Source organism: Enterococcus sp. BSD2780061688st2 D3, from assembly GCF_005844145.1.
Lineage (GTDB): Bacteria > Bacillota > Bacilli > Lactobacillales > Enterococcaceae > Enterococcus_B > Enterococcus_B durans.
This window is the reverse complement of sequence record NZ_SPHN01000005.1, coordinates 1-57671: the sequence shown is the minus strand read 5'-3', so window position 1 is coordinate 57671 and position 57671 is coordinate 1. Positions and strand designations below refer to the sequence as shown.

The 57671-nt window shown below is 37.7% G+C and carries 53 protein-coding genes, 1 tRNA gene, 2 pseudogenes and 1 riboswitch; of the genes and pseudogenes, 24 read left to right on the top strand and 32 right to left on the bottom strand.

Annotation, left to right across the window (positions count from 1 at the left end; genetic code table 11):
* Positions 1 to 19: 19 nt before the first annotated feature.
* The 5 genes from FGQ66_RS05660 to FGQ66_RS05640 form a co-directional block, all read right to left on the bottom strand.
* Complete coding sequence (locus tag FGQ66_RS05660) at positions 20 to 835, bottom strand: maltodextrose utilization protein MalA (protein ID WP_138301971.1); 816 nt, start codon at positions 833 to 835, stop codon at positions 20 to 22.
* A 10-nt stretch (positions 836 to 845) separates the two neighbouring features.
* Positions 846 to 1697, bottom strand: coding sequence for a sugar ABC transporter permease (locus FGQ66_RS05655; protein ID WP_005877615.1), 852 nt, complete (start codon positions 1695 to 1697; stop codon positions 846 to 848).
* Positions 1698 to 1700: 3 nt separating this feature from the next.
* On the bottom strand, positions 1701 to 2999 hold the full coding sequence (locus FGQ66_RS05650; RefSeq protein WP_005877613.1) for a carbohydrate ABC transporter permease: 1299 nt from the start codon (positions 2997 to 2999) through the stop codon (positions 1701 to 1703).
* Between the two features lie 248 nt (positions 3000 to 3247).
* Positions 3248 to 4507, bottom strand: coding sequence for an extracellular solute-binding protein (locus FGQ66_RS05645; RefSeq protein ID WP_016176626.1), 1260 nt, complete (start codon positions 4505 to 4507; stop codon positions 3248 to 3250).
* A 99-nt stretch (positions 4508 to 4606) separates the two neighbouring features.
* Positions 4607 to 6376 (bottom strand): glycoside hydrolase family 13 protein, encoded by a 1770-nt coding sequence (locus FGQ66_RS05640; protein WP_138301970.1) that lies wholly within the window; start codon positions 6374 to 6376, stop codon positions 4607 to 4609.
* Positions 6377 to 7584: 1208 nt separating this feature from the next.
* Between FGQ66_RS05640 and FGQ66_RS05630 the strand changes: the two genes are divergently transcribed.
* The gene (locus FGQ66_RS05630) at positions 7585 to 8433 is read left to right on the top strand and encodes a YitT family protein (RefSeq protein WP_005877607.1); all 849 of its coding nucleotides are present in this window, start codon (positions 7585 to 7587) and stop codon (positions 8431 to 8433) included.
* A 72-nt stretch (positions 8434 to 8505) separates the two neighbouring features.
* On the opposite strand, the pseudogene FGQ66_RS15675 reads toward FGQ66_RS05630, so the two are convergent.
* Positions 8506 to 8604: pseudogene (locus tag FGQ66_RS15675) on the bottom strand (DUF3788 family protein); the annotation flags it as partial.
* A 312-nt stretch (positions 8605 to 8916) separates the two neighbouring features.
* Between FGQ66_RS15675 and FGQ66_RS05620 the strand changes: the two are divergent.
* The 5 genes and pseudogenes from FGQ66_RS05620 to bsh all read left to right on the top strand — a co-directional run bounded on the left by FGQ66_RS05620 (position 8917) and on the right by bsh (position 12356).
* Positions 8917 to 9327 (top strand): organic hydroperoxide resistance protein, encoded by a 411-nt coding sequence (locus tag FGQ66_RS05620; RefSeq protein WP_104661625.1) that lies wholly within the window; start codon positions 8917 to 8919, stop codon positions 9325 to 9327.
* A 59-nt stretch (positions 9328 to 9386) separates the two neighbouring features.
* Complete coding sequence (locus tag FGQ66_RS05615; RefSeq protein ID WP_113845616.1) at positions 9387 to 9818, top strand: MarR family winged helix-turn-helix transcriptional regulator; 432 nt, start codon at positions 9387 to 9389, stop codon at positions 9816 to 9818.
* Between the two features lie 119 nt (positions 9819 to 9937).
* On the top strand, positions 9938 to 10972 hold the full coding sequence (locus FGQ66_RS05610; protein ID WP_025481333.1) for an AI-2E family transporter: 1035 nt from the start codon (positions 9938 to 9940) through the stop codon (positions 10970 to 10972).
* A 155-nt stretch (positions 10973 to 11127) separates the two neighbouring features.
* Positions 11128 to 11251 (top strand): annotated as a pseudogene (locus tag FGQ66_RS15670) (DUF3788 family protein); the annotation flags it as partial.
* A 130-nt stretch (positions 11252 to 11381) separates the two neighbouring features.
* Complete coding sequence (bsh, locus tag FGQ66_RS05605; protein WP_138301968.1) at positions 11382 to 12356, top strand: choloylglycine hydrolase; 975 nt, start codon at positions 11382 to 11384, stop codon at positions 12354 to 12356.
* Between the two features lie 422 nt (positions 12357 to 12778).
* Here the strand turns inward: bsh and FGQ66_RS05600 are convergent, their stop codons facing one another.
* The gene (locus FGQ66_RS05600; RefSeq protein ID WP_138301967.1) at positions 12779 to 14056 is read right to left on the bottom strand and encodes an LPXTG cell wall anchor domain-containing protein; all 1278 of its coding nucleotides are present in this window, start codon (positions 14054 to 14056) and stop codon (positions 12779 to 12781) included.
* A 143-nt stretch (positions 14057 to 14199) separates the two neighbouring features.
* Here FGQ66_RS05600 and FGQ66_RS05595 point away from each other — a divergent pair, with 143 nt between their 5' ends.
* The 8 genes from FGQ66_RS05595 to FGQ66_RS05560 all read left to right on the top strand — a co-directional run bounded on the left by FGQ66_RS05595 (position 14200) and on the right by FGQ66_RS05560 (position 22452).
* Positions 14200 to 15732: a helix-turn-helix domain-containing protein gene (locus tag FGQ66_RS05595; protein WP_138301966.1), complete on the top strand. Its 1533-nt coding sequence runs from the start codon at positions 14200 to 14202 to the stop codon at positions 15730 to 15732.
* 152 nt (positions 15733 to 15884) lie between these two features.
* Positions 15885 to 16448, top strand: coding sequence for an alkyl hydroperoxide reductase subunit C (gene ahpC / locus FGQ66_RS05590; RefSeq protein ID WP_005877596.1), 564 nt, complete (start codon positions 15885 to 15887; stop codon positions 16446 to 16448).
* Positions 16449 to 16459: 11 nt separating this feature from the next.
* The gene (gene ahpF, locus FGQ66_RS05585; RefSeq protein WP_138301965.1) at positions 16460 to 17989 is read left to right on the top strand and encodes an alkyl hydroperoxide reductase subunit F; all 1530 of its coding nucleotides are present in this window, start codon (positions 16460 to 16462) and stop codon (positions 17987 to 17989) included.
* 368 nt (positions 17990 to 18357) lie between these two features.
* Complete coding sequence (locus FGQ66_RS05580) at positions 18358 to 18705, top strand: DUF2200 domain-containing protein (protein ID WP_138301964.1); 348 nt, start codon at positions 18358 to 18360, stop codon at positions 18703 to 18705.
* Between the two features lie 71 nt (positions 18706 to 18776).
* Complete coding sequence (locus tag FGQ66_RS05575) at positions 18777 to 19301, top strand: HdeD family acid-resistance protein (RefSeq protein ID WP_138301963.1); 525 nt, start codon at positions 18777 to 18779, stop codon at positions 19299 to 19301.
* Between the two features lie 146 nt (positions 19302 to 19447).
* The gene (locus FGQ66_RS05570; protein ID WP_081133632.1) at positions 19448 to 20599 is read left to right on the top strand and encodes a cation:proton antiporter; all 1152 of its coding nucleotides are present in this window, start codon (positions 19448 to 19450) and stop codon (positions 20597 to 20599) included.
* Between the two features lie 73 nt (positions 20600 to 20672).
* Complete coding sequence (locus tag FGQ66_RS05565; RefSeq protein ID WP_081133633.1) at positions 20673 to 21137, top strand: MarR family transcriptional regulator; 465 nt, start codon at positions 20673 to 20675, stop codon at positions 21135 to 21137.
* Between the two features lie 97 nt (positions 21138 to 21234).
* On the top strand, positions 21235 to 22452 hold the full coding sequence (locus FGQ66_RS05560; protein ID WP_138301962.1) for an MFS transporter: 1218 nt from the start codon (positions 21235 to 21237) through the stop codon (positions 22450 to 22452).
* Positions 22453 to 22636: 184 nt separating this feature from the next.
* Here the strand turns inward: FGQ66_RS05560 and pbp4 are convergent, their stop codons facing one another.
* From pbp4 to FGQ66_RS05535, 5 genes are all read right to left on the bottom strand, one after another.
* Positions 22637 to 24676: a penicillin-binding protein PBP4(5) gene (gene pbp4 / locus FGQ66_RS05555; RefSeq protein ID WP_138301961.1), complete on the bottom strand. Its 2040-nt coding sequence runs from the start codon at positions 24674 to 24676 to the stop codon at positions 22637 to 22639.
* A 105-nt stretch (positions 24677 to 24781) separates the two neighbouring features.
* Positions 24782 to 25660 (bottom strand): LCP family protein, encoded by an 879-nt coding sequence (locus FGQ66_RS05550; protein ID WP_138301960.1) that lies wholly within the window; start codon positions 25658 to 25660, stop codon positions 24782 to 24784.
* A gap of 81 nt (positions 25661 to 25741) precedes the next feature.
* Positions 25742 to 26932 (bottom strand): FtsW/RodA/SpoVE family cell cycle protein, encoded by a 1191-nt coding sequence (locus FGQ66_RS05545; protein WP_138301959.1) that lies wholly within the window; start codon positions 26930 to 26932, stop codon positions 25742 to 25744.
* A gap of 110 nt (positions 26933 to 27042) precedes the next feature.
* Positions 27043 to 27208, bottom strand: a riboswitch (M-box (ykoK) riboswitch).
* Positions 27209 to 27410: 202 nt separating this feature from the next.
* Complete coding sequence (locus tag FGQ66_RS05540; RefSeq protein WP_016176610.1) at positions 27411 to 27617, bottom strand: hypothetical protein; 207 nt, start codon at positions 27615 to 27617, stop codon at positions 27411 to 27413.
* Between the two features lie 103 nt (positions 27618 to 27720).
* Positions 27721 to 28335, bottom strand: coding sequence for a flavin reductase family protein (locus FGQ66_RS05535; protein ID WP_081133638.1), 615 nt, complete (start codon positions 28333 to 28335; stop codon positions 27721 to 27723).
* 203 nt (positions 28336 to 28538) lie between these two features.
* Here FGQ66_RS05535 and FGQ66_RS05530 point away from each other — a divergent pair, with 203 nt between their 5' ends.
* Complete coding sequence (locus tag FGQ66_RS05530; protein ID WP_138301958.1) at positions 28539 to 29306, top strand: ankyrin repeat domain-containing protein; 768 nt, start codon at positions 28539 to 28541, stop codon at positions 29304 to 29306.
* A gap of 389 nt (positions 29307 to 29695) precedes the next feature.
* Here FGQ66_RS05530 and FGQ66_RS05525 read toward each other — a convergent pair whose 3' ends face one another.
* A complete protein-coding gene (locus FGQ66_RS05525; protein ID WP_138301957.1) occupies positions 29696 to 31456 on the bottom strand; it encodes a 1-deoxy-D-xylulose-5-phosphate synthase in 1761 nt (586 codons plus the stop codon).
* A gap of 850 nt (positions 31457 to 32306) precedes the next feature.
* Entirely contained in the window at positions 32307 to 32702 is a 396-nt protein-coding gene (locus tag FGQ66_RS05520) for a carboxymuconolactone decarboxylase family protein (protein ID WP_113845632.1), read from the bottom strand.
* A gap of 161 nt (positions 32703 to 32863) precedes the next feature.
* On the opposite strand from FGQ66_RS05520, the gene FGQ66_RS05515 reads away from it, so the two are divergent.
* Positions 32864 to 33244: a MerR family transcriptional regulator gene (locus tag FGQ66_RS05515; RefSeq protein ID WP_113845633.1), complete on the top strand. Its 381-nt coding sequence runs from the start codon at positions 32864 to 32866 to the stop codon at positions 33242 to 33244.
* Between the two features lie 164 nt (positions 33245 to 33408).
* On the opposite strand, the gene FGQ66_RS05510 is transcribed toward FGQ66_RS05515, so the two are convergent.
* Genes FGQ66_RS05510 through amaP (FGQ66_RS05495) form a run of 4 tightly spaced genes read right to left on the bottom strand, consistent with a single transcriptional unit; the run spans position 33409 to position 35032 of the window.
* The gene (locus tag FGQ66_RS05510; protein ID WP_081133641.1) at positions 33409 to 33651 is read right to left on the bottom strand and encodes a GlsB/YeaQ/YmgE family stress response membrane protein; all 243 of its coding nucleotides are present in this window, start codon (positions 33649 to 33651) and stop codon (positions 33409 to 33411) included.
* A gap of 46 nt (positions 33652 to 33697) precedes the next feature.
* On the bottom strand, positions 33698 to 34255 hold the full coding sequence (locus tag FGQ66_RS05505; RefSeq protein ID WP_016176606.1) for an Asp23/Gls24 family envelope stress response protein: 558 nt from the start codon (positions 34253 to 34255) through the stop codon (positions 33698 to 33700).
* Between the two features lie 12 nt (positions 34256 to 34267).
* Positions 34268 to 34456, bottom strand: a complete 189-nt coding sequence (locus FGQ66_RS05500; protein WP_005875246.1) for a DUF2273 domain-containing protein — start codon at positions 34454 to 34456, stop codon at positions 34268 to 34270.
* A 12-nt stretch (positions 34457 to 34468) separates the two neighbouring features.
* Positions 34469 to 35032 carry an alkaline shock response membrane anchor protein AmaP gene (amaP, locus tag FGQ66_RS05495; RefSeq protein ID WP_005875247.1) on the bottom strand — a complete coding sequence of 188 codons (564 nt, stop codon included), beginning with the start codon at positions 35030 to 35032 and terminating at the stop codon, positions 34469 to 34471.
* Positions 35033 to 36215: 1183 nt separating this feature from the next.
* Between amaP (FGQ66_RS05495) and FGQ66_RS05490 the strand changes: the two genes are divergently transcribed.
* On the top strand, positions 36216 to 36545 hold the full coding sequence (locus FGQ66_RS05490) for a DUF2975 domain-containing protein (protein WP_230315233.1): 330 nt from the start codon (positions 36216 to 36218) through the stop codon (positions 36543 to 36545).
* 11 nt (positions 36546 to 36556) lie between these two features.
* Positions 36557 to 36778 (top strand): helix-turn-helix domain-containing protein, encoded by a 222-nt coding sequence (locus FGQ66_RS05485; protein WP_005875249.1) that lies wholly within the window; start codon positions 36557 to 36559, stop codon positions 36776 to 36778.
* Between the two features lie 321 nt (positions 36779 to 37099).
* On the opposite strand, the gene FGQ66_RS05480 is transcribed toward FGQ66_RS05485, so the two are convergent.
* The 12 genes from FGQ66_RS05480 to FGQ66_RS05420 form a co-directional block, all read right to left on the bottom strand.
* Complete coding sequence (locus FGQ66_RS05480) at positions 37100 to 37444, bottom strand: type II toxin-antitoxin system PemK/MazF family toxin (RefSeq protein WP_138301956.1); 345 nt, start codon at positions 37442 to 37444, stop codon at positions 37100 to 37102.
* Positions 37434 to 37715, bottom strand: a complete 282-nt coding sequence (locus tag FGQ66_RS05475) for a type II toxin-antitoxin system RelB/DinJ family antitoxin (RefSeq protein ID WP_053109036.1) — start codon at positions 37713 to 37715, stop codon at positions 37434 to 37436. The genes FGQ66_RS05480 and FGQ66_RS05475 overlap by 11 nt, the downstream gene beginning before the upstream one ends.
* Positions 37716 to 38461: 746 nt before the next feature.
* Positions 38462 to 39862: a helix-turn-helix domain-containing protein gene (locus FGQ66_RS05465; RefSeq protein WP_230315232.1), complete on the bottom strand. Its 1401-nt coding sequence runs from the start codon at positions 39860 to 39862 to the stop codon at positions 38462 to 38464.
* 153 nt (positions 39863 to 40015) lie between these two features.
* Positions 40016 to 46693, bottom strand: a complete 6678-nt coding sequence (locus FGQ66_RS05460; RefSeq protein WP_138301955.1) for an LPXTG cell wall anchor domain-containing protein — start codon at positions 46691 to 46693, stop codon at positions 40016 to 40018.
* Positions 46694 to 47166: 473 nt separating this feature from the next.
* Positions 47167 to 48006, bottom strand: a complete 840-nt coding sequence (locus FGQ66_RS05455) for an Asp23/Gls24 family envelope stress response protein (protein WP_138301954.1) — start codon at positions 48004 to 48006, stop codon at positions 47167 to 47169.
* 12 nt (positions 48007 to 48018) lie between these two features.
* Positions 48019 to 48207: a DUF2273 domain-containing protein gene (locus FGQ66_RS05450; RefSeq protein ID WP_005878105.1), complete on the bottom strand. Its 189-nt coding sequence runs from the start codon at positions 48205 to 48207 to the stop codon at positions 48019 to 48021.
* A 13-nt stretch (positions 48208 to 48220) separates the two neighbouring features.
* Positions 48221 to 48787, bottom strand: coding sequence for an alkaline shock response membrane anchor protein AmaP (gene amaP, locus FGQ66_RS05445; protein ID WP_081135360.1), 567 nt, complete (start codon positions 48785 to 48787; stop codon positions 48221 to 48223).
* A gap of 21 nt (positions 48788 to 48808) precedes the next feature.
* Complete coding sequence (locus FGQ66_RS05440) at positions 48809 to 49702, bottom strand: SDR family oxidoreductase (RefSeq protein WP_138301953.1); 894 nt, start codon at positions 49700 to 49702, stop codon at positions 48809 to 48811.
* 36 nt (positions 49703 to 49738) lie between these two features.
* Positions 49739 to 50674, bottom strand: coding sequence for a magnesium transporter CorA family protein (locus tag FGQ66_RS05435; RefSeq protein ID WP_005878111.1), 936 nt, complete (start codon positions 50672 to 50674; stop codon positions 49739 to 49741).
* Between the two features lie 35 nt (positions 50675 to 50709).
* Positions 50710 to 51060, bottom strand: a complete 351-nt coding sequence (locus FGQ66_RS05430; protein ID WP_113845641.1) for an iron-sulfur cluster biosynthesis family protein — start codon at positions 51058 to 51060, stop codon at positions 50710 to 50712.
* A 23-nt stretch (positions 51061 to 51083) separates the two neighbouring features.
* Positions 51084 to 51995: a glycosyltransferase family 8 protein gene (locus tag FGQ66_RS05425; protein WP_081135368.1), complete on the bottom strand. Its 912-nt coding sequence runs from the start codon at positions 51993 to 51995 to the stop codon at positions 51084 to 51086.
* The gene (locus FGQ66_RS05420) at positions 51988 to 52845 is read right to left on the bottom strand and encodes a glycosyltransferase family 8 protein (protein WP_005878116.1); all 858 of its coding nucleotides are present in this window, start codon (positions 52843 to 52845) and stop codon (positions 51988 to 51990) included. The genes FGQ66_RS05425 and FGQ66_RS05420 overlap by 8 nt, the downstream gene beginning before the upstream one ends.
* Positions 52846 to 53163: 318 nt before the next feature.
* Between FGQ66_RS05420 and FGQ66_RS05415 the strand changes: the two genes are divergently transcribed.
* Entirely contained in the window at positions 53164 to 53973 is an 810-nt protein-coding gene (locus tag FGQ66_RS05415; RefSeq protein ID WP_005878118.1) for a Cof-type HAD-IIB family hydrolase, read from the top strand.
* Between the two features lie 28 nt (positions 53974 to 54001).
* Positions 54002 to 54493 carry a cysteine hydrolase family protein gene (locus FGQ66_RS05410; RefSeq protein ID WP_138301952.1) on the top strand — a complete coding sequence of 164 codons (492 nt, stop codon included), beginning with the start codon at positions 54002 to 54004 and terminating at the stop codon, positions 54491 to 54493.
* A 643-nt stretch (positions 54494 to 55136) separates the two neighbouring features.
* On the opposite strand, the gene FGQ66_RS05405 is transcribed toward FGQ66_RS05410, so the two are convergent.
* Positions 55137 to 55210: transfer RNA gene (locus FGQ66_RS05405), tRNA-Ile, on the bottom strand.
* A 170-nt stretch (positions 55211 to 55380) separates the two neighbouring features.
* On the opposite strand from FGQ66_RS05405, the gene FGQ66_RS05400 reads away from it, so the two are divergent.
* The 4 genes from FGQ66_RS05400 (at position 55381) to FGQ66_RS05385 (ending at position 56807) form a co-directional block, all read left to right on the top strand.
* Positions 55381 to 55686 carry a hypothetical protein gene (locus FGQ66_RS05400; protein WP_113845644.1) on the top strand — a complete coding sequence of 102 codons (306 nt, stop codon included), beginning with the start codon at positions 55381 to 55383 and terminating at the stop codon, positions 55684 to 55686.
* 172 nt (positions 55687 to 55858) lie between these two features.
* On the top strand, positions 55859 to 56113 hold the full coding sequence (locus FGQ66_RS05395; RefSeq protein ID WP_005878123.1) for a hypothetical protein: 255 nt from the start codon (positions 55859 to 55861) through the stop codon (positions 56111 to 56113).
* A gap of 29 nt (positions 56114 to 56142) precedes the next feature.
* On the top strand, positions 56143 to 56388 hold the full coding sequence (locus FGQ66_RS05390) for a helix-turn-helix domain-containing protein (protein ID WP_138301951.1): 246 nt from the start codon (positions 56143 to 56145) through the stop codon (positions 56386 to 56388).
* Between the two features lie 38 nt (positions 56389 to 56426).
* Positions 56427 to 56807 carry a TIGR02328 family protein gene (locus FGQ66_RS05385; RefSeq protein ID WP_005878125.1) on the top strand — a complete coding sequence of 127 codons (381 nt, stop codon included), beginning with the start codon at positions 56427 to 56429 and terminating at the stop codon, positions 56805 to 56807.
* 129 nt (positions 56808 to 56936) lie between these two features.
* On the opposite strand, the gene FGQ66_RS05380 is transcribed toward FGQ66_RS05385, so the two are convergent.
* Entirely contained in the window at positions 56937 to 57533 is a 597-nt protein-coding gene (locus FGQ66_RS05380) for a metal-independent carbonic anhydrase family protein (RefSeq protein ID WP_138301950.1), read from the bottom strand.
* Between the last annotated feature and the right edge of the window lie 138 nt (positions 57534 to 57671).

Genomic DNA, 57671 nt, shown 5'->3' with positions numbered 1-57671 from the left:
TCATAATTCAAGATAGTTGTCACTTGATCGGCTCATCTTTAAATCCAGTCTTAGCAAAAATCCATAAAAGCAGCAATACAGCAACCGTTGATTGGATTCCTAACATCAGTACAAAATCAAAATGGACCAACCCTACTACAGCGGAAATAATTGAACCAACCCCGATCACATTCAGCATCAGATTCGCACTCTCTTTAAATGTATGAATGGAAGAGAAACGGCTTTTTCGTGTCATCCACAAGAAGAATGCAGCGCCAAAGAGGATCAACGCAGTCATGATGAACAAAATGATCCCAAGACTCAAGCTATATGAAAGGATGATCGTCGGCCGATTGCTGGCATAAAACGCTTGTTCAAGAAAGAGTTGAAATTCTTGCGGCGTAGTCACACTAGCAGGGTCAAATGAAGAAAGATAATTCATTTGATACGTTCTGGTTGTATCCCCTTCTTTTTGTTGGATCGTCCAATTGTTTTTTTCAAAGTTGATGAATGCATTTTTTTCTGATTGTTGTGCTTTTGATAGATCAGTACCAATGAGTAGTTCATCTGATTCACTAATGACCATTGGCGCTGACTTTAATTCACCGTTTACTACTTTTAATTGTGAAAAACGATCGACTCCTGGCTGATCGTTCAGAGATTCAACTGTCAAAAATTGTGCCATAGGAATTGCTTTTACTTGATTAGCGTAAAACAGGGTGACAGGCACAACCATCAATGATACTAAGAAAAGAAAGATCAAACTGAAGTTAAGCCATGAAAGCTGTTTTCTTCCTGCAAATAATTGCTTAGGTCCAATTAAAGCAGAAAAATAATTCAATGGAAATGTTTGCATATTAACACCTCTATCCTTTTGTTCCTCCAGAAGTCAATCCTGTGACAAAGTTTTTTTGTAAAAAGAAGAATAATAAACAAATCGGTAACGCAATCAAGATGGCTCCAGCGGCAAATAATGAGACCCGCTGATTCGTTACATCAGAGATGAACGTTTGTAACCCTACAGCGACTGTTTGGTTTTCTGGTGTACGAAGCAAGAATTTCGCTAACATGAAATCACCAAATGGACCCATGAACGCCCATAAAGCTTGAACCGCGAGCATCGGTTTGACCAACGGCAAAACGATCTGCAAGAAAATACGGAAATGTCCTGCTCCATCTAATTTAGCGGATTCATCTAAATCGATTGGGACTGTATCGAAATACCCCTTCATCAACCAGGTATTCATTGGGATTCCTCCCCCGATATAGATCATCGTCAAGAACCAATAGTGATCTAATGCACCGAGTAGAAACGCCATCACATAGAAGGCGGTCAATGCAGCCATCGTCGGAACCATTTGGATCACCAAAAAGAACATCAAACTTGATTTTCGACCAACGAAACGATAGCGACTATACGTATAACCAGCCAATGTCACCACCGTTACTTGGATAGCCATGGTCAAGATCGAAATGACCAATGTATTTTTATACCAAGTGCCATATAATGTTTCGCTGAATAACCGAGTAAAATTATCAAGTGTCCAATCACTCGATAAATCTAAACTGAATGCTGCAATATTTCCTGATTTAAATGCCGTACTAGCAGTGATCAGCAATGGATAAATAATGATGATCGATAGAAGAATAAGAAATAGATAGGTAAAAAAATGAGAAACTCTTCGTTGGAATTTTGCGCTTGAATTAAATTTTTTCATCGTTTAGTCCTCCATATTGAACGCATTTGTCTTTTTGAACACCAGCAAGGAGACACAGATAACGATCGCAGAAATGATCAACGTGATCGCAGAAGCCATGGAATACTGTGGAGACGTTCCTGTTGTCAATTTATAGATCCATGAGATCAGAATATCTGTAGAACCGGCACCGCCACCAACACTACCAGGACCACCATTATTAAACAGATAGATCATTGAGAAGTTATTGAAGTTTCCTGTATATTGAGTAATGAACGTTGGTGCAGCTACGAGAAAAATCGCCGGCAAAGTGATATTTGAAAATCGTTTCCAAGCATTTGCTCCATCGATTTTTGCTGCTTCATATAGATCCTCCGAAATCGACTGCAAGATCCCTGTAACCATCACATAGATATACGGGAATCCTAACCAGCCTTGGACCATGATGATTGCTACTTTTGTCCAATTAGGATCTGTTTTCCATGAAATCGCAGAAATATCGACAAATGGCAGATTGTTCAAAAATGGAATGACCTGTGTATTGATTGCTCCGACACTGTCGTTGAAAATATTCGAAAAACTCATGATAGTGATAAATGCTGGTACAGCCCATGGTAAAAGGAAAATGATCCCAAAGATCCGACGAAACTTGATGAACTTTTGATGTGCCACTACTGCTGTGAAAATCCCTAATGTGATTTGGAGCGTTGTTGCACAAAGTGTCCAGATCACTGTCCAAGAGAATACGGATAGGAATGTGTTTCGATAAGAGCTTAAGAAAAAGATACTAAAGAAATTTTTTGCTCCCACCCAGTCAATCAGACTAGCCGGAGGGATATGCTTGAAATCATAATTTGTGAATGCGGTGAACAATGTCACTAATACGGGAAAAATAATGGTAAAAATCATTAAGAGATATGCTGGAAGCGTAAGTAAATAAGGAAAACCCTCATCTCCTACATTATGTATGACTTCCTTCATCGTACGATTTACTTTTTTATTTTCCTTACGCAAAGTAGCGACTCTTTTTGCGTCTAGTAGATTCAATCCATAAAAAATGAAAAAGATGATCGTAATGATCAATTGGAGCGTTCCTTGAATCAAAATAAATAGAGAATGGTCTTCCATCGGTACGCTACCTAATGTGATCAATCCTATCAATGATTGAAACCCACCTAAAATCATTTGGATGATGAATGCTAGAAAAATAACGATAAAGACAATTCCTTTAAATCTTTGTCCATTGGCAAATTGCCCCATGCCGGGGATAAGTGATAGTAAGGTCACTTTTTTTACATTGACTTCATTTTTGTCTTGTTGCATCTTGATGCCCCCTTATACTGCTAATCTATACAAAACTTGCTGCTTAATGATCCAACTCGTCAAACGGCTATCCCTGTCTTTTGACAATAAATCAAAAACTCTCAAAATAAGAAAAACTATTTCGAGAGTTTTCTTTTTTCTCACTTCTATCAAAACGCTTCTTTTACAACTTCTACACTTTCTGATAAAAGCTTTGCTTGGAACATCTATTTTTAATGGAAAACTCTATTACTTTCTAGTGCGTAATTTTAATATTTTTGTTCGATTGCTTCTTTGATTGTCTTAACTGCATCAGTTGCAGATTCTTTTGGTGTCTTCGTTCCAGAAGCAGCATCGAACATCAAGTTTTCAGCACCAGTCCAAACTTCTGCCATTTCAGGGATGTTTGGCATTGCTTGCGCATTTTCATACTGGTCAATAACCGCAGTAGTCAACTCGTCATTTTTTGATTTTGCTGTTTCACGTGCAGTTTGGTTTGCAGGGATCTCGTTGACCATTTCAAAGAATTTTTCTTGGTTCTTTGTGTTTGTCACATAATCCAACCATTTTTGAGAAAGTTCTTTGTTCTTAGAGTAATTACTTGCAACCCAGCCTTTTCCACCACCAAATGGTTGATATGCTTCACCGTTGTCCAATGTTGGGATTTTTGCTACGCCATAGTTCATTTTATTGTCTTTATACGTTTGTGCTTGCCAAGGTCCGTCAATGATTGCTGCTGATTTGTTATCCATGAATTGTTGGCTAACGAAGTCTCCAGCACTCTTGATATCTTGCATTCCTTTAGGCCATACATTTTGGAACCAATTTGTTGCATACGTGATCCCTTCAATCGAACCAGCATTATCTAGACCAATATCAGAAGGATCTGTTCCGTTATCACCGAACACATAACCGCCGTAACCAGCTAATAAGCCATAAGAATAATAGAAGTCTGTCCATTTCGCTAAGAAGCCGGTATTTTTACCTGATTCAGATTCAAAAGCAAAACGATCATCTTTTGCTAATGCTTCTAAGTCTTTGAATGTTGTTGGTGCTGTTTCTACTAGATCTTTGTTGTAATAAAGTACCAATGTTTCAATAACTGCAGGTTCTCCGTAAATTTTGCCATCGTAAGTGACCTGAGCTTTGTCTGTTTCGTCATAATCCGCTTCGTTCCCTAGTTTTACTTCTGCTAGGTGTCCTTGTTGACCTAAAGCACCGATTCTGTCATAAGCTGCCATCATTACGTCTGGTCCTTTTCCTGCAGGTCCATCAAGCGAAAGTGCTTCCAATTGTTCGAACATGTCTTTTTCGACTAATTTGATTTTTACATCATTTTCTTTTTCAAAATCACCTTTGATTTCATTGATGTAATCTTTGTACCCAGAATCGACCGATACCGTTAAAGTCTTTTCGTCGCTTTCGCTGCTGCTCGTTGAAGAACTTCCGTTACCACAAGCTGCTAAACCACCTAGAATACCAAGTGACACTAAACCTAACCCCAATTTTTTCACATAGTTTTTCTTCACTTTCTTTTCCTCCGCTTCTTTGGATTCGTTGCTATATAAAAAGTATACTGTTATAAAACTACCTTTTGCAAACGCTTTCTGTATGTTACCGGTAACAACTTATTCACACATAATCAAAAATCCATATTGTTGGATCTCTGCTTTGCCATCATTCAGCAGTTCGCTGTTTTGACTGAATATAACTTCGCTTTGTTGCTCAATGAGGTACGCTTCTTGTCCCTGATTGAAGATGGCATGGATTTTTTGTCCATTTAATTCTCGTGAAAAATGGATGACATTTCGACTGTCATCGACCAACTCCCAACAGGTTGTTCCATTGATCAAAATCTCAGATAGTCGTTTACGCAAATAAATCAATTCTTTAGTAAATCCATATAATTCCAAATCCTGTTGTTCTTCTTCCCAGATCATACATTTACGACAATCTGGGTCTTCACCGCCAGTCAAGCCGATTTCTGTGCCATAATAAATACACGGTGCCCCTTTTTGCAGAAACATGAATGTCAAAACTGACTTCATCAGCTCTTTATTCTCCTGACATAATGTCAAGATTCGAGCAGTATCATGGGAATCTAATAGATTGAATGTTCCCTCATTGACCTGGTCTTGATACAACATTTGCTGATGATTCATTCCACTTACCATTTGCTGCGCACTGATCTTTTGCTTCACAAAATAATCTTTTATAGAATCCGTATAGGCATAGTTCATCACTGCATGGAATTCATCTCCTTGTAACCAAGCTTGTGAAGAATGCCAGATCTCACCTAAAATATAAATATCCGGTTTGATCGCAGTTACCGTTTCATGGAATTTTTTCCAAAAATGATGATCGACTTCATTCGCTACATCTAGGCGCCAACCATCGATATCGAATTCCTTCACCCAGTAAGCCGCTATTTCCAGCAGATATGCTTGCACTTCTTTATTTGCTGTATTCAACTTCGGCATGAAAGGCGTAAACGCAAACGTGTCATAAGCTAAGTTCGCCGCAGTTTCGGGGATTTCCGTCATTTGGTACGTATCTACAGGGAAAGAATGGATATGGAACCAATCTTTATATTCAGAGTGTTCCCCGTTTTTCACGACATCTTGCCATTGAGGCGAATCACTACCGATATGATTGAACACCGCATCAAGCATGATTTTCATTCCTTTTCGATGCGCTTTTTCAATCAATTCTTTCAACTGTTCTTCCGTCCCGAATGCGGGATCAACTGCGAAATAGTCGATAGTATCATATTTATGATTCGACATTGCTTTGAAGATCGGACAAAAGTAAATCCCATTGATCCCTAGATTCCTCAGATAATCTAGATGATCGATCACCCCTTGAAGATCCCCACCAAAGAAATCATCGCGGTCAGGCGCTTTACTGCCCCAAGGCAACGTACCTTCAGGATCATTACTAGTATCGCCATTTGCGAAACGTTCTGGGAAAATTTGATACCAAACAGTTTCTTTCGCCCATTGTGGAACTTTGAAGCGATCGATCTCATGGAAATAAGGAATGCGAAAATAATAATTTGCCTCTGCTAAAGTAGCTGGCTCGTAAGGGAAAATACCTTGATCTCCATAAAAACACTCCATTCCATCGATTCCAACGATATGGAAGCCATACTGTAAGCGTCTCGTATCACTCGTTTGTTCGATCTCCCAATAGTCATGTACGAGTGTACTCAATCCTTTTTTCATTGGAACTTCCTGTAAATACCATTTCTTAGACGTAATGGTATAAGGATCGCCACTGATAACATAAACTTTTTTAACATCGTCCTTACTAGTACGCAGACGAATTCGAAACGTATCTTTTTCGTACAAAAAAGCATATTCACTTTCTGGACGGTGATAAATTGCTGCCGTATTCATATATTTCCTCCTTTTTTTAAGATTACGTTCTCACTATAAAAGACCGAAAAGAAAAAGACAACGCTTTCAAAAATGTTATCGGTAACAGAATTTAATTTGAGGAAAAGAAAAAAAACAGTTCCAAAAAGTGAAAAACCACCTCTCACTTAATGAAACTGCTTCGTAAATTCCTATGAAATCGAACTTCTTTTCAGTCAATGTGCCATAACTCATTTGAAATGGAGGTATCAAGGGTAAATGTAACTCGAGAAGTTTTGCTTTTTCAATTCTCATTTCTTCTCTTCACCATCCATTCACTCACCACCAATTCAAACGAATTAGGCTGTTCGGTATGGATACAGTGACCGCTCCCTTGAACAACAACAAATTCAAAACGGTCTTTCTTTGTAACAACTTATCACCCGATTTCTCTAAATTTCCAATTATATTCTCCGGTAAAAAACAGTATTGGTATCTATAGGGAAGTGAGTAACAGCCAATCATTTTTCTGTTTTCCCGTCCCTATGTACTACAGACTCATACCAAATTCGAAGCGCTTTTGTTTCCTCCTTCTTTCTCTATCTTTTTTGTTACTGATAATTCATTTTCTAGCAAAACCTGTATTTGCGGAAAAGATGGAGCAACCTTCTCAAGTAAATGATCCAATATCCGTACCAAATATTACACACGATCCAAAAGTTTTTTAAAAGGCTTATCTTGCGTTTTCACTGTTCGGCCAACGATCAACTCTTATTTCACTTGTTTGATCCATTCAATATCCAACCATCAAATCCGCCTAAAGAACCTCTTTATTCTGATTGTTTTGATCGAAAGGCGAACTACTGAAAAGCTCTGGTTGTTCTCTTCTTTAACTTGCAAAACAAAAAATCTTTTAAAAAACTCTTTTTTGGACTACTTATTTTGTATGACGTTCCTTAACTTTAGCTCGTCTGTTTTTCCCTAGCCTGATTAATCCAAATTGTCGATTTGATGTTTATCAAAAAAGTGTGTTCCTTTTATTTCTTTAAAGAAACTTCCTCCACTTTTTTCCATTATTTGTCCTTTAACATTTCTTAGAAACTCCTCTTGACCTAAATAGAGATAAGATAATAAGAGCAAAAAGTTAGGCATATCCAACTTAAATGTTAATCTCTTGTTAACTTTTAGAGATTATTAGGTTATACTAATAACATAACAATAAAATTAAAATAGAATGAGGAAGTGAATGGATGAATAATATAAAAAAAATCACTTGGACTTACATAAAAATAGTCTTTGCGTTAACGATCTTAGGGGTAAGTATCAATATGTTCTTAGGCCCCCATCATATTGCAGCAGGCGGCGTAAGCGGGCTTGGTATCCTCTTAGAATCTGCATTAGGATTTGACCGTGCAATGGTCATCTTGGTACTGAATATCATTATGCTAGTATTGGCTCTTCTTTTCTTAGGCAAACAACCTTTCTTCAAAGTTCTCTTTGGAAGTCTTGTCTTTCCACTGATCATTGCCATCATTCCTGAAACAATGATTACTCCTGATCGTTTGCTCTCGGTCATCTTCGGTAGTGCCATCTTTGCACTCGGTGTAGCAATTTTATACAAAAATAACTCATCAAGCGGCGGTACAACGATTCCTCCACTGATTTTCAAAAAATATTTCCATTTAAATACCTCAATTGGCCTATTATTTACTGATGCTGTTGTCGTTTCCCTGAATTTATTCGTCTTTGGATTTGAAGAATTCTTATATGCGATCCTCTCTATCGTCATCACGTCAATCGTCATGTCTTATATCGAAACAGGAACGAATCGAAAAAAATCGATCATGGTCATGAGCGAAGATTCGCTAGAAGAAATCAGACGCCGTTTGAGTGCGGAGATTGGGCGGGGATTGACTCTCTTGGAAGCTAAAGGCGGGTATAATCGAAAGTCGAAAGAAGTGTTACTGATTGTTGTCACTGATCATGAATTTTCACGAATCAAACCATTGATTGAAGAAATCGATCCAACTGCATTCGTTATCGTCAATAGTGTAGCTGAGGTAATGGGTAGTGGTTTTACGTACCATCCAATCGAGTGACCCTGATCCATAAGAGCATGAGACAAAAGTATGAAACACTTTTGTCTCATGCTTTAAAAACGAATAAACGGTAAACGGTGGGAGCAGAAACAACTCTTTCTTAAATAAGCCGAAATCCACAACAATTTGAAAAGCAATCTTCGTGAATTTCTTCTTATTTCTCGGAATCAAGTACTTCTACCCCAGCCTCTTTTTTAAGATTACGCGTTTATTTTGAAGTTATCCCAAAAATCTTTTTTCCAATCTTTTTCTCCTGATCGTTTGCTGAACGATCCATACGAAATAGTATAGACCTAGATTCCTGAAGCAGACGTTACTGTTTTGGCAATCTGGGTCTTTCTTTAGCCATTCTTGTCTTTCTCCAAGCTATTATGTTTCTCCCACTGACCTTTTTAACGAGTACTGAAATCTTTTAGTTTGCTCTTTTCCGTTTAGTTGTATACAATTAAATTGTACACAACTAAATTTAAAGGAGTGTTTCTTATGAAAAAAATGTATTCTACAAAAATGATCAATACAGGTGGACGTTCTGGAGAAGTGCATAGCCCTGACCATTCATTCGAATTAAATATTGCTGCCCCTGGACGTCGTGTCGAAAATGCGACAAATCCGGAACAATTGTTTGCTGCCGGTTTCAGTGCTTGTTTCAACAGTGCGTTGGAATTGATCAAAAACCAAAAAAACATTGCTGGAGCTTCTACTATCAGTGCACAAGTGTCATTGTATGCTGAAAACGAAATGAGCTTTGTTTTAGGTGTCGAAATTGAAGGACATGTTGATGGTCTATCATTAGAAGAAACACAAGAATTATTGGAAGCAGCTCACAAGGTTTGTCCTTATTCAAAAGCAACAGCAGGAAATATCGAAGTGACCTTGACAGCCGTTGAAGGCTAGACATTTTTAAAAAAATCAGCTATGCTAACAAAGGATTCTAATGAATGGGGTGAATGAAAATGGAAGACTTATATTTAGAAAATCAGTTGTGCTTCCCTTTGTATGCAGCCTCAAAAGAAATCACCAAATATTATACGCCACTATTGAAACCATTAGGACTAACCTATACGCAATATTTAGTAATGCTTGTCTTGTGGGAAAAACATCAAGTGACGATGAAAGATTTGGGTAAAATCCTTTGTTTAGATTCTGGTACGTTGACACCAGTGATAAAAAAGCTAGCAGAAAAAGAATATCTTACACGGGCAAGAGACACTTTAGATGAACGGATCGTTCGCATCAGTTTAACGGATAATGGCAAGTTTCTAGCAAAAAAAGCAGAAACGATTCCATCAGAGATTTTTGCTCATCTTCCTTTAGAACCTGATGAATTAGTCCTTTTGCAAAAACTAACAACTAAAATGGTGAATAATTTTCGTCATACTACTTGATTTGAAGTTACTGCTGACTTTTTGTATAAATTGTCAGCAGTTTTTCTTTCTTATTCTTGGAATCCACACTATAATCAATTACATAAGCTATTATTTCATTACACTTGGAGGTTGTTGTGTTGTCTGTTTATCAGCGTTTCCTGGCGAATGAAAAAGTTCGTCGTTTAACTGTTTTATTATCGATCATCGTTGTTCTCTTTCTTGTAAGGAGCATGATCACCACTATTTTACTTACCTTTATTTTTACCTATCTGATGATCCATTTAGTTCAAGTCATCCAACGATTTGTGAAGGTTCCGACCGGCGCATTGACGATCATCATTTATGCCTTAGTCGTTTATCTGATCTATCTTGCATTTACAAAGTATATCCCTGTACTGATCCATCAGACATTCGACATGATCCAATCAGTGATCAATTTCTACGAACATCAGCCGAAAGATGCTGACCCTGTTCTCTTGTATATCCATAATTACATTGAACGAAACGATTTTTTTGAGCAACTACAAAATGGTGCATCGATCGCATTAGGCTATTTACAAGATATCGGTAAGTTAGCCGTTGCTTTTGCCATGTCATTCATCTTAAGTTTCTTCTTTATGATCGAGAAGAAAAAAACAGTTGTGTTCTCACGATTGTTTTTAAAGAGTGAATTTGCTTGGTTTTTCCAGGATATCTATTATTTTGCCTATAAATTCGTCAATACATTTGGCTTGGTTTTAGAAGCACAATTCATTATTGCCTTACTGAATACATTATTGACGACCGTTGCCTTAGCCGCTTTTGGTTTCAACCAATTATTAAGCTTAGCCATCATGGTTTTCTTTTTAAGTCTGATCCCAGTTGCAGGTGTGATCGTTTCATGTGTTCCTCTTTCGTTCATTGCTTATTCTCAGGGAGGGATCAAAGATGTTGTCTATATACTTTTAACGATCTTAGTCGTCCACTTGATTGAGTCGTATGTCTTGAACCCAAAATTGATGTCAAGCAAAACAGAATTACCGATTTTCTACACCTTTATCGTTCTATTAGTTAGTGAACGATTCTTCGGCGTCTGGGGTTTGATCGTCGGAATTCCGATCTTCACTTTCTTCCTTGATGTCTTAAAGGTGAAGGAAATTCCTCAACACGTCACAAAGGAAACCAATCCCTGACCTAGCGCTTATTCGTATTTAGAGTGAGGTCGAAACAAAAGTCGTTTAGGTTTGAGAAATTAGAAAAAAACGAACAATACGCTTTTTGTATTGCTCGTTTTTTTTTTGATATTTCCGAAAAAATTGACTTTTGGGCGCCGTTTATTTGAGAGAGGCTGGGACAGAAGTGTTTAACTCCGAGAAATAAGAAGAAATGAACGAAAATTGCTTTTTCAAATTTTTGTGAATTTCGGCTTATTTCCGAAGGAGTTGCTTCTGCTCCCGCCGTTTATTCGAGTGTTTGTAGCAAAACTGATTTTTAAATTTGTTCCACATCCACTCTTTTTTGATCATCTATTTAGTTATTAGTGGAAAAAAATGAAAAATCGTCCTATGATTAAATTACCATCATCAAAGGAGGCAATGTACAATGTGTACATCGATTACTTATTCAACGAAAGATCATTATTTTGGTCGTAATTTGGATTTGGAGATTTCTTATCATGAAGTGGTAACCATCACTCCTAGAAATTATCCATTTAAATTTCGGAGAGTGACGGATATCCCCACCCATTATGCATTGATTGGTATGGCAACTGTTGTCAACGACTACCCTCTCTATTATGAAGCAACGAATGAAACAGGTTTAAGCATGGCAGGACTAAATTTCCCTGGGAATGCGCATTTCTTTGAAGAAATGTCCGAAAAAACCAACATTTCTCCATTTGAGTTTATCCCTTGGATCCTAAGTCAATGTCAAAATGTCTTCGAAGCAAGAGCATTATTAAAGGAAATCAACTTAGTCAACATCGATTTCAGTGAAGACTTGCCACTTTCGCCTTTACACTGGATGATAGCAGATCAAAAAGAGTCGATCGTGGTCGAGTCTACAGTTGATGGATTGAAAGTATATGATAATCCTATTGGTGTATTGACGAACAATCCTACTTTTGATTACCAACTCTTTAATTTAAACAACTATCGACATGTCTCTACTCATACCCCAGAGAACACTTTTTCTAAAGATCTAGAGTTGACTGTCTACAGTCGCGGCATGGGTAGCATTGGTTTACCAGGTGACTTATCTTCTAGTTCCCGATTTATCAAAGCTGCTTTTACCAAACTAAACTCAGTTTCAGGAGATTCAGAAGCCGAAAGCGTTGGGCAATTTTTCCATATCTTAAAATCGGTGGAACAACAAAAAGGGTTATGCGATGTTGGAAATGGTCAATTTGAATACACTATCTATTCCTCTTGTTGCAATATGGACAAGGGAATCTACTACTATACGACCTACACAAATAGCCAGATCACAGCGATCGATATGCATAAAGTAGAGTTAGACGACTCAAAATTGTTCACCTATCCTTTAATTGAACAAGAACAAATCAACTACCTCAATTAAACGCGAAAAAAAGAGGCCAAGACAAAAGTCATTTAGGTTTGATAAATTTCAAAAAAAAAACGAACAATACGTTTTTGTATTGCTCGTTTTTTTGAAATTTCCGAAAAACTTGACCTTTGAACACCGTTTATTTGAGAGAGGCTGGGACAGAAGTGTTTAACTCCGAGAAATAAGCAGAAATTCACGAAAATTGCTTTTCAAATTTTTGTGAATTTCTGCTTATTTAAGAAGGAGTTGCTTCTGCTCCCGCCGTTTACTCGAGAGTCTATAGCAAACCTGATTTTTTAGATTTGTCCCACATTCTTCATAACATGTTCCATCTTTTACAGGCATTGTAAATGTAGCCTTTTCTTTTCAAAAGCTTCGATTTTAGCTCTGTAACATTCATGAGTCAAAAGTTTCCCTTTAACAAAGGTTCATTCTTATTTTCTTTTTAACTTCAAAATCGTGAATCCTAGAAGTACTAAACCAACAGGTATGAAGAATAAATTGGATTTTTCTGCTGTTTTAGGCAATGTTGATTGACGATCAGATAAAGAAGGATTTTCTTCGTTTCGGTAATTTTCATTACTATTATCATTCGCCTTTTCATTTTTATCGATTCGAATCCGTGGAACTTCTTTTACGTTCGCATGTGTATTTCTATCAAAATCTTGTGTTTTGATAATATCATTATTTATGTTTTTCCCATGACTATTGGCCTTTGAATGATTCGTATTCTCAGGAACTTCTCTGTTTGTTTCATCAGAAGGATTCCCATCAGTTCCCGTTTGGGGCGGTGTTGTTTCTTGACCATGCCCTTCTGGTGTTGTGACTTCTTGCCCTGGCTCTTCTGGTTCTGTCACTTCTTGTCCTGGTTCCTCTGGTTCTGTGACCTCTTGTCCTGGCTCTTCTGGTTCTGTCACCTCTTGTCCTGGCTCTTCTGGTTCTGTGACTTCTTGTCCTGGCTCTTCTGGTTCTGTCACCTCTTGTCCTGGCTCCTCTGGTTCTGTGACCTCTTGTCCTGGTTCTTCTGGTTCTGTCACTTCTTGATCCGGTTCTTCTGGTTCTGTGACTTCTTGTCCTGGCTCTTCTGGCTCTGTCACTTCTTGATCTGGTTCCTCTGGTTCTGTGACTTCTTGATCCGGTTCTTCTGGTTTAATCGTCGGTTTATTTCCACCGACATTGCCATCTGTCTCTGGGATCTCAATTAGATCTTCGTCCCCTGAATCTATTGACGCTTCTTCAATCGTTTGTCGTTGGCTATATGGTGTCAGATGTTGGTTATCAGAAGGAGTACCATCTGCTACTTTAACTGTAAACAGTGCGGGCTTTGTTAATGATCGATTAAGTGTTACAGTAAAAGAAAAACTTGCTGCTCTTTGATTGATTACAAGTGAACTAGGATCGTACCCAATCGTTAGTGCTGGATCAACCCCTTCAAATAAAACACTTGATTGTAAGATAGGTGCTAAATCTCCTGAATAATCGACCGTTGCATTTACCGTGATCGTTTCGCCAACGGCCACTTTCATAATACCTGAATTTGTTGGTAAAAAGATATCTTGTAATGTGATACGATTGACATTCGCCCAACCTGGTTCTGTTGAACGTATGGTTATGGGATATTGTGGCGCAGCTTCATCAACTTGTGCTGCGTCAACTGGTACTGCTAGACTAGCTAAAACAACAGAAGCAAATAAAACGTTTAAATATTTCATGCTCTTTCTCTCCCATCTTTTTTCTTTATTACTCACAAGGAATAAGATAATACAAATTGTTAGGAGATTTTTACTGTCTTTTTGTTTAAAAACAAGAAATTTTCAGTAAAATTATTCAAGATCATACCAAATGGAGGAACGCGATGCAGACACAAGAAGCAATAAAAAAGTACTTATTGAAGAAAAAAAACGTGACCAAACTTGATATTTTCCTTTTTCTATCGGAACACCGTTTTTTTATTACCACACATTATCTAGCCGATTATTTTGATATGTCTGATTCCAATCTTTTATTGTACATCCAAGAACTTGAACAAGACTTCACTACACTTGAATTCGAAGAGATCGCTATCGTAAAGCAGAAAAATTTTATCAAATTAGCTTGTGAAGAAATCGATATCGCCAAGTGCTACTATGGACTACTAGGAAAATATTGCTCAGAATCTACCAATTACCAAATTCTAACTGCCTTACTAAGCGAGAATGGCAATACGATGACTAGTCTCAGCCAACAAACGAATTACAGTCCTTCCTATCTTTATTCCAAAATGAAGACAGTGAACCAATTTTTAGCATTATACGGTATCTCCTTCAAATTTTCGAATAAAGGAAGAAAAATCCTTTCTGGAACAGAAGTACAAATACAATATTGCTTTTTAGATGTTTATTGGAATATATTCGCCAATACTTCTTTTCCTTATTCCAATGAACCGGAACAAACAATCGCTTACACTCTCAATGCTTACTTCAAGAAGGATTTGTTGATCGCCTTGAATGGCGGCATGATCGACAAGCTGTACTTACTATTAAAAATATGTCAGGAGAATTTTCCAGCTACTACTTTGAAAAATGTTCAAAAAGAATTTACGGAACACGGCTACATCGAGTATTTAGTGGACCCTGTTTTCGATTTGCTTCATCCCAATTTGCCTATTGGTTATGAACAACGTATTCTGATCAATGTTTTAGCACGGTTAGCCATATCTAAAATCGAGAGCGACGAATTGAGCCAGTACCAATATGAACTATTATTGAAAGCCAAAGTTCCCCATATTATGTATTGTAAAAAAATGGTTGAGGCCTTCGCTACTCATTTCAGCTTGAACATACCAAGAGATCAGCAAGCCTTATATACGATGAACTTTGCTCGTAATAAAATCTTTAGTACTTTTTTGAATCACGATCAGCCAAATACACCTCTACCGACTTTTGTGTTGTATCAAGGCAAGAAAAATTTTACTGTCTTGCAAAATGAGATCGAGCGATTCTACCTGCAATTCAGAGAAGAACACCACCATTATTTACCTGAGATTCTCGATCGTGAAAATGTCCAATGGATCGTGGAAGATTTACTGCATCTTTATGATCGCTTTAAAGCACAACCCACTATCGTTATTGGGATCAATTACACAAAAGACTTTTACGTAGGTAAAGATCTATTGGTAAAAATCGAGCAAATTTTTTCTTCAGATTCAATCATCATCCAAAAGTACTATATGGAAGAATGCGATATCATCGTGAGTGATTCCCCCCTTGACCATCTTTCAAAAGATATCAAGAAAATCTATTTGTTAGATGGGATCGTTTCTCCAAATGATTGGAAAAGGGTCGTAACGAAAATCGCTGAATATATCTTTGAATTAAAACAAGAAAATGACTATAGTATTTGTCCGTAAAGTGTTTAGTCAAGATCCAACTTGCTTGATGACTGTATTTTTATCGCACCTTTTTTAGCGAAAAAATTTAATATAACAAAAAAACATTGACTTATTCTCTCTTTCTAAATTATATTTATTATAAATAAATAATTATTATCGGAGGTTTTATTATGTCAATGATCGGAAAAAAAGTTGAAGAATTTACAGCACAAGCTTATCGTAATGGAGAATTTATTGAGGTATCAGAAAAGAACCTGATTGGAAATTGGAGTATTCTTTGCTTCTACCCAGCCGATTTCACCTTTGTTTGCCCGACTGAACTTGAGGACCTACAAGAGCAATACCATGAATTAAAATCACTTGGCGTAGATGTTTTTTCTTGTTCAACGGATACCCACTTTACCCACAAAGCTTGGCATGACACATCCGAAGCTATAGGTAAAATCAATTATACGATGATCGGTGATCCTTCTCATCACATCTCTCGAATTTTTGATGTACTAGATGAAGAACAAGGACTTGCCCAAAGAGGAACGTTCATCATTGATCCAGATGGAATCGTACAAGCAATGGAAATCAATGCAGACGGGATTGGACGTGATGCAAGTACACTGATTGATAAAATCAAAGCAGCTCAGTATGTCCGTACGCATCCTGGAGAAGTCTGCCCAGCTAAATGGAAAGAAAGTGGCGAAACATTGAAGCCAAGTTTTGATCTTGTAGGAAAGATATAGAGGGTCGTAAGATGTTAGATAAAGAAACGAAGCAGAATCTCGCCCACTATTTAGAGATGTTAGAATCTCCCGTTATTTTTTCAACAAGTACAGATGACTCTAATGATTCAAGAAAGTTACTTGAGTTCTTAAATGAGATTGCCCAGATGACGGAAAAAGTGACAATCGAAGAGAAAAAGTTGTCTCGCACGCCAAGTTTCGAGATCAACCCATTAAATGGAACTAGCGGGATCGCCTTTGCTGGGATTCCTTTAGGTCACGAGTTTTCATCTTTTTTGCTTGCCCTACTACAGGTCAGTGGTCGTCCTCCAAAAATCACGGATTCTTTAACACAACAAATCAAGCAAATTCAGCAGGACTTACATTTTGAAACCTATGTCAGCTTGACTTGTCATAACTGTCCAGATGTCGTCCAGGCATTAAATATTCTGTCTGTTTTGAACCCGACGATCCATCATACGATGATCGAGGGCGGTATGTACCAGAATGAAATCACTGAAAAACAAGTGTTAGCAGTACCTACTGTCTATTTAAATGGACAAGAATTTGCAAGTGGACGTATGACACTTGAACAAATCATTGAACAGATTACAGGTCCTCAAACAGTTACGCCATCTAGTGAGTCAACGCCTTATGACGTTTTAGTTATCGGTGGTGGTCCAGCAGCGAGCAGTGCAGCCATCTACGCAGCACGAAAAGGTATTCGTACTGGTCTTGTAGCTGATTCTCTTGGTGGCCAAGTGATCGAAACGTTGGGTATTGAAAATATGATCGGGACGCCTTACACAGAGGGGCCGCAATTGATGAAACAAGTTGAAGAACATTTGCGTTCTTATCCGGTGGACATTATGACCAATCAGTTAGTGACCTCACTTCAAAAACAAAACGATTCTTTTGCTGTTTCCTTGAAAAGTGGTCAAAAATTAACAACAAAAACTGCTATTATAGCAACTGGCGCACGTTGGCGATCAATCAACGTACCTGGGGAAAAGAAATTTAAGAACAAAGGTATCGCCTATTGTCCTCACTGTGATGGGCCATTGTTCACTGGGAAGGATGTTGCGGTGATTGGTGGCGGAAATTCCGGGATTGAAGCTGCCATCGATCTGGCAGGACTAGCAAACCATGTTTACGTATTGGAATTTCTTTCTGAACTAAAAGCAGACAAAATCTTGCAAGATAAATTAGCTACACTTTCAAATGTGACCATTTTATTAAATGCAGAAACACAAGAAATCACAGGAACTACTCATGTCGACTCAATCACTTACAAAGACCGAGCTACTGGGAAAAAACAAACATTGGATGTTGCTGGTGTCTTTATTTTGATTGGATTGGTTCCAAATACAGAATGGCTTTCAGCCCCTCTTGAGATGAACGAGCGTGGAGAAATCATTGTTGATCTGCATGGAGAAACATCGATCAAAGGATTATTTGCTGCTGGTGACTGTACAAATAGTTCCTATAAGCAAATCATTATTTCAATGGGCTCCGGTGCAACTGCGGCTCTCGGAGCATTTGATTATTTGATGAGGAATTAAGAGCAGCTAATAGAGCTAAAAAAAAGAGGTCGAGACAAAAGTCGTTTAGGTTTGAGAAATTGGAGAAAAAGCGAACAATACATTTTTTGTATTGCTCGCTTTTTTTAAATTTCCAAAAAGACTGACTTTTGGACGCTATTTATTCGAGGATCTGTAGCAAAACTAACTTTTAGATTTACTCCACATTCGATTGCTCCACTTTTGTTCCAATTGCTTATCCACTTCACTTTTAGTCGTTATCCTACCTATTCTTTCCACACTCCACTTCTTTTGTTTTTGACCTTCTATTCTTTAAAAAGAAAAATCCTCTTTACTACCCTTTCTTCATGTAAATCAATATAATGAAGGAAAAGGAGAAAGGAGAACCTATGACAAATAAACTTTATAATATGCCTTTTTCTACTGTCTATCCTCTCTATATTGCGAAAGTCGAGAAAAAAGGACGTTCAAAAAACGAAGTTGATCAAGTGATCGAATGGCTGACTGGGTATGGACAAGATGCGTTGAGCCAACAAATACAAAATAAAGTCGATTTTCGTACTTTTTTTGCTGAAGCACCCCATTTGAATCCTAAACGTGATTTGATTACAGGACTCATTTGTGGTATCCGCGTAGAAGAGATCGATGAACCACTTATGCAGAATATTCGTTATTTAGATAAATTGATCGATGAATTAGCTAAAGGAAAGAAAATGGAAAAAATCCTTAGAAATTAAAGGCTCCTATAAGTTATCATTTGGTAAAAACAACTTTTCCAGTTAGAATAGAATCAAAGGAGGTTTGTGTTATGTTTGATATGGTGCGAAAGAATTTCCAACGCTACGCTTTTCTACGAGCAGCAATTTACATTATCGCCGGTCTGGCTATTGTGATCAATCCGACTGCGGTCTTTCACTTTATCGGCTATCTGATCACTGCATATTTTGCATTACTTGGGTTGATAAATATTTTAGAAGCGCATAAAAATAAAAAACAAACAGGTGATTGGGGATTTGGCTTGGTAAGTGGCATCATCTTTTTGATCATTGCCTTGATCGTTCTAGTTTTTGCCTCTGCTATTGTATCGATCTTACCAATCATTCTTGGACTAGTGATCATTGCAAATGGACTATTTCAATTGTTCTTTGGCCTAAATACTAAGTCAAAAGGTTGGAGCTTATATAGTGTCTTGCTATTGATCGGCGGATTGATCTTATTATTCAATCCCTTCAAAAGCTTGATGTTCCTTTTCCAAATTTTTGGCGCTATTTTGATTTTTATGGGTATATCAGAAATTGTTAGTTTTTTCCGAGTACGTAAAATGTATTCGTAGGTTTCTCAAAGAAAGCAAAAAAGCCTTTTGCACCTTTCGTGTTTAAAGGTTTTTTTGTTGAAATAGAGAATTTTTTCTTGCTTTTTAAATAATATTTGTTATTAAACAGAAGTTTGATTATTCGATTGAAAGGATTGTTCTATTTTATGGAATTCATCGGTATTCTATGTCTTATTTTGATTTCAACGACTATTGGTTCACATGTATCAAGACGAATCGGTATCCCAGCAGTGATCGGACAGTTATTAGTCGGTGTGTTACTTGGAGAAGCTGGGTTAGGCTGGGTCCATCCTAGTGTATTAGTCCATGATTTTTCTGAAATCGGGGTCATCTTATTGATGTTCTTAGCTGGTCTAGAAAGTGACCTTTCTTTACTGAAAAAATACTTTAAGCCAGGGATGTTCGTCGCGATTTTAGGTATCTTGTTCCCTGTCGTGTTTGGTTGGTTGACAGGAGAAGCGTTCCAAGTTTCCAATAATGAAGCGATTTTCTTCGGAATCATTTTAGCGGCAACTTCAGTGAGTATCTCCGTTGAAGTATTGAAAGAATTGAACGTTGTCAACACGAAAGAAGGCTCGACTATTTTAGGCGCATCTGTCGTTGATGATATTTTAGTGGTCTTGGTGCTAAGTTTTAGTTTATCCTTTTTGACTGGGGAGTCTTCCAGCAACCTTCCCCTTCCGCTGTTATTGGCTGAACAAGTCATTTATTTCATTTTCATCTTCTTATTGGTGAAATGGATCGCACCTTTTTTGATGTCCTTTGCTGAAAAAATTTACGCGAATTCGGCTATCATCATCGTTTCATTGGTTATTTGTCTAGGCATGTCGTTTGTTGCAGATTTGATTGGCCTAAGTTCTGTCATCGGCGCCTTTTTTGCAGGTATCGCTGTCAGCCAAACGAAAGTCAAACACGAAGTTTATCATAATGTTGAAGCGTTAGGTTACGCTGTATTTATTCCTGTCTTCTTTGTCAGTGTTGGATTAGAAGTTGATTTTTCAAACTTTGGCGAACAACTTCTATTTATTCTTGTATTGACAATCATTGCTATCCTTACAAAACTTTTTGGAGGCTATTTAGGCGCAAAAGTAGCAGGTTTTTCAACAAACAGTTCATTGATGGTCGGCGCAGGAATGATTTCTCGTGGTGAGATGGCATTGATCATTTTACAGATTGGACAGCAAAGCAAATTGATCGAGCCTCACTATTATTCTCCACTTGTCATCGTTGTTCTGCTAAGTACTTTGATTTCACCTTTAGTGCTTAAACATTTCACGAAAAAAGTGCATGAAGTATAGCAAAGCGCCTTATAGTATATTATGATTAGGGAAATGGATCTTCGTTAAACTAAAAGAAAAAAGAGGTTGCTCAATGGACAAGAGAATAAATCTGATCAGTGAGATGCTTGATTTAGCAAATGAAATCACTTGGTTAAACAAGCCGAAACTTGAAGAGGCCATCGAGGGATATCCGCTAAATGAAATCGAGTTGATCGAGAAGATAGCGAAACTTCCTGAACCCAATGTCACAAAATTAGCAGCTGCCAGCTACCTGACACGTGGCGCTATCAGCAAACAAACAAAGAAGCTTTTGGCAAAACAGTTAATTGAAAGTTACCAAAAACCAGAAAATAAAAAAGAACTATATTTTCGTTTAACGGAAGAAGGTAAGCGGCTGAACGACCGACATCAGCAGCTTCATCAAGAATTCCTTAAAGAAAATGAAGCCGTATTTGAGCAGATGTCTGCAGATGAATTCGATACCGTCTTCCGCTTTATCGGACGTTTCAGAGAACAGCTAAAAAAAACCGCAAAAAAAGAGGACTCAGCCATTTAAGGGTTGAGTTCTCTTTTTTTGTTGACAAGGAAACAAAAATCATCTACACTACTATTTATTTACTAGGAAACAAAAAAACAAATAGAGGAGCATTCTTTTGACAACTATACAAACAAAACATTCATTGATCTTTGGTTTCACATCTGTCTTCATGGTGGGGCTTGGCTTAACGCTCATCACCCCTGTTGTCCCATCGTTAGTCGCATCTTATACCACTTCACCGCATCAACAAGCGGTGGCAGTTTCATTGCTGACTTCCGTCTATGCATTTGCTATGTTTCTAGCTAGTCCTATACTTGGTGCTTTAAGTGACCGTTTTGGACGAAGAATCGTTTTGATCAGTAGCTTGATTGGGTCTTCCATTGGCTACTTGATCTTCGGGTTAGGTGGTGCGTTATGGGTGCTATTTTTAGGTAGACTCATTGAGGGACTGACTGGCGGTGAGATTTCCGCGATATTTGCATACTTCGCAGATATCACCACTGAAGAAAATCGAACAAAATATTTTGGTTGGGTCAGCGCAGTTGCAGGTATCGGAACAGCTATGGGGCCATTGATTGGCGGTGTTCTCAGCCATTTTGGTTCTGCGGTCCCGTTACTTATGGCTTCCCTTCTTACATTCATCAATGCAGTCTATGGTTATTTCTTGATGCCTGAAAGCTTGAACAAAACGAAACGGGCTTCTAAGATTTTTTTAGGACAACTCAATCCATTCAAGCAGTTACGATCGATTTTTTCCATTACCTCGTTGAAATGGTTCATGATCTGTGGCTTTTTTATTTGGTTACCTAATGGCTCGCTACAGGCTATTTTTGCTCAATTTTCGATTGATACCTTTTCTTTGAAGCCTCTCGCAATTGGCTTTACATTTTCTCTGATGGGCATCATGGACATCTTCTCTCAGACTTTCATCATGCCCCTACTCTTGAAGTACCTAAAAGATCAGCAGATCCTCCAGTTAGGGATCAGTAACGAAATCATTGGGTATGGTTTGATTTTTTTATCCGTTTTTATTCCGAAAGTCTGGATTTTCATCTTAGGAATGATCTTCTTCGGGTTTGGTGACTCCATTTTTGGCCCTTCCTTCAATGGGCTGCTCTCCAAAAAAGCAGCTGCTCGCGACCAAGGAAAGATCCAAGGCGGCGCTCAAAGCATCCAGGCGTTGGCTAGAGTAATCGGCCCCATTATCGGTGGACAACTTTATGCCAGTATCCATCATGGACTACCCGCGCTTATGGGTATCTTTTTACTAAGTTACTCTCTCTTCTTATTAAAGCAGAAAAGTCATTCCAATTTGACTTCCTATCAACGATAAACAAAAAAGCTTCGATCAATCAAAGAATATCCCTTGGTTGACCGAAGACATTTCCAATCATTACTTATTAGATCAAGCGGATCGTATAGCTACTAAGCTTACTTGAACCTAAAGCCAATCAAGGGAACAACCAGTCATCGGTTAGTCTCTCATTACAGCTCTAGTTACGGTCAATGACTTGGTTTTATTGATAGGTTTGATTCAAGTATTGCAACAGTTCAGGGGCCCGTTTCGTTGCAGAATCCCCTTCTTCTTTATTTTCTAGCATGCTGACCATCAAATAACCATTCGTATCTGGATTTACAGCAAACAAGAAGCTATTTTCCTGGCCTTTTTCATCTTGTTTTTCTTTGATTTCTGCTGTACCAGTTTTTGCAGCGATCGGGATATTCAGTGAAGCTAATGAATGGGCCGTTCCATTTACATCTTGGACAACGTCCTTCAAATCTGGGATGATCGTTTGCACCGCAGATTGGCTAATGACATTTTTCTTATCTTTTGTTTCATGATCTAAAACCAATTTTGGATACACAAGCGTTCCATTATTGGCAAAGACAGAGTACATCGTTGCTTGCTGGATCGGATTGATCAACAGCTGCCCTTGTCCATAGCCAGTGTCTGCTAACAAAATGTCTGAGTTGAAACTTTTCTCATTAGAGATTTGCGCGGGATTCATACTAAGCGGTAGATCTAGTTCTTCGCCAAATATAAATTTATTCAACCCATCACGGAAGGCCTTTTCGCCCATTTTCAGCGTTTCTTGTGCCATATAGATATTATCAGAATATACTAACGCATCTTTTAGATTTACCTGAGGGACATCACTCACCCGTGTTACTTGATACGAACCCCATGACGAATCTTTTTGCCATTTCAACCCATTGATTGAAAGAGATTCTTCTGGATTGATCGTCTGATTATCTAAACCGATGGCTGCGGTGATCATCTTGAACGTCGATCCAGGAGCATAGCCTGTCGCAAAACGACTGATGAATGGTTGGTTCTTGTTTTCTGAATATGCTTTATAGTCTTCCTGAGAAATACCATTGGTCATTTTATTTGGATCATAGCTAGGCGAACTTGCTAATACCAATAAATCTCCTGTTTTTGGTGAAGTCGCAACAGTCGATCCTGGTTTTCCCCCTAAGCTATCATAGGCTATTTTTTGTGCATCTGCATCAAGAGTTAATTTGATATCCTGCCCGTTTTTTACTTCATGATCGATCAACACTTTTTTCTCTGTACCATTTTCATCCGTAATACTTAATTTTCCGCCATTCGTTCCTCTCAGCTCTTTATCATAGGCCATTTCTAAACCAGATCGGCCGATTTTCCCATTACTACTTAATTCTGCATTTTTCTTGATATCTTCGGCAGTGATTTCTCCAATATAGCCGACCAACTGGGCAGCTGCTTCGCCTAATGGATAATAACGACCGTCAACTTCTTGAATAGTGGCACCACTAGGTAGTTCTGGTGTTTCACCATCGATGATTTTTAGGGGAACAAAATAGTCGGGTTGTACCCAGCTTTGAGAAATTGCCTGATTGATTTCCTCTTCAGTCAAATCAAACGCTTTAGCGATAGCTGTGACATTCGCTGTTTTTTCTTCGCCTTCTCCTAGTTTACCTGGTACGATCCCTAACTGTTTCAATTTGCCAGTTGTCGCCAAAGGCTTTCCATTACGATCCAAGATATTCCCTCGTTTTGCTGTTTCAGCGGTCAAGCTTACTTTATCGTTGCCTGACATTTGAGGGAAGATCAAATTAGGTTGCCAGTTGATTTTGGTTTGATCATTTTTTTTCGATAGAGTCCCTTCATAAGAAAGATCCTTTAGCTCTCCTAATGTAGTATTCATTTTTGCTTTATAGTCAAATGTATACGTGTCACTGTCTTTCTTATCGATTTTCAGATTTGAAACTTCGATTCCTTTGACATCGACTGCACCATAGATATTTTGATATTTCTCCAAAACTTCTTTTTTTGAAAAGCGATTCTTGCCTTTATTATCTACTTGGATAAGTGCTACTGCTTTTTCATAGTCGCCCTTATTTAGCTCTGTTACAAATTGTTGGATCGTTTTTTCACTGGCTTTGACTGCCTTTTCTTCTTGTTGATGCTGGTAAAGAAAATAGCCGCCACAAGCCGCTGCAAGAACCAGAATAACCCCGCCACCAACAATCAGCCCTGTTTTTTTCTTTCGATGAGTATCACTTCGTTTCATCTTTTCCCTCCACTCGTCAAATATATTCCGTTCCATTCTAACACAAGAAAAGAAGCTAGAACATAGCTTTGATTGCTTGTTCTAGCTTCTTTTACGAAAAACTTACTAATCTAAAAATTGCTTGAGAGCTTCTTGATTTTTGGTCAAATCTAATTCCAATACACTGCCAGAAGGTGTATCGTTATTGAAATCCCAACTTCCATCAACAGGGACAGATAACGTAGCTATTTTTTTGTCTTCATTCAAAAAATCAAGTCCGCAATCGATCAATACGCTTTCCGGTAAATTTGTTTTGATGCTTCCTAATAATTTACCTACCGCTTTTGGCAATTTGAGAATGGAAGTCACATCTTTAAGCTGTGAAGAGAGAGCCTTGATCACTTGTTGCTGCCGTCTGATACGGCCAAAGTCGCCTTCTTCATCTTCTCTAAAGCGTGCATATTGCAGCAATGTGTTGCCATCCATGGTTTGCTCCCCTTTTTTGATATAGACCTCATCTAAATCCAGATCTTTTTCTGCGTTGATCTTCACACCATCTGGAAATAGTTCGTTCACACAATCAATAAAATCTTGGAAAGTGATGCTTGCATAATAAGGAGCTTCAAATTTGAAGTTTTCCTTTAAAGTCTTATTAAGCAGATCCACGCCTCCGTATGAATAGGCCGCATTGATCTTATTCATACCATAACCGGGAATATCTACGTATGAATCACGCATGATCGATACTAATTTTGCTTCTTTTGTTTTTTGGTTATACTGTGCCACCATCAAAGAGTCCGAACGCCCTTCTTCTTCTTTGGATCGAGCATCTGAACCTATCAATGCAACATTGATGATCGTAGGTACATCTTTCGCTTCTACTTTTTGGACACCAGCTGATTGGTTCCCAGATGAGAATCCATGAACGAATTCAAAAGAAAAATAGCCGACTACGATGGCGATCATTGCCAAAAAAACTAGAATTATTTTTTGAAATGTTTTCATTTCATATTCCTCTTTCTAATAAGAATCTCTTACTTGAAAAATCGATCGTTGTCCTTTATGATAATCCAAGCTGAGAAATTCTCAGTTCTTCTTTTTTAGTACTTTGGGTCGATCGAGCTGCAACTCGTCGACCTGTTTGTTTCTTTGCGTTTGTCTAGAGGTGATATTCAGACTTAAACCAACTGCAAAAGATAAAATGAAATAACTCGTGCCACCATAGCTTACGAAGGGCAATGGTACTCCCGTCATGGGGATCAAGCCTAAAATACTTCCGACATTGATGCTTGTTTGCACGAGTAACCACGTACCGACTCCGATCAAAATCAAACTTGCTTGCTGATTTTGTGATTGGACACTCCTTTGAAAAATCCTAAAACACATCAGAAAAAGCAATAGTAATACAAGCAACGCCCCAATCAATCCGAATTCTTCTGCAATGATCGAAAAAATAAAATCTGTTTCAGATTCTGGCAAATAGCCTTTTTTTGTGATGCTGTTTCCTAATCCGCGTCCAAATAACCCACCATTATAAAGCGCGTAATAAGAATTACTCATTTGATATCCTGCCCCATGTTCATCGAGGAACGGATCATGGACCATCGCAATACGGCTATAGGCGTGTTCAAAAAAAGAGGGTAACAGTCCATGTTTTTCGAATAATATTACCAGTCCTGCCATCAGGATCAGACCAGCAACAGAAGAAAAGATAAGCACTACTCCTTTTTTTATTGGAATCGCTGCTGCCCAGATCATTGCTCCAGCAATTGTTAAGATCATGATTGCCCCTGCTATTTTAGGTTGAAATAAAACAAGCAGCGCCATTGTGCCAGCGAGTAATAGCGGCTTATGGATCTTATCTGGCACCTTGTCGCCATCTCTAAAAAAACGGCTAAGGTATAAAATCAAAAAAATCATTCCCAGTTCAGAAGGCTGGAACTGAATCCCTCCGATAGATATCCATCGTTGCGCTCCATTGACTGTGACAGCGAACAGACCAACTTTCATCATGAGCAATAGTAAAATAGACACCATGATACCATAGTTTATTTGTTTAGGTTTCAGCAGTATGCGCAACCTGACAGAAAATGTGAACGCAATCATGCACCAACTAAGCAGAATAAAGCAGAATTGACGAACAAACAGACTCTTCGGATCTTCTTGCGTCACGAGCAGTCGATACGAACTTGCGCTATAAATTTCTAAAAGACCGACAATTGACAAGGCCATATATGGACCTAAAATCAACCAGTCGATCTTTCTATTTTTCCACATCGCATTTCTCCCTTCTTTGACACAAGTTAGGTGAACCACGAGCGGGTAAGCATCAGTTATTTAAGCACAAGAAAAGGTCAGAAACCTTTTCGAACAAGAATTCTGACCTAGCATCATCTCATCGTCCGAGTTTTAGCACTATACAACGTAAAGAAAAATCCTTAGCTATTTGAAAAAGCCTTAATCCGACAATTCCTGTTTGACCCATTGGCGTCTTTCGACGTTTCTGAGCAATAGCTTGTGTTTGTATAGGAGCCTCACCTAACAAGGTTATTACTATTTTTATTTTTTACAGATTAATAGTAATCGTCTGATCGTTTTTACGCAATAAATTCTGGGATAAAAAAACGAAATTAAACAATCTTTAAGATATTTATTCATCAGTTGAACTCTACATAAAAAAATTCCTCTAAGATACTATATATGTTTTAGTGCTTAGAGGAATCGCTTTTCACTTTTCGGAATAAAAAGAACTATTTTACTTGTTCAATAGATTGAACAGCCCGCCGATCGTTTGATCTTTTAGTGTGACTTCTTCCCCATCGATCGTTGCTTTGATGACTTTGAAATGGTCTTGTAATGGTGGTACTTCTAGGTATTGACCTTGAAGAAACTCATTTACTGATCCATATTCTTTTTCCATTGGTTTTGCATCTTCTGCTACTTGATAATAAATGTTTAACATGTTAAAGACCCCTTATCTATGGGATAACGATTGTTACCCTTTTATAAATTAATTTATTTTAGCATAAACAAAGAAAAATAACAGCAGTTTTTTTACCCAACAGTTAGTCTGGTCGTGCCAACGTGATGATTTCACCAATCGTAGCATAATCACTTCCAGCAAGCCGGCTGATTGCATGAAGCGCTTCAGGATCGATCCGTCCTGTTTCTGGATCATAAACCAATTCATCCAAGTGATACGCTTCAATAGATAGCAAAAATAGATCGGCGGTCGTAACTGTTTCATTTTTGATTTCTACATGATCGTAAAGACTCGTTTCAAAGGTAACTTTCGCCTCATTCAGAATCGGGATCGGTGTATTCTCTGACTTTCTTGTCGTTAGATTCGTCAAGGCCAGTTCACTTTCGTCGTTTGGAAGACTTGCCGCTGTTTTGTTCACTTCAAGTAAAATTTCTGCATCAAGTACTTGGATCACCGCTTTTTTTCTTCCTACGATGTTTCTTGCAGTATCCTTCATTTCACCATCTTTTCTCTGGATTGCTAAGGATAACATCGGTGGATTTGAACTCACGATATTAAAATAGCTGAATGGCGCAATATTCAACACCTCTTTGTCAGAAATTGTCGATACGACGGCTACTGGTCTAGGAATCACCGAGCCGATCAATAATTTATAATTTTCTCTTTCAGATAATTCTGAAGGCATACGTGTAATCACTAAATCCCCCTACTTTCTTTCAATAATTGCTTGTACGTAGCAAGTCAACGTTGCTTTTAACTATCTATGAAGGCTGTCTCTTTGTCAAGAAACTCTTCCTTTTAGCAAAAGCAACGTATATTTTTAGATGCTCAATACTTCCCAAGTATAATAGTTGCCCTCATGTATATTTATCCATATGATAGTTAAAAGGAGGCGCTTTTATGAAACGTTTCTTCATACTATCACTCTTGGGCCTGAGTCCCTTGTTTCTCAGTGTTTGTACTCTTGATCCCCAAAAAGAGAACTCCCCTATTTCACAAACAACAGTAGTGACTTCAAGTACTGCTCAATTAGAATCTAGTCAAACAACAAAGGAGGAAACAGTCATGCCGATTGTTCCAGAAAGTTTATTACAAGCTGTCACTGCCAATGATCTTCAACAAGTACAAGAATTATTGAAAAATCCAGACTACCCTATTGATGAACAAAATGAAGCTGGTGAAACTCCGTTGATGATCGCTACTCATCTGAATCAGCTTGATATTGCAAAGACATTGATTGATCATGGAGCGGATATCAATCAACAAGATGGGATACAAGACAGTCCTTATCTCTATGCTAGCGCGCAAGGGAAAACAGAAATTTTAGACTATATGTTAAAAGATGGCGAACCAGATCAGCAAATCGTGAATCGCTTTGGTGGAAATGCACTGATACCCGCTGCAGAAAAAGGCCATTTAGAAAATGTCAAACTACTCTTAGCAGATGAACGAGTAAACATCGATCATCAAAACAACTACGGGTACACAGCACTGATCGAAGCAGTCGCTTTGAGAGATGGTTCTGCTATCTATCAGGAAATCGTTCAAGTATTACTAGATAACGGAGCAAACAAGGAGCTACGGGATAATTATGGAAAGACAGCTGAGGACTATGCTAGAGAATTAGGTTATTCACAACTATTGACCCAATTGACCACTACTTCCTAAAGAAAAAAGAGATTTTTAGATAAAAAGAACAGCCCATCAAAAGGTTTCTTTTTGAACCTATGGTGGGCTGCTCTTTTCGTTACTTTAAAGATATTTTAGAATAATCCTGCTTAATCTTCACTTATTATGAGCCTACTGTCTTATTTAAAAGTTTGTTTACATAATAATTATATTGTAAATATCATGTCGTTATCTACTTCTCTATTCATAAATAAAAAAATGAGATAAAAGTAATCACTCACTTTTACCTCATTTTTATTTTTAAACACTTAAGAAGAACAGCAGTCACCAAAAAGTAAAATTGGACAAAAATCAATGAGCCAATTTCTAGACTTCCTCTTAGTTCTTAAAGTTCTTGACTCGTTGCTCTACGAATAGTACCACTAATACTATTTAGAAAGTACTTTTTGTGTATCTTCAACGATTTGCGCAGGCGTTAAATGATAACGTTCGTAGAGTTCTTGCGTTGGAATGCTATCAGTAAATTCTTTTTTAGAACCAAAATTCAAGACATTGACAGAAGAATCACCATAATAACGGCTGATTTTTTCGCCAAAACCACCTGCCAGGCTACCATCTTCTAAAGTCACAACTACTTGATGGTTTTCTTTTAACTGATCCAATGTTTCACGATCAAATTCTGTGATTGTTCCAGGATTGATCAATGTTGCATCGATCCCTGCTTTTTTGAATTCTTCCACTGCTGCTTTTCCAAGTTCAAGGAACCCACCTAAAGCCAAAACAGCTACAGTTTCACCTTCATTCAACACTTGGTACGCTGGTGTCGAGTAATCTTTGGCAATTGATTCACCATGTTGTACGCCATGTGTTGGAATTCTGATTGCTACTGGTTGTTTTGTTTGCGTCAATGCCCAGTCAAGCATTGAAAGTAGATCTTCTTTAGTTGCAGGTGCAAGATATTTGATATTAGGGATACTTGAAAGATACGCAATGTCAAATGTTCCTTGGTGTGTACGATCGCTTGCAGAGATCGTTCCACCCCCAACCAAAATCACGGCTGGATTTTCATTGATTGCTAAATCATGTGATAATTGGTCATACGCACGTTGTAAGAATGTGCTTGATTGGAACACTACTGGACGAACCCCTTGTGAAGCTAAAGCTGATGCAAAAGTAATCGAATGCTGTTCCGCGATACCTACGTCAAAATAATGATCTGGATGTTTTTTCTGATACTCTTTCAAACCAAACATACCTGGAATTGCCGCATTGACAGCAACGATTGGTGTCTCACTATTCGTTGTTTTTTCATCCAAGTAGGCAATGATTGCTTGATTCAACGTTTCGCCAGTTGCTGGATGTTTTGCTTCACCAGTTGCTAGATCAAAAGGAACATGCCAATGGTATTTCATCTTGTTTTCAATTGCAGGTCCATATCCGTGACCTTTTTCAGTATGCACATGAAGAACGATTGGATGATCGATATCCTTGATTTCTTTAAATACTTGGATAACTGTTTCAAGATCATTTCCATTTGCTACATAACGGTAGTCAAATCCCATCGCTTTGAACAAGTTATTGTCACTTTGACCATTGCTTTCACGCAATTCTGCCAAATTTTGATACAAGCTACCGTGATTTTCATCAATCGACATTTCATTGTCGTTGACCAATACGATCAGATTTGAGTCCAATGCTCCGCCGTTATTCAATCCTTCGTATGCCAAACCACCACTCATTGAACCATCACCGATAAATGCCATCACATTTCCTGTTTCATGTTTCAAATCACGGGCTTTTGCTAAGCCTACAGCCAAACTGATAGAAGTTGATGTATGCCCTACCGTAAAGTAGTCATGTTCACTTTCATGTTGATTAGAATAGCCTGTAACTTCATGATAATGTCCTTCTTCAAAACCGTTCTTACGGCCTGTCAGTAATTTGTGTCCGTAAGATTGATGGGACACATCCCACACGATTTTATCCTTCGGTGAATCAAATACATAATGAAAGGCAATCGTTAATTCAGTTACTCCTAGGTTAGGACCCACATGTCCACCGACTGCGCTATCTTTCTGTAAAATCATTTGACGCATTTCATCAGCTAATAACGTCATTTCTTCAATTGTTAATTGTTTAACGTCTGCAGGACCATTTACTTTGTCCAATATACGTTCAGTTGTAGTCATGAATTGTTCTCTCCCTTATCAGCTACTTATTCGCGCTGCTTTTTGCAAGAAAATAGAGTTTCTAGCACAGGAATCATTGTACTACTTGGAGTCAACTCTAAGTCAAGGGGATTTTCAAAAAAAATAAAAAAAGAGGAGCGAATTTTCTAGTAAGTAAACATCTATATGTAACTTTCTAAAATTTTCATCAAACAGCTGTTTCTCTTTTCATTGTGAACACTTGCGGATATTATGAAAACAAGGAGCCTGTCTCTTCATTTTGGTTCTGAGCTTCTTCTGTATAAAAGTATCCCATTCTCCATCTTTGCTACTATAAATATTTCCTGAAGACTTAAAGGTCCTTGGATCTTCTATTGATATAGCTGCATCAATACAAAAAGAATATTCCCAATGTTATGACCAAACTCATCACTAAATAGAAAAGTTTTGTCTTTCGCGACATTTGCGATTCCACGTCATTCCCACCTTTCTATAGTTTATTTATGTACAATTCGCTTTTAGCATGTTGATTTTCTGTTGTTGTGAAGGTCTCCCGAACATACTGAAAAAGCATCATGAACGACAAAAATCTTCGGCAATCGATAAGTATCAGATGCGTCCATACTATTATTAGAAGTAAAAATATTGTTTGCAATGAAGACAAAAAAGTCCAAACGACGTCTGAACTCTTTCTATCCATAGAGAAGGGCGTGGGACAAAAGTGGGAAACACTTCTGTCCCAGTCTCCATAACTGTCTCGATCTCTTCCACCATAGGATTAAAAAACTTAGTGTTAATAAAAGGTTAAAAAATAAAACCGTATCCGCATTTTTTTTAAGTACTAAGAGTTAAAAATTTGCGCCCAAATAATCTAAAGCCCACTTTCCCCCTCATCTCTCTCCTCAAATACCTGCTTAGCAACTGTCACTGCATTTAATACTCGGGGAAATCCCACATATGGAATGGCTTGGATAAACGTTTCAATGATTTGTTCTCGTGTCAAACCAACATTTAGCGAACCATTGATATGAACGTATAGTTGCGGAGCTGTATCTCCTTGAGTTAGTAAGCTTGTAATAGTAATCATTTCCCGTTCTTTAAGATTTAAAATATCACGGTCATAGATATCACCAAAAGCAAACTCAATGATATAGCGGCCAATGTCTTGTGGTAAACCTTCTAGTGAATCAATCACCGCTTGTCCAGCTTGACGATCAATCTTCTCCAAATTCTTCAATCCGTCATTAAAACGTTCCGTATTTGTCATAATGGTACCTCCTTAAAGTCCACATTATTTCTTGTGGTTGAAATAAGATTAAATGCTGGAGTACTGTCCATGTCAATATTTTTTATTTTCACCATTGACAAGCAACAGTAATGAGAGTAGCCTACGACATAAAATACAGCAATGAGAATGGAGCGAATCCTATGCATTACTCGATTGGTAAATTTTCTAAAATGTGCGGACTAACGATTGATACCCTTCGCTTTTATGAAAAACAAGGACTGATATTTTCAAATCGTGGTGCTGACAATAGACGATTTTATACAGAGAAAGACTTGATTTGGGTAGAATTTATCCTCCGTTTAAAGAAAACTGGCATGACTATCAAAAATATGCAAGAATATGCGCAGCTTCGTTACAAAGGGGATGAAACAATCCCTGATCGAATCAAACTTCTATTCGATCAATTAGACTCGTTATACGAACAACAAAATCAAATCAACGATCACATTGATTTCTTAGAGAAAAAAATACAACTATATCAAGAAATGAAAGTAAACCAAAAAAGTCCAAACGACGTCTGAACTCTTTCTATCCATAGAGAAAGGGACAGATGTGTTGCACTCCGAGAGATAAAGTCGAATCCCTGAAATTCATCAACGATGATTTTTAGGAAAGTCTTTTTATCCTCTTCACACATCTGTCCCTACTACATATTCTTGCTTAATGGATCGACTTAAAAGTCCTCTTATAATTTACGAGCAAAGAAAGAGACGATCAATACAAGTATGATTGCTCCAATCAATGAAGGAACGATTGCCATCCCACCAATTACTGGACCCCATGAACCTAGTAAAGCTTGCCCAATTGCAGACCCAACTAAACCAGCGATCACGTTTGCAATGATGCCCATTGAAGACCCTTTATTTGTAATTGCTCCTGCAATTGCTCCGATAATACCACCAACGATTAATGACCAAATAAATCCCATTTTAATTTCCTCCTATATGCTACTTTTTCCAGTTTTTTTCTTTTTATTATTGTACACGAGGTTCCGCGTTATCTTTTACTTTTTGTGTTCCTTTGCTTACAGCAGATTTTGCTTTATCTGTTTGTTTTGAAGCAAATTGTCCTGTTGTTTTTGCTGCATCTGTCACTTTATCTTGGACAGTTTCTTGATCTTTTTCATACTCTTCTTGTGTTTTGATGTCTACGACGTTCACATTCACTTCGATCACATCTAAGTGAGTCATGTCGTTTACTTCGCGACTGATCAAGTCTTTGATTTGTTCGTAGATGTCTTCAATGTCTTTGCCATATTCAACAACAACGTCTAAATCAACAGCTACTTGTTTTTTGCCGACTTCTGCATTGATACCCGCAGTAACGTTATCTGTATTGACTAATTTTTCAGCGATGTTTGAGAAGAAGCCGCCGTCAAGTGTCAATAATCCGTCAACATCTTTCAATGCGTAACCAATGATCTTTTGGATGACTTTATCTTCATAAGTCAATTCACCTTTAGAGATATGGCTGTCTTCTGTGTGAGTACCGTTAGCAGTTACGTTCATGTTTTTCATCTCTTTGTTTTCCATCTTTTATTCCTCCTATGATTTAAAAAAATGATCTAAAATTTTAGTTTCTTTTAAATAAAAACCAATTCCTACGCCAATCGCAGTCATGATGATTATCAAAAGAGTTTTAAAAAAACCTACTGTAAGCCATAAGATAGCTAGTAGTAACCCAAGTCCCCCGAAAATAATCGGGAGCTTGTATGTTGAAAATAATTCTTTCATTTTAAGTCCCTCCTATTCTACTCGAGAGTGCTTGTTATCTCTAGTATTTTGCTCTTCATAGCCACTATATGTCACAGCTACACCAATATTTTGCTCTGTGCCAAGTACGTTTCTGACTTTTTGCTCGATTTCTCGCATCAATGCACTTGTTTTTCCAACTAATGAAGATGTACGTTTTAAATCGCCTTTCACATGAACGTTGATCTTGTTTTTCGTTGAACGTATTTTTACTTTCGGCGAACCAACAAATTCTTCTTCATGCAATTGTGACCGAACCAATCCTTCGATTGCTTTCTTGTCCAACGTCAGTGTACCGTCCTTTTGTTTTAGTACAAATGTGCCTTTTGATTTTGGATAGAATAGTACGACCAATAACAAAATAAACACAAGAATAGCAAAAACGACAGCTGCCCAAAATAGATATTGCTGCATATAGTAGTTTGTGATAACGAAGAAGCGAAATCTTTCCAACTGTTTTGGCATGATATACGGGGCATTGATCACAGCTACACCTAGAAGTACGGATAATAAAAACAAACTTGCGATAATACCGATTATCTTCCACCCTTTATTCATTTTCCACCTCCTACCCTTACTATACTGATGATATTTTTTCGTTATCTAAAAAAGCCAACTACCTAGAATATCGAAGCGCTACCAACCATTGCTGACTCGGATAGGCGTTTTCTCTACTTCTAGCCCGATAAACATAAATAACGAATAAACTCAAAAGTATTTTTTGCTTTTTTTCTATTGGGTATAGTTAAAGGATAGTATCCAACATTAAAAATTGCAAAGATAATGCTCAATTAATATTACAAAAAATAAATCAATTATTAGAGTTTTCTGATTATTCATCGATCACAGGATTTTATACAAAAATTAAAAACATGATGTTTTCAACGTTGTTACCCTTTTCAAAAAAGCATAAAATGAATTATACTGAAATTAGCTCATCTAATTTTTTTGAATGTGATAACCTAAAAAAAACAGATTCTTTTGAATCGATAAGTGAGGTGCTCTCATGGTAAAAAAAATCGTTTATGCCTGTATAACAACAATAATTTATCTAATTGTGTCAAATGTTGGTAATTTGTTTTTTGGTGTTTCGAAGGAATTCAGCTGGACGACTACGCTTTGGGAATCCTTTTTCTTCTTTATTTTTGTTCTTTTATTACAGAACTATCGAAAAAAGTAAGAAATTTTACAAGCTTTTTTCTCAACCAATCATAGGTACGTTTCTATTGTTGCCAAATGTTTCAACGGGTACGATCTTTAAAGAACTATTGCATCGATCAGTAGGACTACGAAAGATTTAACTATTTATTTTGTGCATATCATGCTATAATAAAGAAAGTACGAAAAATATGTTATGCGACATTTTAATTTGTTTTGTTGAAATTTAATCCCACTGGCGTAACTTCAGGGTTACAAGGATGTATTAGTGGTTAGGGAATACATTGTTTAAATGAGAAATAGTTAATCTTTAGTAATGGTTTTACAGCTTTAAATAATAATATTGATTCGTTAGATCGCCTTTTCTCAAAAAGAAGAGGCTTTCGTTCACCTCACTATTTATCGATAAACAATAAAGATATATCGTATAACGAAAAGGAATGATGTATATGAACGTATTTTTTACAAAAATAATGGTGCTTCTCTTAAATCTTGGTTTTATCCTTCTTGGATTGCTTTTAACCGTCCAAGTGACTACAAGCGCCCCCACACCTATGATTGGCAAACCCTTCTAATGGTGGGTATGCTTTACTTTATTCTTTTGAACTGTCTATTCATTGGCAGTAGATTATTCCGATTATTGACCCAAGCAGCGAATAATCAAGTCTTTTCCTCAGCCAGCTTAGCTATCTTCAAACAACTACGTGGTGCCTTACTGCTGATTGTTCTAGCTGTTTGTGGCTTATTGCCTAAGTTTTATCTTTTAGCAGATTTGAGTGATTCACCTGGGATCATGCTTCTCGGTGGTTGTATCATTTTATTCCCATTCGCTATTTATGTGTTATCGACTACCCTTTGCCGTCTACTGGAAGAAGCAATCTATTTAAAGAACGAGTCTGATTTAACTGTGTGAGGAGTGAGAAGATGGCAATAATTATCCATTTGGATGTGATGTTAGCAAAACGAAAAATGAGTGTAACTGACTTAAGTGACAAGGTTGGGATCACGATGGCCAATATCTCTATTTTAAAAAATGGCAAAGCAAAAGCGATCCGCTTTTCTACCCTCGACAAAATTTGCGAGGTCTTGCATTGTCAACCTGGAGATATTATCGAATACGTAAAAGATGAGCCAATGGAAAAATAACTACAAAAAAGCTGTTAAACTGATTCCTTAGTGTAGTTATCGAGTATAGGACAAATCTAAAAATCAGGTTGCTATAGACTCTCGAATAAACGAAAGTTCCAAAGTCATTTTTTCGGAAATTTCAAAAGAAAAGCATGAGACAAAAGTAAGAAACACTTTTGTCTCATGCTTTAAAAACGAATAAACGGAGGGATCAGAAGCAACTCCTCCTTAAATAAGCCGAAATCCACAAAGATTTGAAAAAGTAATTTCCGTGAATTTCTTCTTATTTCTCGGAGTTAAACACTTCTGTCCCAGCCTTTTTTCATTTTACAAAAATCATCAGTCATTATTGATAAAGAGCCGATTTTTCTCGATAAATCTATTTAACTTTTTCATATCATTTACTGATAGCATTCCAACTTTTTTAAAAGTTATGTTTTCTTTGCTTTTGGGTATAGCCTTTAAAGTACCAACGTCAATCCATGATTGTTTTTGTAAACCTACTTCTTTCCATTCAGTAATTGGAAAATACACTCTCTTTATTTTTTCTAACTTATTCTCATATTGGCTTGTGATTCCAAAGAACTCTACCCTATCTTTTTTATCACTAACTACCAAGATTGGTCTTCTTTTCCCACCATCTTTAAATGCTACGTATACCATCACTATTTCATTACGCTTCATCGAACCACACATCTAACTTTTCATCTGTATCTAGAACATCCACCGGCATATTCTTAGTTAGCTGTTGCAATCTGATTGCTTGCTTTTCTTCTTCACTTAGCTTTATATCTACTGGAAATTCGCCTCTAGCGACAACTTGTTTGTAAAGAATTGTAATTGCTGTTGTAGCATTTAAGCCCAACTCCTCCAATATCATTTCTGCATTCTCTTTTAGTTCTTTGTCTATTCCAACTTGTATCCTACTTTTTTCAGTTGAATTTTTCACCTTCATTAACTTTCTCCCCTTTTGAGTATTTTATACTCTTTGTAATGCCATTATACTATATTTATGATTATAATATACTCTTTTTAGCTAATTTGCAAATAATCAAATCCATAGTTCTCAAGCTTGCGTCTTCATGTTCACTTAATACAATTTCATCTTCATTAATGTTTTTTAAAATTAGAAAAGGCCACACATTTTTTTGTAATCAAATTTTCACTAGAAATGATCTTTGTGCCTAAATATATTTTAAAATCTTAAGAAGTGCATTTTGGTATCTTCTATCCACAGAGGAATTTGATAGAATAAATGACTGCCCCTCTGTACTAATTAAAGGAATATCCACTCCATCTTCATGAAGAACTTCAGAAAAATTGTACAACACAACCGTTTTAGATTCTCCATTCATTTCTGATAATTCAACTACAAATTTTCTTGATTAATTGTTGCTATAGGATCATCCGTAATTAGAAAAAGATAATAATCGACAAAATTCTTAAACTAATCTAGCCTATTCCTTGAAAGCTTTCCTGCATCAATAAATACGCTTTTAAGTTTTTAAAATTATTTGCTTTGTTCATAAATGTCTGCAAATGCAAATCTTTGGAGAGCTCATCCAGATTTCATTTTACAAAAATCATCAGTCCTTATTGATAAAGAGCCGATTTTTCCCACGGTATAGCATTCCCCAAATGGATCATTCGTCTAATTTTGGGAATGCTACACCATAAAAAAGATCTGTAACAGCTTACTTTTCAAAGAGAAAAGTCATTAACATTTTGTTGATGGAATTTGATTAAATTATGTATTTCTCTTGTCCTTGGCATAACTGAAATGCCAAAGACCGGTATATCAGAAGACTGACTGAGTGCCACTGTTGATATGATACAATCATATGTGTTTTTGAGTCTTACCTGATCGCTCAAACATCCAAGATCGTTCTTTATGAACCGATAACGATTCCCTAAATACAGCTTTAATTTACCTACTATGTAATCTGCATGATGGATACCATCCATAACTAACAACGCCTTCACTTGTTTCCCAACTTCTCTTTCTTTTATCACCGCAGGCCAATGAAACACCAGCCAGGTCACGAGTTTTTCTAGCATCTCACTATCTACTTCATCGGCTTTTTCTTCTCTTATCAAATATTTTTCTAGCTCCACTTGGATGGATTTGATAAAGGGATGGAATTGCTGAAAAAATATCCGATACCTGTCATATAAGATATACGAGCATTCCTGCCTACCAGTGCTTCCATAAGCAACTCTTTCGATTACATCAGTACGATCGGTACATAAAATTTGATATTTTATTTCCAGATAAGTGATAGCTAAATCGATGATCGCCCGAATTTGGCTCATTTTTTCATGAATCATCTGCTGATCCAACCGCAAGATTTTACGAAGAAAGGGATGGTGGATCATTTGTTCGATCTGCTCTTTATACCAGTTATCCCAAGTCTCTTTGTCCTTCCCAGATTCTTTCCTCTCTTGTTCTGCCACACTTTCGTATTGTGTGAGTGTACTTGCAATGTAAAAAAGCAATAAGTCGTTTTCTTTTTGATCTAGTTGCAGGATTCTTTCCTGAAGCTGGTGGTACATACCAAGTTCTGTCAGGAACAATCGGCTTTTTTGGCAAATGGTTGGCGAAAAAACTTCTTCTAAGCAAGTATACTTTTCTTGAAATAAACAAGCCATCAATTGAGTGATGGTTTCTTTTTTACCGATGATCTTGATTAGCCCACGTATAGTCAACTGGTGTTTTTTAAGTACCTGATTGATTTTCTTCACTATCCGTCGCAAGGTACTTTCTGAAATGAACAATTCTTCGCATAGTTCCAAATACGAGCCGTAGTGATTCAATAAAATCGCCTCTAAGAAACGGAATTCGATCGATTCCTTCAATATCGTCCGATAGATATAATCTTCTGTGATATGTGGCGCAATCGTTACAGTGACACCGACATCCCGATCCATTTGGATATGGATCTCTTTTGCGTATGAAATGATATCATTTAGGTCGTTTCTTACTGTTTTTGCAGAACAGACCAGCTTTTTTTCTATGTCCTGAAAGCGATAGTTTTCTTTTTCAAAAAGCAACTCTAATAAATGAAGCTGACGTCTTAATTTATTTGATAAAATATCGAACATGTTATTCACCGTATTCTTTCATCTTGAATAAATTTAAAAAGCACTCAATTAAAGAGTATTTCATCTAATTGAGTGCTTCTATTCTTTATTTTAGAGAAGTTTGTTCGGGATAGAAAATTATTTTTTCTAAATTCAATAAAAAATGGTCTTGCGTTACTCTACTTTTTTATTTTCTGAATGGTCTTCTTTTTTTCGTTTCTTCCAAAACATCAGGAAGCTAGCCATTGCCACAAGAACGACACCAAAGATTGAAAAAGCAGCATTTCTGGTTGCATTGGTTTTAGGAAGGTTGCTACTATTGGCAGCTGCACCACCGGTTGCATCACCAGCTCCTCCTGCAGTTGTTCCATCAGCTGCGCCATCACCGCCGTTTCCTTGACCTGCTTGGCCTTCTTCCACAACTTCAAACGTGGCTTCTGTGTCTGCTGAAAATCCACCGTATGAGCGATCTGCTTTCACCGTTAATTTTACTGTTTGCGATCCCAGTTTTGAGGTATCGATTTCCATCTCTGGATCAAGCGTGACAGAATACGCATTTTTTGGAATATCTTTTCCATTCAATTTCACTTCTTTAAGCAATGATTTTAGATCCACTTGTTCTGTCCCTTTGACCAACTTCGCTTCTGCTGGTTCAACGATGAACTCGCCTGTTGGCTCAAAGCCGTATTCTGTTACTTCATAATACGCATAATTCGAGCCATAGGTGAAGTTTCGTTCCATTTCTTCAGACATCAGTAAATTGCTATTGGAATCTGCATGATACACTTTGATGATCTCGCCAACTGTAACATTTAGCGGCTTCCCACTATTGAATCGTGAAATCGCCTGTTCGATCGTTTGGGTTCCACGGACTTCATATTTATACTTGCTACCTGAACGATTCAACACTTCGATGCCATAATAGACCTCGTTGTCATCGAATTCTGTTACCCGATTGGATAACGTAGTCTGATCGTTGCCTTGCATGGATTGGATCTGCATTTGTTCTTTCTTCTTCAATAAGCCAAATGAACCAACAGTATCCCCATTACGATTCTTCAATTGGATCGTGCTGCCCCATTTGACTTCATATGGAACTGAAACATCTCTTGCAGTCACCCCATCTGCTGTCGCTACTTTGACATTCAGCGTTTTTGGTCCAGCTGTGTTCGTATCAAATGCATCCACTTGCTCTACAGTATAAAGGTTTTCGGCTAATTTTTGACCATTGAATCGAACATTTTCAATCAATTTCGTCGGATCTACTTCACTAGGATCTTCCCCTAAAGTCAATTCTTGTGTCACTGTATCTGCCTCGATATCTGTGATTGGTTCAAATTCATGGTTCGATACTTGATAATGGGCATAATTCGAGCCACCGGTAAAGTTTTTGACCAAATCATCCCGCATCAATAAGTTTCGACTTCCTGGTTCCGCATGATAGACTTTGATGACATCTCCTTCATCGATTGTCAAAGGCTGCCCTTTGTTGAAGCCTTTGATTGCTTGCCCGATCGTCATATTGCCAGTCACTTCATAGCTGTATTTCACTTTATCTGTGGATTCAGCTAACGGCATTCCCTCGTTAACGATCACTAGTGGCGGTTCTGAAGCTACAGTAGGCGTGCTGGTTTCAGTCATTTCTCCATTTTGTAAAGTTCGGATTGCTTCAAGTGGCGAGGCAACTTTCTTCGCATCAGGATTTTCCACGACCTCGATTCGGTAATACACATCTCGTCCAAAAACATTGTTGACAGGGTTTTCCAGAACAGTCGTATCTTCCCCTTTTGTTGCTTTGATCGACCAGTTATCATCTTGATTGATCATACTGAAAGCACCCACTGTAGCATCTTCCAGTCCTTTTAAGACGACCGTACTGCCCCAACGTACTTTATAAGGCACGTCCATCTCAAGATCAGCTAATCCATCTTTCATTTCAAGGCGGATTTTAATCGTTTTATCCCCAATCGTACTTGTATCAAAATCAGATAATTTTTTGATCGTATATGCTTCCTCATCTACGGTCTCACCATTGATCCGCACATCCGCAAACAAGTCATTCAATTTTGTTTCAGTTGTTTCTACGCCTAAGAAGAACTCCTTGTTGGCAGATTCAGCCTCCATCACTGGTAACGCTTTGAAGCCATAGGCAGTTACTTCATAATACGCATAAGGTGATCCATAGGTGAAGTCTTCCGCTGATTCATTGACATATAACACAGAACTACCGTCTGTCCGTTGTGGGTGATAAATCTTGACGACATCCCCAAACTGAACACTGATCGCCTTGTTGGTGCCAAAATTATCCATGACTTGTTGCAATGTGGCACTGCCAGGAATTTCTTGAGCATACGTAGAAACTCCCTTGCGAAGGACTTCAATCGAATAGTACAAAGAAGAGTCGCTACTGATTTGTTCATCTGCTGGTGTAGCTAAACCAGTGTGGATCGCTAATTGGCGTCCAGAACCATTCGTTGTATGCAGGGAGAAGGCTCCCGCTGAATGCCCATTTTCTGACTTAAGCAAGATCGTGTTGCCCCATTTGACTTCATACGGTACCGTGATTTCTTTAGAGATATTGCCGTCTTTCGTGTCAAATTGGATTCGTAGATCTTTTTTGCCAGCCGTTGTCGTATCAAATTCGCCCAGTTGTTTTACTGTATATTGCCCCGGTGTCAATGGACTACCATTCACAGTCACACTGTTCACTAGACTTGCTCCATCAACATTTGTCGTGATGTCGCCTAACGTGAATTCCTGTGGTGCCGAATCCACACTCACTGCTAAGATCGGTGTAAGCCCCTCTTCCGTCACTTCATAGTACGCTTCATTTGTACCTACCGTAAAGTCCTTCACCACTTCGTCCATCATAAAGAGGTTTTTGCCATTCGTTTCTGCATGATAGACTTTGATGACATCCCCTACAGCCATCGCAAGTGGGCTGCCATTGTTAAAGCCATTAATTGCCTCTCCGATCGTACTATTCCCTAAGACTTCATAGGTATAGCTACTACTTACTCCTTTTATCACATCCAAGCGGTAATAGACTTGACGCCCGAGCAAGTTATTCACTGGGTTACTTAAGTTGGTGCCATCCACACCTTGAGTTGATTGAAGCAACCATTGTTTGTTTTGTTTAACTAAACTAAACGCACCAACAGTGGCATCATTCAGTCCTTTCAATACCAGAGAATCCCCCCACTTAACGGTATACTCCGCTTCGATCTCGTCAGATGACAAGCCATCTTTCGCCGTCACTTTCAATTTCACCTTTCGTGTACCTATCGTCTGCGTACTTATATCTGATAATGTTTCTACTGTGTAAAGATTTTCATCGATCTCTTGTCCATTGATTTTGACAGTTGAAACCAATTGATTTGCATCGATCGTGCGCGTCTCTTCCCCTAACAGAAGCTCTTTCTTCGCTCCTTCGGCTGTCATTACAGGGACGGGCACAAAGCCTTGAGGAGTCACTTTATAGTAAGCATATTCTGTCCCATAGGTAAAATCTTTTTCCTGCTCTCCGATCATAACAACTGAACTATTCGCTGTTTTCTCAGGATTGTAGATTTTAATGACATCATTGAGTTGAACATTCAATGATCCATTGCCATTATTAAAATCTTTGATTGCTTGATTTACTGTAAAGCGATTAGCTACTTCATATTCATATACACTTCGCTCATTTCGTAAAACCTCAAAAGAATAGTAAAGTCCATATGGATCATTTGTAGGTCCCACTGCATCTTCACCCGTTGTTGCTAGTCCCTTCGTCATGGCAATCTGGACCGATGAAGCACTCGTATCCCCAATCCGTAACGAAAAGGCACCAGCAGCGTCTCCAGTAGCCGAACGCATCAGGATCGTATTGCCCCATTTCACTTCATACGGCACAGTGATTTCTTTAGAGACCATGCCATCTGTTGTTTCAAATTTGATCCGTAAGTTTTTAGATCCAGCAGAAGTAGTATCAAACTCTTCTAATTGAGTAACAGTATACAAATTATTCGTTAATTCGATTCCGTTGACTTTGATACTCTTGATTAGTTTGGTGCCATCGATTCCTTTCGTCGTTTCCCCTAGAGAAAATTCCTGAGGCGCAGCATCAGCCTCAACATTTAAAACAGCTTCTAATCCGTGGTCCGTCACTTTATAATACGCATAGTTTGAACCAACGGTGAAATCTTTGACCAACTCGTCTTCCATCAACAGATTTTTCCCGTTGGTTTCTGCATGATAGACCTTGATCACATTCCCTTTCTCCACAATCAGAGGCTGCCCATTATTGAAGCCATTGATTGCCTCACGAATCGAACTATTTCCTGTTACTTCATAGTTGTATTTTCTGGTACTTCCATCTAACACTTCAATACTGTAATACGTCTCTCGCCCAAAATGATTATTGACGAAACCACTTAAGTTCGTTCCATTGACACCTTGGCTTGATTGGAGCGCCCACTGACCGTTTTGATTTAATAAGCTATACGCACCCACAGTAGTATCATTCAAGCCTTTCAAGACAAAGGTACTACCCCATTTCACACTATAGTCAATTTCTAGTTCATTAGAAGCTAACCCATCTTTCATGTTCAGTTTTAAACGCATTTTTCTCGTACCAATCGTACTTGTGTCAAAATTGATCAATGGTTCAACATTAAACTGATCACGGTCAATCTCATTACCATTAATCGTAACTTTTGATACCAAACTATTTGGGTCAATTTTAGCAGTATCTTCACCTAAGATAAATTCTTTTTGTGCACCTTCTGCTTCCATGACTGGTGCGGGAGCAAAACCGTAAGCAGTCACTATGTAATAAGCATAAGCGGAGTTATACGTATAATCATGCTCTTTTTCATTGATCATTACAACAGAACTATTCGCTGATTTTCCTGGATGATAGATTCTAACGATGTCGCCAAGTTGAACTGTTTTTGCTGAACCAAATCGATCCATTACTTGTTGTAACGTTGCAATATTTGATACATCTTGCGTATAATAAACCTGATTATTCCGCAACATATCAATTTTATAGTACAGCTCAAATGGAGTAGTATTAGGACCAACACTGACATCTACTGGGGAATCTAAGCCCTTTGAAGCAACGATTTGATAAGTGCCAGACGAACTTCCTTGTAACAATGAAAACGCTCCGGCTGAACCACCATTAGCCGAACGCAACAAGATCGTGTTTCCCCAAATCACATTGACAGGCATTTCAGCTGAACCTTTTATCATGGCACCACTATTCGGATGTCGATATTGTACAGTGATTTTTAACTTTTGTCTTCCCACTACTTTTGAATCCGGAATAACCGATTCAGCTGTAATAAACTGTAAACTATTTTTATCAATTGTTTCGCCTAACGAGGTCACTTCTTCTATGTACTCTCTGAAATTAGTTGAGATGTCACTAATCGTATTTCCGAGTTTAATATCATTGATATTTTTTAATTTCAACGCTAGACCGGGATGTGACAATACCTTCATAGTAATGGAAGCACTCGCCGTCCTCCCATCAGAAGTCGTTACCCTCGCCTCCCAAGTATTTGAACCAGCTACATTCGTATTTGCATTATTTATCCATTCGACTTTGTGCGTACCATGGAAATTTTCAACATTAAAATAATCGGCTGCATTCGGCATGACTGAATATTGGTAAATTTCAAATGAACCTGGTTTCGCACTTATTTTTACAGGAAGTGCTTGTACCGTTATCGGAACTGTCACATCTTCACTTCGTCCTGTTTGGTCACTAACTGTTGCAACAGCGTCTTGCCGTCCGACTTTTGTAGTATCCGGTGAGGTTTTCCACCGATAACTCACTGTACCTCTATTATTGCTGACATCAATATAAGTAGAGGGATCCGGGATAGATGTTTGATTCTGTGCTAATGTATTCGTGCTACTTTTAACAGTTGCTTTAAGTTTGCCAATCACATTTTCAGCGCTCGGAAAATTCACACTAATCGTAACAGGTTTTCGAACAGAAATGTGTCCCTTTATGATGTAGTTGTTATGTCCCCATCCATATCCATAGTAGGTATATTGAAACATTGGGATGTTAAATGTTTCTTGTTGCGGAGGCGCTATTTTCAACCTTGTAAGAATAACATCTAGCTGTCCATCCTCTAACTTGATTGCTGCGGGGTTGGTCGGTACGACATCAATATGCCAGTTTCCGCTTTCTGATACAGCAGATGCACGCTTAAGTGTCATATTTTGGCTAGCATGGTTGTGATTTCTCCTCCCAATGCTTACGTCATCTATCTCTAGGCCCGTCGTATTATTAGGCAAATCAGCCGAATAATCGTCGTAGAACATTTTAGCTGCATCACGAACAATCAACTGGGTATTCACTTGATAATTATCACTCAACGAATTAATTTTGTTAGCTATCCCATCTTGGACTGCCCTCGCACGGTTATCGCCAAGTGTCAGCTCATACTGTTTTTGTGTGGCTGTAAGATAAGCTTTTGTACCTGCTTGATCGATCGCTCCAGAAACTGGGATTGCACGCGAATATTCAGATGGCAAGCTAGGCAATGAATACGACGCTATAACATTGTTCAACGCATCGGATATATCAGGGATGGTTAAGTTTTTCTCCACTGATTGATTCGATTTCGTCTTGCTTTCCTTCTTCTCATTTGTCTCTTTTTCTTTGCTACTATCTTTACTCTCTTCTTTACTACTTTCTTCTTTACTTTCTTTTGTAGTCTTAATGGTCGTAGTCACTTTCTTGTTTGCACTGTTGTTGGTAGAGATTGCTTCAACGACAGGACCGCCTGTCTGTCCGATTGCAAATCCTAGCAGTAGTGCACTGTTAAGTAGCTTTTTTTTAGTTTTCAAGTACCTTCCATCCTCCTTTTTATACTTCAAAGTTAGTGATCCTATTGTTTCTCTAAGCGATTTATCCCTCCTTTATTCAATCAATTAATTGTTTTTTATTTCCAAATTGGTCAATCAAAACTCCTATAGAGCTTTTTTCAAATAGTAAAAAATCGTTATATTTTAATTGTTTTTATGTGATTCTATCTCCTTTACTTTTTTATATTTTAAAAAATTTCACTTCTTTAAGATTAAAACGGTTCTCTCTTTTTTGGAATGTCATTTTTTCATTCTTTAAATGGAATTATTGACAGGGGTAGTTTAAAATAAACTGGTTTTTGAGATAAAAGAGGGATACTAAGATTACTTTCTACAACACCAAGTGATACCCAAGAAGAGCAACTTTCGCTAAATAAATTCATTAGAAAAAAGAACGTACTTGCCTTTTACGACAAATACGTTCTTTGTTTTTATAGTTTTAGTCATTTGTTCTGTTATTGTACTCTAGAATCTGTATTCTCTTTTACATTTTCCGTTCCTTTATCAATCGCTTGTTTTGCCTTATCCGTTTGCTCAGAAGCAAACTGTCCAGTAGTTTTGGCTGCATTTGTTACTTTGTCTTGAACTGTTTCTTGTTTCGCGTCAAATTCTTCTTTTGACTGGATGTCTGTAACATTGGCATTGATTTCGATCACATCTAAATGAGTCATGTTTTGTACTTCTTTACTGATGATCTCTTTTATTTGTTGATAGATTTTTTCGATGTCTTTCCCGTATTCCACGATGATCGACAAGTCAACAGCAACTTGTTTTTTACCGACTTCAGTATCGATCCCAGCAGTCGTATTATCTGTATTCACTAATTTCCCGGCAACATTTGAGAAGAAACCACCATCGACTGACAATAATCCATCGACTTGTTCTAGTGCGATCCCGATGATTTTTTGGATCACTTTATCTTCGTAAGTCAAATCGCCGTTCATATGCTCTTCCTTTCCATGTCCAGCTGGAGATTGTGGCGCATGGGGTGGAACTGGTCCACCAGCTGTATGTCCACTAGGTTTTGGCAGATCATGGGGAGCAGGGTGATGGGCATCATGATCTTTATCATATTGATGTTTATCATTTTGATGTTTGTCGTGTTCGACTTTTTCTTCTACATTTGGCACAACTGGATCCGGATGCCCTGATACAGGAGCTGTTTTATTTTTTTCATCCGTGATTCCATTTGATTGGTTTGGTGTTACTGGATCTGGATGTGCAGAAACTGGTTTTCCCTGGTTATTATTTTGGTTATTTTGGTTGTTTTGGTTGTTTTTTTCATTGTTATTCATATAATGTTCCTCCTAAGATTTGAAATAATCGTCTAAAAGATGCGTACGTTTCAAGTACATACCAACAGCTACACCAATGATCGCCATGATGATAACTAGTAGTGTTTTAAAAAAACCGATCGACAATAATAATATTGCTAGAATCAAGCCAATCACTCCGCAGATGATCGGGAGCTTGTACGTGGTCATAAATTCATTCATTTCGTCAGCCTCCCTATTCTACTCGCGCTTGATCTGCGCTTCTTTTATTCGTTGGTTCTTGATAACCTGTATACTTCACTGAAACTTGAACAGGTTCATCTTCTCCGAGTACATGTTTGATTTCTTTTTCGATATCTTTCATTAAGGTTCCTGTTTTCCCAATTAATGAAGATGTTCGTCTCAAATCGCCTTTGATCCCAACGGATAGCTTATTTTTAGTAGCTTTCACGTTGACTTTAGGGGAGTCGATAAAGTCATCTTGGTTCAAATGTGAACGAACCATGCCCTCGATAGCCTTTTTATCCAGCACTAATTCTCCGTTCCCTTTTTTCAGTAAGAAACTGCGGATCGTTTTTGGATAGAAAAGCAAGATTAGTATGCCAAGAATCAAGAGAATCGAAAAGGCGATTGCCACCCAAAAAATATAATGTCGCAGATAGAAATTCGTTAAAGAAAAGAAGCGGAAACGTTCTAACTGGAATGGTAATGGATAGATCGCACTGATCAAGATCACAAACAATAGCACGGACAATAGTAAAAGCGAAACGATTGTTCCAATGGTCTTTATTCCTTTATTCATTTTTCTCTCTCCAATCTTTCCTTATAGGTTGATTGCTTCGCCACCTGTGACACCGTAAATTTGTGCCGTCACATAGCTTGCTTTATTTGAAGCCAAGAAAACGTATACTGGTGCTAATTCAGCAGGTTGACCTGCTCGTTCTAACAGACTTTTTTGACCAAATTCTGGAATTGCATCCTCAGGTTGACCTTCATCTAGTTGAAGTGGCGTCCAAATAGGTCCAGGTGCCACACCGTTCACGCGGATTCCCTTCGGTGCCAACTGTTTTGCCAAACCAATCGTAAAGTTGGCGATTGCTGCTTTCGTCGCTGCATAATCTAATAAGTGCTCGCTTGGATTGGATGCTTGGACAGACGTCGTTGTAACAATTGCACCACCAGCTGGAATATGTGGAACAGCTTCTTTAACAAGTGCAAACATCGCAATGATATTGACCATGAACGTATCTTTTACTTGTTCCATCGGAAGATCGACAATCGATGGAGAAGAGATTTGCTGACCCGCATTTAAGACCATTGTGTCTAATCCCCCAAGTTCTGCAACGACTTTTTGGATCATTTCTTTTGGTGCGGTTTCTTCTCGTAGATCATACGGTAACAGCACAACTTTTCTGCCGGCTTTTTCGATATATGAAGCTACTTCTTTCGCATCTTCTTCTTCTCCTGGGAAAAAGTGCAATCCAATATCTGCCCCTTCTCTTGCATACGCAATCGCTGCGGCACGTCCGATACCAGAGTCGCCTCCAGTGATAAGAACACGTCTGTTTTCTAATTGATTCGAGCCTTCATAAGATTCCTCCCCACAATCAGGGTTAGGGCGCATTTCATTTTGTAACGCAGGTGTATCCTGGTCTTGTTTTGGAAATTTCTCTGTATGATAAAGGTTACGTGGGTCGATTAATTTTGGTTCAGTCATAGTTATCCTCCTAAATGTTAGTAAAACTGTTATTGATTATTTCGTGTAGTCTTTTCTGGTTAGATGATATCCAACAGCCGCCGCAATAACGATTGAGGCAATCACGACGAGTAAAAACCCTAATGTTGAGTTTTTTCCAGGGAGTCCACCAGTATTCATTCCCCAGACCCCAGCAATCATCGCTGGAACTGAGATGATCAAAGCGGCTGAATCTAAATATTTCATCAGATGGTTCAAGTGGTTGTCCATCATCCCGTTAAATAGATCGCCGATACTTTCTAATAGGTCACGGTAGATCAAGATCATTTTTTCAGTCTGACGTTGTCTCAGTTGGACATCATAAAGTAAACGGTCATCCGCTAATCCTTCGACGAATGGTTTGGAGTCCCATAAGGCATCCATTGTTCCTTTCTGATCTCTCAGCGTATGATCGATATAAACAATATCTCTTTCTAAATCCGCTTGTTTGTATAACTCTTCGTTTTCCGTTGTTTTTCTGGCTTCTTGATCTAAAGAATCGATTCTTTTTTTCATTTCCTTCAATTCTTTCACATAATGGGTATAGATATCTAACACTGTGTATGCGATTACTTTTTCAAAAGAATCGATGTCCTCATGATGTTTTTCGATCAAATGTTCAAAAAAATCGGTTTCTTTTTCGACACAAGCAATCAATAGGTTATCTGATAAAACAAACGAAATCGGCGTCAAACGTTTCTCGATTTTTTCCTGTTTACTTGAGAGATTAAGTAATACCAAAGAAATCGGATGCTGCAACTTGGTCCCTGAAAGGTATTCCAGTCGAGACACTTCTTCGGGATAAGAATTCCCGATGAAGATGTCTTCTGGAAGTTGATACTTCTCGATGACTCTTCCGATTTCTTCAGTATCACTGTTGTTGATCACAAGCCAATTGAAATTTTTTTCATCTGTTTGTATTACTTTTTCTTTAATAAAGTAATAGTCCAGCATTATCAGTCTTCCCTTCTGTTTGTTTCGTCCTCAGATTAACTAAAGAAGCAGTGGCTGAGTTTGATATTGCGATCTAGCACGGTAATTTCATTTTCTAAGGTAAAGCTATTCAGCTGTTGATTGTATTCCATACTTAATTGTCTACCTAAGTAAAATTGTTCAAGCTTAGAAGTATAGATCTCTAATACTGGATGATCGATCCGATTGATATATTGGCCAAATTCATTCACAAACGGGATGATCTGAAAGAAGCTTCCTTTCGCACAGGCACTTTTCTCTCTTAAAAAGGGATCAGAATGATCAATCAAAGCTATAGCGATTTTCGAATGTTCCCCTACTTTTTCGATCAATGCTTTGGCAGCAGTTTTTGACATCGTGATTTCCATAGTCATCATCTCCTAGTGATTGTTTATTTAACAAATGTATTTCGATTACGATTTCGATTGACTTGTGCATACAATGGATATTGTGGAAACTTCTCTACACAGCGGAAAGCAGTCATGTTTGCATATTTTTCGTAATATTTTTTACTTGATCCTTTAAAATCTTTGCTCCACGGTTTCACATGTCCAGAGAAATGGATGATCGATGGGTTTTGGCGTGCTTCTTCGTATTCTTTTTCCCCTTTTGCAGTGGGATGTTTTTTCGCATTCGCCATGATGTAGCCTTGCGCATTCCATTTAGGATGAAGAGCAATCCAACGATCATGTAGTACAGCATTCAATGCATCTTGGTCATGGAATCGTAGTTTTTCTGGATTTTCTTCAATAAATTTTAGAACTTTATGTGTGATATCTTGTTCTAACCATTTTTCGACATTGATCAGCATCAAGCCAGAATTGAAGTAACGCATTGATTTTGCAGGAATCTCCATTTTTTCCAAACGTTGATGGAACCCAGCATCTTCAATAGCTGCCACAATGGCACCATTGAAATCAAGAGACCATAATTTAGTTATGTCATCTAAAGCGACCATGTCACAGTCCATATATAAAATACGTTCGACATTTTTTCCTCTAAATAATTCTGGGATGGCGATTCTGTAATATGCTGTTTCCGGAATACGGTCACTCGTTACGACATTTTCAAAGAACTCTTTGTTGATTTTCAAAAACTCTACGTCAGTATTCATACGAGAATTTTTTACTGAAAAACGCAATAATTTTTTGCTTTCAGCATCGATATTGTCGTCAACGACATAAAATCTTACAAATGTTTTTGGATCACTGTTTTCTAATACTGATACAAAAAGCGCCGCTAGATGAGGCACAAATTTTGTATTACAACTTGATACGATTGCTATTTCTTTTCTTCTATTCATTTACCTCGCCTACTTTCATTAATGCGCTATGCGCTAATTTTTTTAAATAAATCGTTGTATATGGGTGGTCTTTCAATGTGTTCCACGGTTTATCGTGTCCTGTAAAGTGAACGATAGCTGGGGAAGCATTGCCTTCCTTATACAATTTTTCGTATGTTTCATCAGGTGCAGGATGACGTTCAAAGATAAGAGATGTCTGCATGTTCCAACGTGGTTCTAATTGTTCCCAGTTGCCATACAATACAGCATTCAATGCATCCTGGTCGTGATAGATGATTCGATCCCCATTTTCTTTCAAATAGTTGATCGTTTTTTCTGTAATCGATTGTTCATTCCAACGTTCGATGTCGATGATCATCACACCAGAGTTGAAATAATATTCGTTAGAATCAATGCCCAAGCGTTTCAACGCTTTGGTTTGTCCAGGATCGATCACTGCACCGATCGTATGATCGTTCAATGATGTGTCATATAGATCAACGATATCATCCAGTACTAAAATATCTGAATCAAGATAAAGTACTTTTTTATAGTTGTATTTCGTTAAAATTTTAGGTAAAGAAATTCTCAGGTAAGCAGTAGTCGTTATATGATCACTAACCAAAAAATCTTCGTACACATCTGTGTCAACTGTCAGGAACTGGATACTTGCATTTGCCGAATGATCACTCACCGTCTGTCTTAATCCTTCTTTGCTGTATTCAGAGATTCCATCATCAATCACGTAAAAGTAAATGTGTCTTGATTTGTTACAATTGTCCAATGCTGTTGCGATCATTACGCTTAAATAAGGAGCGTAATTTTCATCTGAAGCAGTTACCACTGGAACGATCCCCTGTTTTTTCTCCATTAAAATCACTCCTTTTTTTAATCTTTTTCTAACCTTTTCTATATCTAGAATATGCCTGATCAAACGTTAAAGCAAAATATATGCTTCATTTTCAATGAATATTTTGCAAAAATAATGTTTTTTTTAGCTTTGAAAACGTTAACTTATCAAGTTTTTTGCCTATTTATTCAAAGGTATTGACCAAATTGCTACTACTTATAGTCAAATGGAAATAGAGAATTTTTTTTGAAAAAATTCATCACGCAGTGCATTTTATTTTCATTTTTGGTATTTCTCATTTAATCTTAAAATAAGCACACAACAAAGGGAGCGAAAATTATGAAATTAGCTGCAATAGATCTAGATGGTACATTACTTGATCGAAGCGGAGAAATACCAGAAAAAAATATCGAGGCTTTACAAAACTTTGACAGAAATGGTGGAATTGTAACGGTCGCTACGGGACGCAACAGCATCTCAGCGAAAGATATTTTTGAAAAACTGGGCATTGGTGGCTATCTGATCTCTTCTAACGGTTCATTCGTTGCAGAAATGGAAAAAGGAAAAATCGTCAACGTCTTGAAACGTGCGAAAATCGAATTGCCAACATTGAAACGCGCCTTTTATCTCGCACAAAAAGCAAAAATCTCGATCATTGCAAGTCGCGAGACCCAAGATGACCAATTAACATTTGATGAATCTAGTTTAGTAAAAAATGACCCTTACTATAAACAATTCCGTTTACAGAAACAGTCATTTGAAGATATCGAAAAACTACTGGAGGACCCTTCTTTAAGCTATTTGAAATTAGCTTTGACAGATAGAGATGAGAGCAAGCTGCAACAGTTGCAACGTGATTTGGCTGATGAGGGAATCGACTCTGTCTTCTCAGACCCCCACTTTTTGGAGATCACACCTAAAGGCATCACAAAAGCACACTCACTCATCTTTTTAGGTCAATACTTGGGAATCGAGCCTAGTGAGATCATGGCATTTGGCGACCAAGAAAATGATATCGCGATGTTGAAAGTCAGTGGACTAAGTATCGCAATGGGCAATGCTCAACCACAAGTGAAAGACATCGCAAATGAAGTGACAAAGACCAACGAAGAAGCCGGTGTTGCATATATCATCAAAAATTATTATTGAGTTTCACAAGGTGAATGGAGGGATCAACGTGTTAGTAATCATCGATATGCAAAACCAAGTGCTTGATCCAACGAGTGATTTTTATGTTCCAGGTTCTGAAGAATTGGTGGATCGAATTGCGCAACGCTTAGCTAAAGCTAGAGAAAATAATGAATTGGTTTTATTTACTAGAGATATTCCCATCGAAAAAAAAGGCGTAGAGGAAGAAATCCCAGCATTACAATTGATTCCGAAGCTTGCTCCTCTACCAAATGAACGAGTGATCAAGAAATACTATTTCACTCTGCCACCAGAAAAACTTGTTGAGCTAAAAAAACAGTTATTTGATCGAAAAGACGAACAGAAATCAATCGAAGTTGTTGGCATAGAAACGAATCTATGTGTCTTGTCTAATACGATTGCTTTACAAAGCGCTTTTCCAGAGGCAGATTTTTTCCTTGATCCAGGGCTGTTATCAGAAAATCAACACGGTAAAATGGCCATTGAATTACTAAAGGACTTCAATGTATCGATTCTCTAAAAAGAGGCCGAGACAAAAGTCATTTAGGTTTGAGAAATTGTAGAAAAAAAGGGTTGGGACAAAAGTAATAAACACTTTTGTCCCAACCTCTTTTTGAAATTTCCGAAAAACCTGATTTTTAGATTTGTATCACATTCTTTAAATCTTCTATCACCTTTTATTTAGTTGAAAATACTTTGACAAATCTTTCTCAAACTGCTGATTTATCAATTATTCCCGCTTATTTTACGGATTAAATAGATTTTTTCTTCTATTATATTACATTTATTCTGTACATACATTCAGTGTCTGGTCTGCCTTTCCCGTTTGTCGTGTTTTCATCACTAATTTGAGATTTCTGTTCAGTATTTCACCTATTCTTACATTTGTGGCGGAATTGATCAATAAAATACAGAATCATCGATTGTCTAGCTTCATCAATCTATTCATACTGGAAAGAACGGGATCGATCATCTACGTCCAATCATGTGTTGGTCGTTTTCCTCGTTTTTCTGCTAGCAACACTTTATTCGGTTATCTTTCACTACTATATCTATTTTATTCCGCCAAATTCCGGCTGAGTTTTTAGTGAGACAAAGCAAAAATCAAATTTTTCCATATAAAAAAAACGAAGACCAAATGATCCTCGTTTTTTCGAACTTGATGTACCCTGTAGGACTCGAACCTACGACCGGACGGTTATGAGCCGTCTGCTCTAACCAACTGAGCTAAGGGTACCTGTTAAAAATAACCTATTTTCACTATATCATGTAGATTTAGAAGAAACAATCTCAAATAAAACATCACATCTGTTTTTTTATATTTATTATTCCTCTAGCTTTCAATATTGTCACAACAATTGTATAATCTAAAAATCATGCTATTCTTATAAAAAAGGAGGAACCCTTATGCCATTTATCGCTATTCTTTTAGACCTGTTAGCCGCGGGTGCATATTTTTTACAGTTAAACCATCAAACAGAAACATTTCTGCTTGTCGGTCTTATCTTTCAAGGGATCGTTACCCTGATCCTTTGTTTTATGACAATTACCTATAAAGGGAAACGGTATGCTGCTATCCAACCTCGGCTGTTTATTCGTTACGTATCTATACGCTACGCAATCATCATTTACTCTTTTATAATAAATGCTGTTTTCTTATTTTTATACGTACTCAACTTCTTAGATATCAATCCCCTTGTCTTCCCCAAATAATATCATCTGACTCCATTTCATAGCATATTATTTGTTATGTCTCCTAGAAAATGATATCTTTTATTTAAGGTGTTTTTTTACATCGTCTAATAGACGATGTAAATGATGCTTTTTTGATTGTCCTTTTATATTTTAGCGGCTGTTTAGCAAAAAAATTACAGGAGTTCGTCTTATGATAACATTGGTTCGCCTTATTTTTTTAGTGCCGACCATCGTTCTTATTCCGGTTATTTGTTATTTCATAAGATGGAATAAAGAACGTATTCTTTTGGCACTATTTACTTTCCCCGCTTTATTTTTTATCAATAAAATACTAAACTATCAGTATTTCCAGTCAGATCAATTATTCGTTGAAGAACTGATTGGCTTTATTTTATCCTTATTTCTACCGATCGCATATTTGATTTATTTAAATAAGAAGCGATAATCGTATCAAAACGAATGGGAGGCATATCGATGAGCATTGAAGAAGCGATTTTATTAGATACATTACGTTGCAGACTAGATTTTTTGAGAAAAAAGAACAATCTGACAACTCGTGAAGTGGCTGAACAAGTAGCGATCCCTCTTGAAGTGTATCAGCAGTATGAAGAAGGAAAAACATGTCCAAACGTGATAGAACTACTTTTTATAGCTGATTTTTATGATGTCTCAATTGACTATTTGATTGGCAGGTCTGAAAATCCAGAACGATTATCTTGACCTTAGAAAACAATTACTTATAGAAAAGGTGAACCCCCATGCGATTATGGCATCAGGAACTAATTTCTTTATTACCAAGACAGCAACTACTCGGACAACACAGAGAATGTTGCGCGCTCCGGGGAAATGGTTGGGGCAAAAAGCATGCAACTGTCGATTATGTCTTTCACTATTCACCTTATAAGCTTTACCAATACCACCAACTAGTCCTTTTAGAAATGGAAAGTCGTGGTTATTTTCCCGCACCTGAATGGCGGATTGCTGAATACCGTGGAAAATCATGTGAAAGCTATCATGATCTTGTGCCAGTCGATCAGACATCACCGATCTATCCAGAACATAACGAAAACTATCTGATGGAATGTTTGACTAATCTTAGACAAAAAGGAATTGAATTAGTTATCCCGCCAGTTGAATGATTCTTTCATCTAATTTCCCATCAGATAGTTCAAAAAATTCTTTAGCAAGTTCTCATGTGCGTAAAGATCAATTTCCATTCGTTCTTCGTTCATTTATTTTGCTACTATCGACTTTTTAGCTTTTTCTACTTATCCTCCATAAGGAAGACTGGAATGATGAAGATTGATCTTTAGCTTTCCCTCCTGATTTTTAATAAAGCCGAAAGTATATTCAGCTTTTGTTTCTTCCCCTGTTTTATCAGAAAAGTAATACTCTCCTGAAGCTACAGCAGAGTCGTCATCGATGATCGTGTCGTGATTCTCAAAACGGACCTTCTTCCAAGGCTGTAAGGCAAACCCATGATCTTCACTCACCTCGCCTCCCACAAAATAAGAAATAGCTTCTGCTTTTGTAGAACGAAATGGCTGTTGTGCTGCTTTCGTAGGTTTGAACAAAACCGTTCCTTCGTCAAAGGCATACTGCGATTCCACGACTTCTCTCGCTTTTTCCTTTGCTTTTTCCAAACTTTCTTCACTTGCTGCACCGATTGCAATGACTGCATTAGCCCAATCTTCTCGTGCTTTGTTTACTTCCATTACTGTAATTTGTTCTTTTTTTATTACCAATGGTCCTTTTGCATTTGTTGATTCTACACTACTTGTTGTAGTTTCCTCTTCTGAACGATGTATCGTACAACCTGCTAAAGTTAACGTCATTGCCGAAAACAAAAAAATTTTTTTAATCATATGTATGTATCTCCTTTCTAATAAAAGAGTAAATGAATAACTAATTTTATTATTTTTTATACGTAAATTTCAAGTTTAAGTTAGCCACTACAGGTAACTCATTTGTTTGATACCGTAACTGCCTCGTTATTCTAAATC

What these genes read in the sequence shown, in the direction of transcription:
- FGQ66_RS05435 (WP_005878111.1), bottom strand. Translation starts at nt 50,674, where the DNA reads ATGCTGGACTATTACTTTATTAAAGAAAAAGTAATACAAACAGATGAA.
- FGQ66_RS05490 (WP_230315233.1), top strand. Translation starts at nt 36,216, where the DNA reads ATGCTTTACTTTATTCTTTTGAACTGTCTATTCATTGGCAGTAGATTA.
- FGQ66_RS05530 (WP_138301958.1), top strand. Translation starts at nt 28,539, where the DNA reads ATGAAACGTTTCTTCATACTATCACTCTTGGGCCTGAGTCCCTTGTTT.
- FGQ66_RS05425 (WP_081135368.1), bottom strand. Translation starts at nt 51,995, where the DNA reads ATGAATAGAAGAAAAGAAATAGCAATCGTATCAAGTTGTAATACAAAA.
- FGQ66_RS05660 (WP_138301971.1), bottom strand. Translation starts at nt 835, where the DNA reads ATGCAAACATTTCCATTGAATTATTTTTCTGCTTTAATTGGACCTAAG.
- FGQ66_RS05500 (WP_005875246.1), bottom strand. Translation starts at nt 34,456, where the DNA reads ATGAAAGAATTATTTTCAACATACAAGCTCCCGATTATTTTCGGGGGA.
- ahpF (WP_138301965.1), top strand. Translation starts at nt 16,460, where the DNA reads ATGTTAGATAAAGAAACGAAGCAGAATCTCGCCCACTATTTAGAGATG.
- FGQ66_RS05380 (WP_138301950.1), bottom strand. Translation starts at nt 57,533, where the DNA reads ATGATTAAAAAAATTTTTTTGTTTTCGGCAATGACGTTAACTTTAGCA.
- FGQ66_RS05400 (WP_113845644.1), top strand. Translation starts at nt 55,381, where the DNA reads ATGCCATTTATCGCTATTCTTTTAGACCTGTTAGCCGCGGGTGCATAT.
- FGQ66_RS05510 (WP_081133641.1), bottom strand. Translation starts at nt 33,651, where the DNA reads ATGGGATTTATTTGGTCATTAATCGTTGGTGGTATTATCGGAGCAATT.
- FGQ66_RS05485 (WP_005875249.1), top strand. Translation starts at nt 36,557, where the DNA reads ATGGCAATAATTATCCATTTGGATGTGATGTTAGCAAAACGAAAAATG.
- FGQ66_RS05580 (WP_138301964.1), top strand. Translation starts at nt 18,358, where the DNA reads ATGACAAATAAACTTTATAATATGCCTTTTTCTACTGTCTATCCTCTC.
- FGQ66_RS05525 (WP_138301957.1), bottom strand. Translation starts at nt 31,456, where the DNA reads ATGACTACAACTGAACGTATATTGGACAAAGTAAATGGTCCTGCAGAC.
- amaP (WP_081135360.1), bottom strand. Translation starts at nt 48,787, where the DNA reads ATGAATAAAGGAATAAAGACCATTGGAACAATCGTTTCGCTTTTACTA.
- FGQ66_RS05650 (WP_005877613.1), bottom strand. Translation starts at nt 2,999, where the DNA reads ATGCAACAAGACAAAAATGAAGTCAATGTAAAAAAAGTGACCTTACTA.
- FGQ66_RS05455 (WP_138301954.1), bottom strand. Translation starts at nt 48,006, where the DNA reads ATGAATAACAATGAAAAAAACAACCAAAACAACCAAAATAACCAAAAT.
- FGQ66_RS05515 (WP_113845633.1), top strand. Translation starts at nt 32,864, where the DNA reads ATGCATTACTCGATTGGTAAATTTTCTAAAATGTGCGGACTAACGATT.
- FGQ66_RS05640 (WP_138301970.1), bottom strand. Translation starts at nt 6,376, where the DNA reads ATGAATACGGCAGCAATTTATCACCGTCCAGAAAGTGAATATGCTTTT.
- amaP (WP_005875247.1), bottom strand. Translation starts at nt 35,032, where the DNA reads ATGAATAAAGGGTGGAAGATAATCGGTATTATCGCAAGTTTGTTTTTA.
- FGQ66_RS05575 (WP_138301963.1), top strand. Translation starts at nt 18,777, where the DNA reads ATGTTTGATATGGTGCGAAAGAATTTCCAACGCTACGCTTTTCTACGA.
- pbp4 (WP_138301961.1), bottom strand. Translation starts at nt 24,676, where the DNA reads ATGAAACGAAGTGATACTCATCGAAAGAAAAAAACAGGGCTGATTGTT.
- FGQ66_RS05440 (WP_138301953.1), bottom strand. Translation starts at nt 49,702, where the DNA reads ATGACTGAACCAAAATTAATCGACCCACGTAACCTTTATCATACAGAG.
- FGQ66_RS05570 (WP_081133632.1), top strand. Translation starts at nt 19,448, where the DNA reads ATGGAATTCATCGGTATTCTATGTCTTATTTTGATTTCAACGACTATT.
- FGQ66_RS05565 (WP_081133633.1), top strand. Translation starts at nt 20,673, where the DNA reads ATGGACAAGAGAATAAATCTGATCAGTGAGATGCTTGATTTAGCAAAT.
- FGQ66_RS05630 (WP_005877607.1), top strand. Translation starts at nt 7,585, where the DNA reads ATGAATAATATAAAAAAAATCACTTGGACTTACATAAAAATAGTCTTT.
- bsh (WP_138301968.1), top strand. Translation starts at nt 11,382, where the DNA reads ATGTGTACATCGATTACTTATTCAACGAAAGATCATTATTTTGGTCGT.
- FGQ66_RS05420 (WP_005878116.1), bottom strand. Translation starts at nt 52,845, where the DNA reads ATGGAGAAAAAACAGGGGATCGTTCCAGTGGTAACTGCTTCAGATGAA.
- FGQ66_RS05600 (WP_138301967.1), bottom strand. Translation starts at nt 14,056, where the DNA reads ATGAAATATTTAAACGTTTTATTTGCTTCTGTTGTTTTAGCTAGTCTA.
- FGQ66_RS05655 (WP_005877615.1), bottom strand. Translation starts at nt 1,697, where the DNA reads ATGAAAAAATTTAATTCAAGCGCAAAATTCCAACGAAGAGTTTCTCAT.
- FGQ66_RS05520 (WP_113845632.1), bottom strand. Translation starts at nt 32,702, where the DNA reads ATGACAAATACGGAACGTTTTAATGACGGATTGAAGAATTTGGAGAAG.
- FGQ66_RS05465 (WP_230315232.1), bottom strand. Translation starts at nt 39,862, where the DNA reads ATGTTCGATATTTTATCAAATAAATTAAGACGTCAGCTTCATTTATTA.
- FGQ66_RS05415 (WP_005878118.1), top strand. Translation starts at nt 53,164, where the DNA reads ATGAAATTAGCTGCAATAGATCTAGATGGTACATTACTTGATCGAAGC.
- FGQ66_RS05480 (WP_138301956.1), bottom strand. Translation starts at nt 37,444, where the DNA reads ATGAAGCGTAATGAAATAGTGATGGTATACGTAGCATTTAAAGATGGT.
- FGQ66_RS05550 (WP_138301960.1), bottom strand. Translation starts at nt 25,660, where the DNA reads ATGAAAACATTTCAAAAAATAATTCTAGTTTTTTTGGCAATGATCGCC.
- FGQ66_RS05615 (WP_113845616.1), top strand. Translation starts at nt 9,387, where the DNA reads ATGGAAGACTTATATTTAGAAAATCAGTTGTGCTTCCCTTTGTATGCA.
- ahpC (WP_005877596.1), top strand. Translation starts at nt 15,885, where the DNA reads ATGTCAATGATCGGAAAAAAAGTTGAAGAATTTACAGCACAAGCTTAT.
- FGQ66_RS05475 (WP_053109036.1), bottom strand. Translation starts at nt 37,715, where the DNA reads ATGAAGGTGAAAAATTCAACTGAAAAAAGTAGGATACAAGTTGGAATA.
- FGQ66_RS05430 (WP_113845641.1), bottom strand. Translation starts at nt 51,060, where the DNA reads ATGGAAATCACGATGTCAAAAACTGCTGCCAAAGCATTGATCGAAAAA.
- FGQ66_RS05385 (WP_005878125.1), top strand. Translation starts at nt 56,427, where the DNA reads ATGCGATTATGGCATCAGGAACTAATTTCTTTATTACCAAGACAGCAA.
- FGQ66_RS05620 (WP_104661625.1), top strand. Translation starts at nt 8,917, where the DNA reads ATGAAAAAAATGTATTCTACAAAAATGATCAATACAGGTGGACGTTCT.
- FGQ66_RS05395 (WP_005878123.1), top strand. Translation starts at nt 55,859, where the DNA reads ATGATAACATTGGTTCGCCTTATTTTTTTAGTGCCGACCATCGTTCTT.
- FGQ66_RS05595 (WP_138301966.1), top strand. Translation starts at nt 14,200, where the DNA reads ATGCAGACACAAGAAGCAATAAAAAAGTACTTATTGAAGAAAAAAAAC.
- FGQ66_RS05450 (WP_005878105.1), bottom strand. Translation starts at nt 48,207, where the DNA reads ATGAATGAATTTATGACCACGTACAAGCTCCCGATCATCTGCGGAGTG.
- FGQ66_RS05545 (WP_138301959.1), bottom strand. Translation starts at nt 26,932, where the DNA reads ATGTGGAAAAATAGAAAGATCGACTGGTTGATTTTAGGTCCATATATG.
- FGQ66_RS05540 (WP_016176610.1), bottom strand. Translation starts at nt 27,617, where the DNA reads ATGTTAAACATTTATTATCAAGTAGCAGAAGATGCAAAACCAATGGAA.
- FGQ66_RS05390 (WP_138301951.1), top strand. Translation starts at nt 56,143, where the DNA reads ATGAGCATTGAAGAAGCGATTTTATTAGATACATTACGTTGCAGACTA.
- FGQ66_RS05505 (WP_016176606.1), bottom strand. Translation starts at nt 34,255, where the DNA reads ATGGAAAACAAAGAGATGAAAAACATGAACGTAACTGCTAACGGTACT.